Raw genomic sequence first — 57,671 nt, forward strand, 5'->3', positions numbered from 1 at the left:
TCTTTAAAGCGGTACGTGTACCGGGGAGTCCGTGTATCCAGCACGGCTCCTTTTTCTATTGTTATCATAGCATACAGCGAAATATACCTCAAGACGGAACAGTCGTTCAAGCGCGGCTATGTCAGAGGACTTAGCTATGAACGAGAATGCATACAAGTAAAGAGAAAACAAAGCTAGGGAATAGATATCGTTGCTTTGAGATGAGACAGCAAATGGGAGTATAAGGGCTATAGGGAATGGTTTAGAATAAGGATAAAACTGAATAAATGTTAGGCGGAATGATTTAATAAACTACAGATGTTATGGACACGTGATGTAAAATTAACACTTTTAAGAGACTGGGATTAAATTCTACGGTTTGCCAAGGTCTTTTTAGATATCTAAATAAGTTAAACTAAAAAATCTACATATTCAGGCAAAAGTGTGAAGTTTTAGAACACTCCTACGTTGCCCCGGCATGCTCAATTGTTAGTCCGATCTATAGCCTTGAATATGCAAAGTGTATTTTGCTATTGAAATAAGTTGGTAATTTTGATTATGATGTTACTAAAGATGTTAACTAAATCTAGAGTAGGTAGATTATGAGTTTAAATGACAATATATTAATTAAAATTCGTGAAATGAGAGAGAGCTTTACTCCGGTTGAACGATTGGTTGGAGATTATATCCTGGAAAATACGGAAGAAATCCCTCATCTGTCGATTAAGGAATTGGCTCAATCGAGTAAGACAAGCGATGCTTCTGTCCTTCGCTTCTGCAAGACGATGGGTTACAGCGGATACCGCAATTTTATTGTGAGTATATCCGCTTCTTTGGGTTCTCGTGACGAGGATGCAAGAGCTCAATATACCGATATTCGGCCGGGCGATGATCTTTCGACAATTATTTCAAATATCTCCTTGAATAATATCAAGTCCATTGAGGATACGCTTAGTGTTATTGATCGAAAAGAAATTGCAAGAGCCGTAGAGTTACTGCGTCATAGTAAGCGAATTGTTTTCTTCGGAATAGGCGCCTCCGGAATTATTGGCATGGACGGGCAACAAAAGTTTTCTAGAATTAATAAGATGTGCCACGCTTATACGGATGGACATAGTCAGCTTACGGCAGCAACTTTACTTGAGAAGGATGATGTTGCCATCTTTATTTCCAACTCTGGAGCAACTAGCGATATTCTTGATGCACTGGAGATTGCTCAAAGGAACAAAGCGAAATGCATTGCAATTACGAAGTACAATAAAAGTGAGCTCGCAGAGCGGGCGGATATTGTCTTGAGTATATCTACACCGGAAATCACTATCCGCAGCGGCGCCATGGGCTCGCGGATCGCGATGCTTACGATCATTGATATCTTGTTTGCCGGTGTGGCAAGCGCAGAGTATGAGCAAGTGAAAACCTACTTAACAAAGACGCACAATATATTAAAGAAAAAGCTTAGAAATTAATCTAATCCCTGGATTTTTGATTTTTAATGGGCAGTAACGAATATTTGGGCAACTCGCAGTCATTAACGAATGACGCGGGATGCCTTTTTTTTGTCTTGATGTCAGGTTAGCTACATAAAATACAAGTTAAACTTTAGCCAGTATAGGATGGATCTAGGTCAGATATGAGAGGAATTTAAAGAATAAAGTCATTAAAATGAATGGCCTTTTTAGTAAGCGCCGGCTCTTTTGAAGTGGAGTTTATGAACAGGGAAGTGACTTTTCCTTTTTAAAAGGGATGCCTTTATCTATACTGTTGTAAGCGTTTAATTAAAATTCAGATTTCGTCTTGTAAGCGTTTTATAAATGTGATATAACAGAGTGTGTAAAGTATGAAATAAAACATCAGAATTTAATTTCCTAATGAAATTTAGTTTCAAAATCTATTGACGAAACGACCCGTTGTATATTAGTATAGGAGCATGAAATTTGTTAGTTAAATTAACACCTATTGTTATATCTGTGTGAGATTTAAGCTGGCAAGAAGGAGGATAGCTATGAATGACTACCTTGCGGGATTAACAACAGAAGCTGTGAATCCAGACACATTAATGATTGATGAATGTACGACGGAAGAAATGATCCAGCTAATGAACCAACAAGATGCATTGGTCCCCGCGGCTATAGCTGAGGAAATTCCGCAAATTGCAAAGGCGGTAGATATTCTGCACCATAGGTTATCGAATGGTGGAAGAATGTTTTACATAGGAGCCGGCACATCAGGAAGATTAGGCGTTTTGGATGCTTCCGAATGTCCGCCTACCTTTGGTACAGATCCTTCCTTGGTGCAAGGACATATTGCTGGTGGCGATATTGCTTTGCGCACTGCGGTGGAGGGCTGTGAAGACGATGCGGATGGGGGAATCGCCTTAATCGAAAGCATCGGTGTAACAGACAAAGATGTACTTGTTGGGATTTCGGCGAGCGGCAGTGCAAACTTCGTCATTGCTGCTTTAGCGAAAGCAAGGGAGCTTGGAGCAGCTACGATTGGCGTCTGCAACAACAAAGGCTCGAAGTTCGAACCCATTGTAGATGTCTGTATTTCACCTGTGGTAGGGCCGGAGGTAATCAGCGGCTCGACCCGATTAAAGGCAGGAACCGCTCAGAAGCTGGTGCTTAATATGCTGACAACATGCACGATGGTCAAGTTAGGGAAAACGTACAACAACTTAATGGTTGACCTGAAGGCAAGCAATATTAAGCTCGTCGATCGCTCGATCCGCATCATTATGAACACAACGGGTGTAGAAGCATCAACCGCGGCAGAAACACTTGAAAAAGCATCCATGAACTGCAAGCTGGCAATCATGATGATTAAGACGGGGTTAGAGGCACAAGAGGCGGAGCAAGCGCTTAACGCCAACGGAGGACACCTAAAACAAGCAATTGCATCATTAGTTTAGGCGGCAAAAGGGTTGGTAGAAGAATTAAGTGATTTTCTAAGATTAAGGAGGCTGTATGGCATGAAAAAAAGAACACGGGTATTAACATTGTTTCTGTCAGCAATCATGATGTTGTCGCTCTTATCCGCATGCGGGGGAAACGGGAATAACACCTCTGCTTCTACAAACGACGGAAATACGGGCGGCAGCAACGGGGGTTCAGAGCCGAAGAAGGATACGATTACGGCGCTTTTGCCTCCGGTATCGGCGAATTATCAAGCTCGCTTTGCCGATATGGAGAAAGAATTTAATCAATTGTATCCGCATCTAACCTTGAAAATTGAACCGGCAAGCTGGGAAGATATGACCCAAAAGCTGGATACGCAAGTAAACGCAGGCTCGCCGCCGGATATTGCTTGGGTAGGTTCGACGGCCATTTCTAAATATGCGGCGCTGAATGTTCTTCTGGACCTTAATCCTGTACTCTCGGATGAAGTAAAAGCGGATTATGATGAAGTAGCCATGAAATACTTCCAACTGGGCGATGCTCAATACGGTCTGCCGGCGTATCTGGCTATTCACTCTATCGGCGGCAACAGACAATTCCTGGAGGAAGCGGGCATCGACTGGAGAAGCGTACAGCAAAACGGCTGGACTTATGAAGAATTCCGTGAAGCCATCAAGAATGGTGTCGTTAAGAACGACAAGGGCGAAACAACCCGCTACGGATTCGTATTCGCTACGTCGGGTGTTACATCCAAAGACTATCTGAGCATCATGGCCAAATCTGCCGGTTTGCCGGAATACTTTGACGAGGACCTTAAGTTCTCTTATACGAGCAAAAATTTCTTGGGTCTGCTTGAAGCGATCCGTCAAATGATCGATGATGGCTCCATGCCTAAGGAACTGAGCTCCATCGATGCAGGTAAGCGCTGGAACATGTTCTTGACGGGTCAAACCATGATCACAGGTAAAGGCCTTGCAAGCTTCGAGAACTCTGCGCGCCTGAACAATGAAAAGATTAAAGCAAATGATGGTTCTGCCGTTGCGGATTCCATCGAAGCCGAGTACATTGCGCTTCCTGTTCCTACATTTAACGGTGCCGACTATATCCCGACATCCGTTGTCGATGGTTACATTGCGCTTCGCGGTAAAAAAGAACCCTCGGAAGAGCACATTAAAAATATCGGCTTAGCCATCAACTTCCTGTCCTCCGGATCCATTGCGGCTAACTACAGTAATGAGCTGTTCTTATCGCCGGTCACCGAATCCGCACGTAATGCGGCAGTTCTTGAGGAATACCCTCGGAACGAAGATAACATTAAAGCAGACCAAGCCATGATGGCTAAAGCGGTTCCGGCTCGCACGGATATCCCGACGGATAAGGCTGCCGAGGCGATCAAGATCGAGACGGAAGTCATTGTTCCTAAACTGCAGGCTTTGCTTGCAAACGAAATTACGCCGCAAGAAATGTATGATGCGGTTAAAGCAGCTGCAATCAAATCCTTCGGCGAAGATGGCATTGTAGTTGACTAGTCTGACTTAGACCGGTAAGCGAAAGCTGTACGTATCCGAACGTACAGCTTTCCTTCTAAATTAGTCTATAGCTTGTACTGCCTGGAGAAGAGAGGTGCGACCCAATGAATCAAACGTTGACTAAAAGAAAAAAATTGAAGCTCGAAAGCGACTCAGGTTGGGGATATGCGTTTATTGCAGTAGCACTTATTGCGTTTTCTTTATTTACCGCATATCCGGTCATTAATGCTTTTATTATCAGCTTGCAGGAATACGCTCCGTTAGGATCCAAGTATGTCGGCCTGGAGAACTTTGTGAACTCGTTTCAAGACGAGCTTTTCTGGAAAGCAATGAAAAATACGTTGGTGTATACGCTATTAACGGTTCCGATGAATATTTTTCTTTCCTTTCTAATTGCGATTTTGATTATTCCTTTCAAGAAAAGAACGCAGACTGTCTTTAAAGCAATTTATTATTTGCCGGCCGTCGCATCGGGGGTTGCGCTTTCCGTTGTCTGGCTGTGGATTTTCGATCCGTTGAAATCAGGTATTGCCAATCAGGTTGTGGGCTTTTTCGGGATGGGCAATCAGAACTGGCTTGGTTCCAGTGCAACTGCCATGTTTTCACTTGTAATCATGTCCTGGCTGTCCAGCCATGGAACAGCAATTATCATTTATCTGGCGGCATTGCTCGGTATTGATAACAGCTATTATGAAGCAGCTGAAATTGACGGTGCGACATTCTTGCAGAAGCTTTGGTATATCGTCGTTCCTTTCCTTAAGCCAACCACGCTATTCCTACTTGTCACAGGTGTCATTGGTTCCTTCCAGGTATTCCAGAACGCCTATCTGATGACGGGCGGCGGACCGGACCATGCAACAACGATGGTAGGTTTGTTGATCTTTAACAATGCGTTCACATATTTCGAGTTTGGTGAGGCAGCAGCACAATCATTACTTTTAGCTGCAATTATCGCCTTTATTTCGTTCCTTCAATTCAAGTTCTTTGGCAATGACGTAGAATACTAGGAAAAGGAGCAGGATCCTATGGGTTTGTACAACAATAGCTTAGGTAGAAAAGGGAGTCTGTTCGTCCGTAATGGCGTCATCATTACGTTCCTTATCCTGTTTGCCATAGCTACCATATTCCCGATTTACTTCATGATCATTTCCTCGTTCGGAGATCCGGTAGAAGCAGGTGCAATGAGCTACTCTATCTTTCCGTCGAAGATCTCATTTGAGTCCTACAAATTCTTCTTTGACTTCAGTCCACATTCCTGGGACTGGTTACTGAACTCATTTATTGTGGCAACAAGCATCACGATATCCAACGTGTTTTTTGCTACCCTTGCCGGATACGCTTTTGCAAAAATGAAGTTCAAAGGCAAAAACATTTTGTTCGCTATTTTGCTTGGATCGATGATGATTCCTGGCCAGGTAACCCAGGTCCCGCTGTATATTCTGATCGTAAATATTTTTAATCTGCAAAATACGTATCCGGCGTTGATCATGCCGAGCATAGTAACGGTATATAACATTTTCCTGGTGAAGCAGTTCATGTCGTCCATTCCAGGCGAAATTATTGAGGCTGCCAAGATCGAAGGCTGCTCTCAGCCTAAAATCTTCTGGCACATCATTATGCCTCTATCAAAAACCGTCATGGCCGTACTAGCTATCTTGACGTTCATGGCAGCATGGAATGACTTCTTCTGGCCGTTCCTGGTGACGAACACGATGGATATGCAGACCATTCAGGTCGGATTGAAAAACTTCCGCTTTGCGAATACAACTTACTTTGCACCGATGATGGCGGGGGCAACCATTTCAGCAGTTCCCATGTTTATATTGTTCTTCAGCCTGCAAAAATACTTCCTTGAAGGGGTAACCGTCGGAGCGGTGAAGGGGTAATCGAATGAACAAACCATCAAAAGTTGATGCGGCATACTTAGTCGGCCTGATGTCCGGTACATCAGTAGATGGTATTGATGCAGCAGTAGTAAAGCTTTCTCCATCGGCTGACAGGGAGCATGGAGTAGAGGTTGAGTTGCTGGCTTTTGAGAATACTCCTTTTCCGGTACAAGCTAGAAATTCCATATTTGAGCTTTTTGATCCGGCTAACGCCACGATTGATAAGGTTGGCGCAATGAATATGTGGCTTGGCGAATTGTACGCCCAAGCCACATTATCCGTTATAGGGAAATGCGGACTCTCGGCCTCGCAAATATTTGCAATAGGATCCCATGGACAGACGATCTATCATGCGCCGGAGGAGAAGGCTATAGGCGGCTATAATTTGCACTATACCGTTCAGATCGGCGAAGGTGCCGTGATCGCGAACCGCACGGGAATACCTTGCGTATCCGATTTTCGAGTCGCTGATATGGCGATGGGCGGACAGGGCGCGCCATTAGTCCCCTTTACGGAGTACGTCTTGTTTACCGATCCGGAAAGGACGCTTCTAATGCAGAATATCGGCGGCATAGGCAATGTGACGGTGCTGCCTGCGAATGCGTCTCCTGAACAGGTATTTGCTTTTGATACAGGCCCCGGAAACATGATTATTGATGGGCTTGTATCGCAATTGTACGCCCCGCTCACGATGGATGCCGGCGGTGAAATTGCTGCAGGCGGTCAGGTGATTAGCGAGCTGCTGGAGTGGATGCAGCAGAATGAATATTATGCGATGCCCTTGCCCAAATCAACCGGCAGGGAACGGTTTGGCCAACAATATGCGGCGCAAATCATTGCAATGATGAAGACGAACCGCTGGAAAGCGGAGGATGTGATTGCAACGGCCACGCGCTTAACGGCATGGAGCATCGTTGACAGCTATGAACGGTATATTAAGCCGCAGCATCAAGCGCAGCAACTGTTAGTTGGCGGTGGCGGCAGCTATAACAAGACATTAATGCGCGATTTGCAGCGATTGTTTGCGGCGCATCAGGTGCAGGTGCTGACGCAGGAGGATATCGGCGGCAATAGCGATGCCAAGGAAGCCATTGCTTTTGCTCTGCTGGCATATTACACGATGAATCGAATGCCTAATAATATGCCGCGCGTGACCGGAGCTTCTGGCCCAGTCATCATGGGGAAGGTCTCATTTCCCTATCCTGGAAGTTGAATGGAGGCTTGGATGATGATGCAGATCAGACCCTATTCTATAGAAGATCGCTCGGCAGTTGTAGAGCTCTGGAATCGCGAGGCTACGAAATATGACTACAAGCCATTTTTGGAGCAAGAGTTTCACGATACCTTTATCGATCATCCCTATTATGACGCCCATTGCATGTGGGTGGGCTGTAACGGAAAAGAGATCGTGGGTTTTGCAGCCGGCTGCAGCGGGGATGAGCTTCCTCTTGGGGATGTGGCGGGCTACATTACATGTGTGATTGTGGATGCTGATGCGGCCACGCCGAAACATTATGATGCATTCCTGTCTTTAATAGAAGAAAGATTTCGGCAGCTTGGAAAGAAGCAGGCGGAGGTCTTGTTTTTTAACCCGGTTAAGCTGAAATGGAGAATTCCAAGCTCGCCTCAGCATGAGCATAATAATGCCCCGGGCATCAGTAAGGACCTGCCGCTATACGAAGCTCTAATTGCCAGAGGCTATGAAGACCGGTCGACCCAATGCGGCATGTATTTGAAGCTCGGAAGCTTTGCCGTCCCTGAAGATATAATTCGCAAGGAAGCTAAAGCGAGTACTGAAGGCTATACTGTGACTTCTTATATCCCGGAGCTGCATACAGGGCTTGAAGCAACCCTTGCCGCCCTGAAAAATCCGCAGTGGGAAAAGGATGTTGTTGCTTATGTGAAGGATGGCGCGCCTCTTGTCGCAGCAGTACACGGCAGCGAAGTAGTCGGCTTTGCCGGTCCGATTATTCTAGAGCCTACGGGACGGGCTTTCTTTTGCGGAATCGGGGTGCACCCGCAGCATGAGGGCCACGGCCTCGGCAGTATCTTGTTTTTCCGCATGGTGGAGGCCTTCCAGGACGCGGGCTGTCAATATATCTCTCTGTTCACCGGAAGCAATAATCCGGCGCTTCGAATCTATCAAAAAGCGGGCTTTACGATTGAAAAACAATTTTCTATATTGCGGAGGGAGCTTTGAAGATGAGTGAAAAATTAACGGTTCTAGCGATTGGCGCACATGTCGGTGATGTAGAGCTGGCTTCGGGCGGTGTTCTCGCCAGTCATAGTTTAAAGGGAGACCGCATCGTAACGTTGGCTTTAACTGCAGGGGAGCGAGGCGTCCCGGCAGGGCAGGACATGAAGCAATATCGTCAGCAGAAGGTGAAAGAGGCGCAGATTTTTGCGGAGATGCTTGGCGGGGAGGCCGTAGTCTTTGATTATTGCGACGGGGAGCTGCCTGACAATCAACAGATCCGTATGGAGGTCTGCGACGTGATCCGCCGCGTGAAGCCGAACATAATTATTACGCACTGGAAAAACAGTATGCATAAAGACCATGCGCTGACCCATCATATCGTAAATGATGCCCGCTTCTTCGCAAGCCTGTCTACGTTTGAACGCGAGCATCCGGCTCATTTTGCGGCAAGATTGTATTACTCCGAGAACTGGGAGGATGCGGTCGATTATGTCCCTTATGTCTACGTGGATTTCGATCAGGCGGCATTTGATCTCTGGATTGAGGCGCTAGGTAAGCATTGGTTCGTAACGAACAGCAAATCTTTTAAATATATGGATTACTATAAAGCGCTGGCCGTTGTCCGCGGCTGTGAAGCAAGAAAGCAATATGCGGAAGCGTTTATGGTGCCTGCCGAGACGATGAAGGTTAGACAGTCCAGTCTTTGGTAGCTAATCAACGGGCCGAGTAGGAGGGTAAATTCATATGGTGTTAAACGGGATTGATTCGATCACGAAGTACCGAGACTTGTTTGAGGGGAAGCGCGTAGGCTTGATCACGGCGCCGACCGGTCTTACAAAGGATTTTGAATCAACGATTACGATCTTGCATGAAAACTTTCATCTGGCTGCGATGTTTTCCCCCGAGCATGGGGTTCGCGGGGATTTGGATGCCGGGGCATTAGTGGACACTTATATGGATCCTATTACGGGTGTCCCGGTCTATAGCTTATACAGAAAAGATTCCAAGCGTTTAACCCAAGAAATGCTGAATGAAGTAGACATCATGGTATACGATATTCAAGATGTCGGTGTGCGGTATTACACTTTCATTTATACGATGCTGTATGCACTTGAAGATTGTGCTAAGGCAGGCGTGGAATTCGTTGTTCTTGATCGCGTGAATCCGCTTGGCGGGGTAACGGTGGAAGGGAATATCCTGAAGCCGGGCTTCAAATCCTTTGTTGGAAATTACGAGCTGGCTGCCAGGTACGGATTAACGGCGGGTGAAATCGCAACGATGGCAAATGATCAGATGAATTGGAAGGCCTCGCTGCACGTCGTTCGTTTGGAAGGCTGGGAGCGGAGCATGTCCTTCCCGGACACCGGATTAACCTGGGTGCATCCTTCGCTTGGGATTCCGCGATATGAGACAGCCTTATTATATACAGGCACCTGCTTGTTTGAAGGCACCAACTGCTCTGAAGGACGCGGGACGACGTTCCCGTTTGAAATGATTGGTGCTCCGTTCATTCATGCCCAGCAATTGGCGGATGAGATGAATGCGAAGAGACTTCCGGGCGTGCGCTTCCGTCCAGTCCATTTTAAACCGACCTCATCCAAGCACCAAGGAGAGCTATGCGGCGGCGTACAGATTTATATTACCGATATCCAGGCTTTGAAGCCGCTAGAAGTGGGCGTAACCTTATTATTTGCGATTAGAGATATGTATGAGGAATTTTTATTCCTGCCTCCTGTAAAAGAGGGGTCCCGGCCTTTCATTGATCTGCTGGGCGGAGACAGCGTATATCGCACGGAGCATATTCAAGCCAAGCCGCTGCTCGAGCAGTTTGCTGAGGAAAGCAGGCAATTTGCCGATATGAAGCAGCAGTATCATTTATATCGCTAGCTAAGTTGAACAAAAAAGACTATGTAGAAAGGCATAAGTGTGACACTTCACACGTTGCCCCCAGCGTAACTAATTAGTTCAACTATAGAGATTGCTAGAGGATGGTGAATAATGATGAGAACCATAGATCAAATGAGCCTGCGTGAAAAGATCGGACAAATGATCGTTACAGGCTTCCCAACTCCCGAAATGACGCCGGAGATCAAAGAGGTCATCGAGCAATATCAAGTCGGCAACATCATTTTATTTTCGCACAATATCAAAAATAAGGTTCAACTGGGCGGGCTCGTGGCTGAGCTGCAGCGATGGTTCGCCATGCATACAGGGATCCCGGGCTTTATTACGATCGACCAAGAAGGCGGCCGGGTAACCCGCATGCCCCAAGATGCGACCAATGTGGCCGGAGCCATGGCCATCGCTGCTTCGGGACGACCTGAAAATGCCTATGCAGCAGGCCGAATGACGGCCAGAGAATTAAAGGCCTTGGGGATTAATTTCAATCTGGCTCCCGTGATGGACGTGAACAACAACGCCTTGAACCCCGTTATCAATGTACGTTCATACGGTGATTCCGTTGCGACCGTATCGGAGTATGGAATTCAAATGATGAAGGGCTTGCTCGAAGGCGGCGTCATGTCCTCACTGAAGCATTTTCCGGGCCACGGAGATACAAGTGTAGATTCCCATATCGGCTTGCCGATCATTGAAAAAACGCTTGAGGAACTGGAGCAGCTTGAGCTGCTGCCGTTCAAGGCTGCCATTGAACAGGGCGCGCAGGCGATCATGAGTGCGCACATTCTATTCCCGCAAATTGAGAAGTCCGGCGTGCCGGGCACCATGTCTTATACGATTATTACTGAAATCCTGAAGGAAAAGTTAGGATTTAAAGGGCTGGTTGTCTCGGACTGCTTGGAAATGGATGCGATTAAACGCTTCTATGGTACGGCAAAGGGTGCGTTGGGAGCGGTTAAAGCAGGTGTTGACCTCGTATTCATCAGCCATACCCCCGAGAGGGTGAAAGAAGCGGTCCATTTGATCGAGGAAGCCGTATTAACTGGCGACTTGGATGAAGCGGTGATTGATGCAGCCGTTGCAAAAATTTTGGCTTACAAAGCGCAATATGCGACGATAGGGGAACCGGATTACGAGCTGGTGGGCTGCGATGTGCACCGGCGCGCAAACGAGCTCATGCGTATGGAGACGATCTGCTGCGTGAAGGGAGAGGTCCAGCCCGTTCAGACAGGTGACAAGCAAGTGCTGTTTATCGGCTCTTACTCCTATCGCAGCGACCTTGCGTCCAGCAGTGTGAATCAGGACCTCAGCTTCCCGCAGTATATGGGAGAGTATTTTAAGACAGCTTATGAGATTATCGACATTGACCCGAGCGAGGAGCAAATTAACACTGTGTTGCAAAAGGCGCTAGGCTGCGGACATATTGTCATCGGCTTGTTCAATGCACGTGAAAACCAAGGACAGCTTGCGCTTGTTCAGAAGCTGTTGGCAGCTGGTCTCCAAGTAACGGCCATTACATTAGGCCGCCCGTACGATTTAGCCTTGCTTGAAGGCGAGTTTTGCGGGATTGCAGCCTTCGAGTATTCGGTGGATGCGTTCAAATCTCTCATTCCCATTCTGAATGGCGAGGTTAAGCCAACGGCCAAGATTACGATTCAGCTTTAGCGAATAAAGGACAACAAGAGGGGGACAGGGGCATGGCGTACATCGTTGGAATTGATGGGGGCGGTACCAAAACAGCTGTCACCATTGCCCGTGACCAGGAGGAGAGCTTATTCACCTTTACGGTAGGGCCGATTAATTATAACGGCGGCGATGCCGATGCGATTGCTGCCTCCTTTGAAGAAATTTTTAATCGAACGAGGCATTACTGCGGCGATCTGCGGGCAGTTGCCCATATCTGTATAGGAGCTGCAGGGATAAGTAACCCGCTGGTCGTCCGTTTATTGGAGCAGCATCTGCGCAGCAATGGATACAATGGGCCGTTAACGATTACGGGCGATCAAGAAACGGCATTATATGGAGCACAAAATGACCTGCAAGGCATTATTCTCATTGCCGGTACAGGATCGATTTGCTTCGGGGTCAATGCAATGGGAGAGCGGCACCGCACAGGGGGCTTTGGTCATCTGATCGATGACGAGGGAAGCGGCTATAGCATTGGACGCGATCTTCTGTCTCTTTTGGTTCGAGCAGAGGACGGAAGAGTCAAGGATACGATTGTTCCAGCGATGGTATATGAGCAGCTTGGACTAGGCACCGTGCAAGAGGTTATCGGCTTTGTTTATGATAAGCGTACGACGAAAAAGGAGATTGCTCAGCTTGCGCCGATCCTGACGACCGCCTGTGAAAAGGGGGATGTCCATGCGCTCAGGCTGGCGGAGCAATGCGCCGCGAATCTCTATGAGCTTGTGGTGCCTGTGATTGAAAAGCTTAAGCTGGTTGATAGCCCGATTGCGATTGCAGGAAGCGTCCTGCAAAAGTCGCACTTTGTGAAAGAAGCATTGGAGCGGAAGCTTGCACAAAGCCACCCGCAAAACAAGCTGATCTTACCGATTAAGGATGCAGCCTATGGCGCTGTCCTGTTAGGGAGAGCCAAAGCGAAGAGCGGCGAGATTTAAAAGAAAAGACAATTAAAGCCAAGACAATTAAGGGGTGTCAGTCCAAACTGTTGGACATGACCCCCTTTTTTAGATATCAACGCTTGCTCAAAATTTGTCGGTCAAATAGAATACGGCTTGTTGTTTCGGGAATAGGACTTGGAGGATGCCAGCATGCTCAGCACACTCAGCACGCCTTTCTGCGGCGGCTTCATGATAACCAAATATGATATAGGTCATTAGATCGCGCTCATCCAAGTCCAATAGGATATAGTCAAACGTATCTTTGCTAGTAACGGAAATGGAAAGCTGGTGCTGCTGATAATCCATGTATATAATTTCCTCATTGCACTTCAGGGCGATATGCAGCTCTTGATCTGCTATTAGGGCGCCTCTAAGACGGTCTTCCAATTCAGGCAGAAGTTTATGAAACGCAGAGCTCAGGTTGATCATCTTCCACATGGCCATATTGATTCGAATGGGGGTTGCTCGATGCTGCTGGAAATAGGAATACAGCTTATGATCCTCCTGGAGCATCGCCAAGATTTGTCGTGCATTCGGACGAAGCCGGCATAAGGCATGAAATAGCTGCTCAACACCGTCCTCCCCTTCATTCAAATACATTAATTCATTTAGAAATATCTGCTCTGCCTCTTTCTTCTCAATGATCCCGTAAGCGACGATTTTTTCATCCCTGCGAAGCAGCAGACAATCGGCTCTTTTCCATTCCGGCCAGGTTATTAAATCACGCCAGTATGTTTCATTGCGGACTGCGGTATAGGTGCGATTTAGATTGAACTGTTCATAGATAAGACGGATCTCATCGAGATAACGAGCTTCAAAAGGAATGACCTCGCAGCTGCTTGGCCGCTCCAAGCTTGCCGGCTTTTTAATGGCGAGAGCAGTCTGGGGAATAAGTCTCCAGCCAGCCTTTTCATAAAATGCGTGCTTACTGGCCAGAAGCAAGCTGATATCAAAATCGGATTCTTTCATATAATTAGTCTGCGCGTGGAGGATTTTGTGAGCCAGACCCAGTCCGCGGTAATGAGGATCTGTCCCGACGCTGCCTATGGCACCCATTTTCAGGATGGCTCGACCGACTCGAATATACAGCGGGAAAATCTGCACATGGGATGCAATCTCGCCATCTACCTCCGCAAACCAGGTTGTATCCGGATCATAGGCGGTATCTTGGTCTAATCTTTCTTGAAAAAAATCCCGGCCTACCGAAAAGCACTTATCTAAAAGATCGTAAATTACTTCAAGCTGCTCTCTGGATGGATGATTCTTGACAATAATGTCGGGGGTCGTTGTCATCTTTTAGTTCCTCCTGCGCCTCCATGGTAGGATACCCTTCCCTCATGCACGAAGCAAAGTTACAGATCAAATATTTTTTGAAATTTAATTTCCCAATAACAGTTTAGTGTTGAAGTAAAATTTCGTCAATAGAGGCTCCGGACCGGTCCGTTTACTTCTCCGGTTCATTGTTGCCTTTACGCTTTACGGTGAACAGAACCTGTGCTGTTGCAAAATAATTACGATCACACTACACTGATTCAAGGAAATACACATAAGGAGAGGAGCGGAAGCCATGTCGGAATCGAAGATTCCACGGATCGTCGTGGTGGGCAGTTTGAATATGGATCTAGTCGTGACTATGCCTAGACTTCCTTTCATAGGAGAGACAATTGAAGGCAGTGCGATTCATTATATTCCCGGGGGGAAGGGGGCCAATCAGGCTGTTGCCTGCGCCCGGCTCGGGGCACACACTCAGATGATCGGTGCTGTGGGAGGCGATCTCTTTGGAGAATATCTGATGAGATCCATGAAGAAAAACGGAGTAGCTATAGAAGCCATAGCAAGGCTGGAGGAGGAAGCTTCGGGCACAGCAACCATCCTGCACACGCAAAAGGATAACTGTATCGTTATCGTACCTGGAGCAAACGGCAAGGTTACCCCGGATATGCTGCAGAAAAATGCAGAGTACATTCGCAATGCCGATCTGATGCTTGTTCAGTTAGAGATACCGACCGAGACGGTATGGCATGCCTTGACCTTGGCGAAGGCATCCGGCGTGCGTACCGTTCTGAATCCTGCACCGGCGCGTTCGTTGCCGGATGAGCTGTTGAAGCTGTGCGATTATGTAACGCCTAATGAGACCGAGTTCCTGGCGCTTAACGGTCGAAGCAAGGCAGTTGAAGAAGACCAGTCCAGTGAAGAAGTTTGGGCGGGATTGTTAAGGGAATGGGAGGATAAATACGGAAGCAAGGTCATTCTGACGCGAGGCAGCAAGGGAGCTTCTTATCTGGAGGAAGGCCGCATGCATACTGTGTCAGCTTTACCAGTCGAGGTGGTAGATACAACAGGAGCGGGGGACTGTCTGAATGCTGCGCTGGGTTATTCGCTGGCTCAGGATAGGCCGCTTCATGAGGCGCTTGCATTTGCCGTGAGAGCGGCCTCCTTCTCGGTTACACGTTTTGGAGCCCAGGCCGGCATGCCGACACTGGAGGATCTATTAAAATAATGAATGTCATTCTCGAATCGTGACTCGCGTTCCGATCGGAACAATGCCGGCTAACTGAACGACGTCCTGGTTGAACATTCGAATGCAGCCATGCGAGACTTCGCCGCCAATGGAAGAAGGGTCATTCGTGCCATGAATTCCATAATGTGGTCTTGACAGTCCCATCCAGTAAGCGCCGAACGGGCCGCCGGGATTTGGGGCTTTATTGATAATCGTATATTCGCCTTGAGGCGTCTGGGTCAGCATCTTGCCGATGCCGACCGGGAAGCCTCTCAACACGTTGTTGCCGTCAAGCAAATATAAAGTCCGGTCCGACAGGTCGACGATAATCCGATAGTCAGGCATGGAGTATAGGCGCCTGTCAGATTAATGCGATAGCCAGCAGGGTGAACAGGCTTAAGGTGAGAATGTCGTTGCCGTACCATCCGGGTCCGTAAGGTCCGGGATAGAATGCCGAGGTCTGAACCGGGCCCCCTCTTTCCGGCCGTAAGTAGACGTTATTGTAATCTACATCCACAATGGTCCCGGTATAATGCTTCATATCTCGGGTCATAATTCTGACCTTGCGATTTTTCAACCGCATACAATTATAATACGCTTCTTCCATTTGGGCTTTCCTCCTCCTTTTTTTACTAAGCTATGTATGTCGCGCATCGAAAGGCACGGCTAACGCCACCCTTGAAGCGCTGTTTCAGTGCGCCCTTGGCAAGGGTTATACAAGAATAGGAATAGATGACTTAAGTAAAAGTGGAGTGCAGGAGGGGAGGACCGAATGGCAAAATTACTTGTGATGTCCTTGCCGACAAGACAGGGTGCGGTGACGATCATTCAGGATCTATTGGAGAACGGAGTGAAGAGGGAGGCCTTGTCTGTGCTTGCCAAGACGGAGGAAGCTCTGGGCAAGGTCTGTCTGGAGACCGGCTTGCCCAAGCCTTTGCGGGGAGACGGAAACCATGCGCTGTTCCATCCGTTGATCGAGATCAGCTCGATTTTAGAGAGAAAAGCAGTAAATGTTGCCGCTGCCGGAGCTGCGGGGAGATTGCTTGGAGGAGCGGAGATTGGCTGCGGGAGCGATGACCTGGTAACTTCTCTAGAAGGAATAGGGATTCCATTAGAAGATGCAAGAAGTATGGAGCAGGCTTTGCTCAAGGACAACTATCTGCTCTTTATGGAAGGGAACGAGACAACTCCTTGGAATGCGATTGGGAAGCTGCTGGAGGAGGACAAGCAAATTACTATTTATCCGGCCTGATTCAAATAAATTAATCTAATTTTCAGGTTACAGTAAGGAAGCTTTAAGGATAGGCTGATATAGTAAACATACTCCCTCTTCTAGAATATATAGAAGCAAGACAACCATCCCTGGCCAGAGGGATGGTTGTCTTTTTGTTTTACACGATTTCTTTATCCATAGCCTTAACGATCAGAGACGCGAACAAGCTGTTGGACCAGGCGAACCATTCCCGGGAGAAATCAGCCGGATTGTCCGGATGGAAGCCTTCATGCATATATCCGGTATCCGCATCCGTTGCAATCAGGGTATCAATCAGTTCCTTGATTTCTTGGTCATCTGTAGAGGTCAGGGCCTGCATAGAGAGAGCCATATGCCATACATATCCGCCTGGAGTATGCGGACTACCGATGCCCTTGGCAAACTTTCCTTCAAAGTAGAAGGGGTTGTCAAAGCTTAAGGCAAATCGGCGGGTGTTTTGATAGATCGGATCCTCCGCCGAGACATAGCCGATGTAAGGGATGGATAACAGTCCCGGCGTCCCGGCATCATCCATCAGGCAATAGTTACCGAAGCCGTCGGTTTCATAAGCATATATTTTTCCGAATTTCGGATGATCGACAATTCCGTAAGTGCGAATACCGTAATCGATCTCCTTGCGAAGCTTCTCGGCCCGTTCAGCCATACGCTCGTCCTTGAATACCTCCAGGGCGATTTCGCGGATGTAGCCCAGAATGACGACAGCAAACATATTGGATGGAATATTGTAACCGAACAGGCAAGCGTCATCGCTTGGACGGAAGCCTGACCAGGTCATTCCCGTATAATTGACAGGCATTCCTTTTCCGTCATTTTGCAGAGTCTCTGTCTCCTGGATCGTTTGGCGCACGAAGAAGTACGGGGACTGCTCCATATGGCGCTGTTCCGTCTTAATGACCTGAAGTACCCGGTTCAGCGCTTGATAAGAGGCTTCATCAAAGACAGAGTCCAGACCGGTTGCGCGCCAGAATGAGTAGGCCAGCTTAACAGGGAAGCAGAGAGAGTCCAGCTCGTACTTCCGCTCCCACATCCATGGGCTCAAGTCGCAATGGTCAGTGGCGCGATAATGCTTATCATTGGCCGTTTCATTAAATGCGTTTGTATAAGGATCAATATTAATATAGAACATTTGCCGTGCGATGAGGCCGCCGATAATTCGTTGCAGCTCTTTGTCTTCCTTGGCGAAAGGAACATAATGAATTACCTGCTCCACAGAATCACGGAGCCACATGGCCGGAATATCTCCGGTGAATACGAAGGTTGTGCCGTCATCGAGCAGCTTCGTGGTTGTCTCAAGTGTATTAGGAAAACAGTTGCGGAACAATTTTTGCAGCTTGGGATGATGAGCGAGACGGACGTCTGTGTCGTTCAGGTATTGTTCAATAGATGCTGGTAATTTCATGTTTTAGTCCTCCTTAATCGAATCTATGGATGAGTTGCTGATGTCATTCTTCAGACAGTCTGATACTGCAAGGGTAACGATTTCGGCTTTCCCTGCCTCCAGGCTCAGCTTGCCTCGATGAAGCGCAAGGCCATCATGTCTTCGTTCCAGAACATCACTGCGATAAGCTGCGCTTGCCGGAACATGCAGCTCTACATCAAGCTTGGCGGACTGATGCCGGAGATTATACCAACGAATAATCAGATCCTTCTGCTCAGACAGCTTGAGAGCGGACAATGCCAGGCCTTCCCCTTGCCAGGATAGCGGCGCATAGGTTGTTGGCAGGCTGCCGAATTGAATTCCGGTCTGGATATGGAACCAAGGAATTTGGAACCCATAGGCTTGCTCGTAAGCCCCGGACTCAAACAGATCGCCACGGTGAAGGAAGACCGCATACTCTACGGTCTGCTCGCCAAGACACTGTGCTTCCGGTGTCGGGAATACACCCCAGTCGCCGAGCTCTCCTACCGCACGGAGCAGGGTAATAGCAATTGTATTTTTGCCGTCCCGAAGCACCTCATACTCATTCAGCCCCTTGTTGGCAATGGTCAGGCCGTTTGCTTCATCATTTACACTGATAAATGCTTGCTGATGCTGGGCGTTGCTTGGGTTGATCCATTCTGCTGCAGGAACATTATTGCGCTGTGCCGCTTCAAATATGGAATCCGCATAGTGGGTAGCACTCTCAAGCCCGGTTGGGAACAGGACACGAAGGCGATGGTCCTTGGCTTGATTATCAAATGAAGTTGATACGGTCAGCCCTTGCGCGGAATTCTCCAGACTAATCCGGGTTTTGATCCGCAGCGGCACCCTTTGTTTGCTTCGTTGCGCCTGCCGAAGGCGGAAGGGAACCATGGCATTTCTCTCGATTTCAAGCCTTTCATCTGCCCCTGCGGGAATCGCCCAATCATGCACAATCTCATAGGTAATACGGTAGGCTTCATTTTCTACCAAGGTGATCTTGGCAGGTACCCCTCGTGTAGTCAGCGCAATGTCGCCCTCAGGCTGTCTGAACACATATTCATTTCCGATATCTCCGCAGCTTTCGAAAATGCCAAGTTCATGGAAGGTGTGTCCATTCTTCAGATTTGTCAGGGAGTAGGCTCCGTCTTCACGGAATGTGACGGAGACATGCTCATTAGCCATTCCGTTCTCCAGCAGCTTCAGGGCCGATGGAACCGCTTGTCCCGAATGATCTGCACACGGATGCCAGGCGAAGCTTCGATAGCCGAGCGCGGGAACGGCCGGGGCCTCAAAGGTCAGGCGGATTTTTCTGGACATGTAGGGTTGTCTGAACTTGTCCTTCGGCAGCTCGTAACCGAAGGCTGCCCCCAAATCCTCTACCTTCGCGGCGATAGCTTGTCCGCGATCATCCAGCAATTGGCCCTTATCCGGATCCAGCGGCATTAAGCCCATTTGCTCGGCAAGCGCTGCCGGATTCGGCCCTTCCTTGAAATACCGCTTCGCCACGATTAATTCCACGCTGACGGTGCCGCTTCGTTCACGTCCAGCCGTATTGAATACGGCAAAGGGAATCGAGTCCGCTTTCCAACTGAAGTTGTGCGCAGTATCGATCTGCCCTGCGATGGCTTGCAGACTTTCTTGTACAATCGCTTGGGTCATATGCCGGCTCTTATCAAATCTTCCGACCATTTCCCGATGCACTTCGTCCACACTGCATCCGCAGATGCTGTCGTGCGGGTGGTTCTGCATCAGCGTCTTCCATGCATAGGTCAGCAGCTCATGAGGGTAAGCCTTCGCTCCTGTCAATGCGGCAAGCGCCGCAAGCGGTTCTGCTCCTCTTTCCAACAATGTCTGTCCTAACTGATTTAATTGCTTCAAATATATACGTGCCGATGCGGTGTTAACCAAGGTTCCCCATCCGTCGGTATGCTGGCTCCGGAGCTCCCCTGTAATGGTAACCAGATGGCTCGGCACCTTCCGTTGTAACGCTTCCATATATTGCGTGAAATCGGAATGAACAAAGTCCACGTCAGGATAGAGCTTACGGGCTGTCTCCAGGGCATCGCCCAAATCCGTCTGCACAGGCTGATGATCACAGCCATTCATGAAGAGAAGCTCTCCGGTAGACGAATACTTTTCGGCATCAGCCAGCTTCTTATCCCAGAAATTCTTGGCTTCCTCAGGATCAACCGGTACTTCATTGCCGTTGCTGTACCAATTCGCGAACAGAATGCCTAATACTCTGGAGCCGTCAGGAGCTTCCCAATACATTTCTGAATAAGGAGATTCATATTCGGAGCTTTCATAATCGGCGACCTGATTGTCAAAACCGGTGGGCTTCACCCCGCGGCCAAATGCAGCGACATGAATATCGGCCTGCTTAAGCAATTGAGGAGCCTGCCCCATGTTTCCGAAGGAATCCGGAAAATAACCGATCTTACATATCGTGCCATAGCGTTTGGCATCCTGATGTCCAATAAGCAAATTGCGGACATTGGCTTCCGAGCTGGTCAAGAATTCATCCTGCAGAACATACCAAGGTCCGATCGCGATCCGACCGTCAGTGATGTATTTCTCCAACAGCTCCCGTTTCTCGGGATGCACCTGCAAATAATCCTCCAGAATGATCGTTTGTCCATCCAAATGAAAATGACGATAACGTTCGTCCTGAGCAAGCGTATCAAGCAAGCTGTTCATTAGTTCAGTTAATAAGTAATGATGTGATTCGTAAGGCATGTACCATTCCCGATCCCAATGCGAATGGGAGATCAGATGAGCGGTTTTGCGGGCCATTCGGGTTCCCTCCTAATCCATTTCATTACACCAGAATGATCTTCGTAATCGGTTGCTTAGCGAAAAGCACACTCGTAAGCAGATTTGCACATCCTGAGAAAAACTACAATATGTATGATTTGCAGTAGAATTCGGGCTAGCATAAATGACACATTCAGCTGTTGAAATTGACCATTGTTAACCCTGTGTTAAAAGTGAAAAAGCCCGTAATGAAGCGGTTTCACAGCATTTCGGGCATGACAATTCAGAAACGACATATTTACGATGTCAGATCGAATTCCCTACAATTTGTGTTGTAAGCGTTAGCAAACCGCTGCTCTCATCCTGGTCGAAACTGCCAGAGGGATCGGCGGAAGAAACTGACGCATGGAGACTGGAGCTAGAGAAAGGAGAGAATACAATATGAGAAAAAACGGTCGGGTACAACCCGGCAATCTCGGCAGTCCGACACAATCTCTCGGCCGTAGAATGCTAAAGAATTGGGAACTATATCTATTTATGACCCCTGCGCTTTTGTACTTCCTGATTTTCCACTATGGACCGATGTACGGGATTCAAATTGCATTCAAAAACTTCACACCTGTTAAAGGAATCACGGGGAGTCCCTGGGTAGGATTCGATCACTTCGAGCGTTTCTTCAATTCTTATTACTTCTGGGATTTACTCTGGAATACGCTGAGCCTTAGCTTCTATGAGCTGGCGATTGGATTTCCGCTTCCTATCATTCTTGCACTCGCTTTCAATGAAATTCGCAACGGGGGATTCAAGAAGACGGTACAGACCGTCACCTATGCTCCTCACTTCATTTCAATGGTAGTCATGGCAGGTATGATTATTACATTCTTATCACCCTCCTCCGGGATCATTATCCGGATGATCGAGGCCTTTGGCATCAATGCTCCTGACTTTCTGAGCGATCCGCGCTGGTTCAAGACGGTATACGTGATCTCAGGCGTATGGCAGAGCACCGGGTGGGGAACGATTATTTATCTCGCCGCCTTGGCGGGGGTTGACCCTCAATTGCACGAAGCGGCCATCATGGACGGTGCCAGCCGATTCAAGCGGGTATTGCATATTAACCTGCCGACGATCATACCGACGATTACGATTCTCTTGATCCTCAATATGGGCAATGTGTTGGGCGTAGGTTATGAGAAAGTGCTGCTGCTGCAGAACAATTTGAATATGGAGTCCTCGGACGTCATTTCAACGTTTGTATATCGTTCGGGTCTGGTCAGCGCTCAGTATAGCTTCTCGACAGCCGTCGGCCTGTTCAACTCCGTAATTAATGCCATCATGCTCATTGCGGTGAACAGAATTGCCAAGCGGACGAGCGATACAAGTCTGTGGTAGAGGAATGGAGGGGAATCTATAAATGACAACAATCAGAGAGTCCAGATCGGACAAGCTGTTCCTGATCATAAATTATGTGTACCTGCTGTTAGCCTTGGTCGTTGTATTGTATCCGCTGGTATACATCATCAGCGCCTCTATCAGTAATCCCAAGCTCGTAAGCTCGGGTGAAATGTGGCTTTTCCCTAAGGGATTGACGTTGGATGGATACAAGCTTGTGTTTGATAATCCGAAGATTTGGATCGGTTACAGAAACACGATTTTCTATACGGTAATCGGCACGCTGCTGAATCTGGCCGTTACATTGCCTGCAGCCTATGCCTTAAGCCGTTCCGACTTTGTCGGAAGACATTTCTTTATGGGGATGTTCCTGGTCACGATGTTCTTCAGCGGCGGGTTAATTCCAACCTACTTGCTGGTCAAAAACCTGGGACTTATCAACTCGGTCGGCGCATTGATTTTACCGGTGGCGGCTTCGGTATGGAACATTATCGTGGCAAGAACCTTCTTCCAGTCGACGATTCCAAAGGAATTGCAGGAGGCGGCGCATGTTGACGGCTGTACCAATATCAGACTATTCCTGAAAATTGTGCTTCCTTTGTCCTCGCCGATTATCGCCGTTATGGCTTTGTTCTATGGCGTAGGGCACTGGAACAGCTACTTCCCGTCCCTGATTTACTTGAATGATGACATGAAGTATCCGCTGCAAATGGTATTGCGCCAGATTCTGGTCCTGCAGGAAATGTCGGCTGAGACCACAGGAGCTGCGATCAGCGGAGATATCGCCCAGGCTATGGCTAACAAGGCTGAAATAGCCGCCCTGGTCAGATATGCTGTCATCATTGTATCCACGCTGCCCGTCATTGCGGTCTATCCATTCCTGCAGCGCTACTTCGTGCAAGGGGTTATGATCGGATCGGTCAAGGGTTAATAAGAGCCCATCGTAGGGGAAGCCTCAGTACCTCAGTAAGTATTAGCTCAGTAATAACGAAGATTCTTTCTTCGGTATTATATAATTCTTTTAAAGATATAAGGGAGGATTACGAATGCAAAAGAGCAAAAAGAGCTGGGTCATGCTGTTAGCTGCTGCTATGTTGATCACGTTATTGTCTGGTTGCGGCGGCTCCGGCAACAAGAATGAACAAGGCAGTGCCGCTGGGGGAAGCTCCGCTGCATCGACAGTGAGCAAGGACGGTTTCCCGATTGTACCGGAGCCAATCACGCTGACGATGATGGCGCCGGATGTAGGTCTGCAGAATTGGGAGAACATGGCCGTTCTTCAAGAAATGGAGAAGCTGACGAACATCCGTTTTGAATTCAAGAATGCGCCGAAGGACAGCTTTGAGACGAAGAAGAACCTCGTCTTCGCGAGCGGCGACTATCCGGATGTATTCTACGCGGCTGGGCTGACTCCGGCTGAGCAGATGAACTATGGCGAGCAAGGGATTCTGATTCCGTTGGAAGACCTGATCGAAGAATATGCACCGAACTTCAAGAAGGTGCTTGATGAGAATCCGAATGTCCGTAAGTCTATTACAGCACCGGATGGTCATATCTATTCCTTGCCGGTTGTAGAATTCAATCAGCCTTGGTACCGGAACCCGCTTTGGTATAACGGCGACTTCCTGAAGGCGCTGAATATCGATAAGCTCCCAGAGACGACAGAAGAGCTGTATACGTATCTCAAACGTGTGAAGGAAGAAGATCCGAACGGCAATGGCGTGGCGGATGAAATTCCGTTGTCCTCCACAAACAACCTGCGCGACATCCGTACCTGGCTGCTTGGCGCATTCGGAGTCTATGAGGAAGAAATTTATGTGGATGACGCCGATGTTGTTCATTACACACCAATGGAAGAAGGCTACAAAGGATATCTTGCCTTCCTGAACCGCCTTTGGAACGAAGACTTGCTGGATCATGAATCGTTCATTCAAACCGCTGAACAGAAGAAAGCCAAAGCACAAAACAATCAAGTGGCTCTGTTCTCCGACTGGCATGCATACATGACACTTGGCGGCGAGCCTAGCACGGACGATCCGATGTTCGCACCGGTCAAGAGCGATATGGTAGACAAGCCCGTAATTGCAATGAACAGAGGGATTACGACTGGCGCATTTGCCATCTCGAATTCCAATCCTGCTCCGGAAGCATCCATGAGATGGGTGGATTACATCTATTCTTATGATGGAGCTCTGATGTTCAACAAAGGACCAGAAGGCATTCTTTGGGAGTACACAGATAAGGCAAACCTGGTTAAGCAATACTTGCCTGTGCCTGGCGGTGGTGACCGCGAAGATTACCGTGCGACAATAACGCCGAACTATGGGATCCCGGCACCAACGATTTCTTTTGACGATATCTACAAGGGCTTGAAGACAGATTTCGAAACGTGGGTGGATATTGAGTCGAAGACGAAGCTGTTGGATCAAGGCGCAAGAATTCCATTCCCAACCCTGTTCCTGACTCCGGAACAACAAACCGAGGTTACGACGCTCAGCTCTGACTTGACAACTTATGTTCGTCAAATGGAAGCCAAATTCGTAACGGGTGCTGAATCCCTCGATAACTGGGATAGCTATGTGCAAACCGTGAAGAAAATGGGCGGAGACCGTATGCAAGAAATCTATCAGGAAGCTTATAACACCTGGAAGTCGAACTAATATTCCGATTTCAAAAATAAAGCCCGACTGGCTCTCCGAGAATTTTCTCAGAGGGCTGGTTGGCCTTAAAGGGAATTCGACCTAAATAATGATCTAGCGAGAGGTGCGAGTCATGGATTACAAGAACGAGCTTCTGTCTGCAGACAGGAGAGCGGAGGATCTCCTCGGACGCATGACGATCGACGAAAAGATTGGTCAATTAATTCAGCCCTTCGGCTGGAAGTGCTATGAGAAAAATGAGGATGGGTCGATCACCATCACAGAGACCTTCAAGGAGCACCTTGCCCAAGGCGGAGTCGGCTCCCTGTATGGTCTGCTGCGTGCAGACCCTTGGACAGAGGTTACGCTGGAGACCGGATTAACTCCCGAAGAAGGGGCCAAGGCCCTGAATGAAATTCAACGCTACGCGATCGAAAACAGCCGTCTGGGCATCCCGATCCTGTTCGGCGAGGAATGCTCTCACGGACATATGTCGATTGGCTCGACAGTCTTTCCTACGCCGATCTCTATAGGCAGCACCTGGAATCCATTCCTGTACCGCCGGATGTGTCAGGCTGTAGCCATTGAGACGCGCAGTCAGGGAGCGGCTGCGACCTACTCTCCCGTATTGGATGTTGTTCGTGATCCGCGCTGGGGACGCACTGAAGAATGCTATGGCGAAGATCCTTATCTTGTCGCTGAATTCGGTGTGGCAGCGATTGAAGGCTTGCAGGGAGATCGGCTGGACGGAGAAGACAGTCTGCTGGCAACACCTAAGCATTTTGCGGCATACGGCAGCAGCGAAGGCGGGCGCAACGCCAAGGCGGTGCATATGGGGCCAAGGGAGCTGCATGAGGTGGATTTGCTTCCTTTCCGCAAAGCGGTAGAAGCCGGAGCCCGTTCAATCATGACGGCTTATAACGAAATTGACGGTGTTCCGTGTACAACCAGCAGCTATTTGCTGCAGGATATTCTGCGGGATGCCTGGGGCTTCGACGGATTTGTAATTACCGATTGCGGAGCTTTAGGGATGCTGGTAAATGGCCACAATACGGCCCAAGACGGGGAGGATGCGGTTGCCCAGGCGATCAAAGCAGGCATCGATATGGAGATGTCTGGAGATATGTTCCGCAATCACCTGCGGTCTGCTCTTGCTTCGGGACAAATCACTGAGGATGAGCTGGGAAATGCGGTTGCCCGCGTGTTGAAGCTGAAGTTTGAACTGGGACTGTTTGATCGACCGTACGGAGACCCGGCCCGGGCAGCGGAAGTCATCGGCAGTGAGGAACACCGCGGATTGGCAAGAGAGCTCGCACAGGAAGGCATTGTACTGCTCAAGAATGAACAGGGCACACTCCCGTTATCCAAAGCTATCCGCAAAATTGCGGTCATCGGTCCGAATGCGAATACAGCCTATAACCAGCTTGGCGATTATACTTCTCCCCAACCCCAAGGAAGAATTGCCACTGTGCTGGACGGAATTCGCTGTGCTCTTGGTGATGACGGAGAACGCGTGCTATATGCTCCCGGCTCTCGAATCCGGGACGATTCCACAGAAGGATTCTCCAAGGCATTGGCGTGCGCGTCTGAGGCGGATGCGATCGTTGTTGCTGTTGGCGGATCCAGTGCGAGAGATTTTGGCGAAGGTTCCATTGATTTGCTGACCGGAGCCTCCGTAGTTACAGACCATGCCTGGAGCGACATGGAATGCGGAGAAGGAATTGACCGTGCTTCGCTTAACCTGCTCGGTGCACAGCTCCCGCTGGTTCAAGAGCTGCGCAAGCTGGGCAAGCCATTGATTGTTGTCTACATTAACGGACGTCCGATTGTGGAGCCTTGGATTATTGAGCATGCTGACGCGATCCTGGAAGCATGGTATCCGGGTCAGGAGGGTGGACATGCCATTGCCGATGTCCTGTTCGGCGATATTAATCCGTCCGGCAGATTAACGGTCAGTATTCCCAAGATGGTCGGGCAATTGCCAGTGTATTATTACCATCGGAGAACAAGAGGCAAGCGTTATTTAGAGACCGACTTCCATGCGGAATATCCATTTGGTTTCGGGCTGAGCTATACGACGTTCAAGTATGATCAATTGCGGATCGAGCCGGCTTTCATCGGGCCGGACGGCAAAGCCTCGGTTACTGTGGATGTGACAAATACAGGAGATCGAAGCGGAAGCGAAGTGGTTCAGCTGTACATTTCCGACCTGGCTTCAACAGTTACCCGGCCTGAGAAAGTCTTGAAGGGCTTCCGCAAGATTCATCTGGCTCCAGGGGAGACTCAAACGGTGTCCTTTGAAGTGAGCCGTGAGCAGTTGGAATTTGTCGGTCCGGATCTATCAAGGATTGTAGAGGACGGAGAGTTTAATGTCCTGGTTGGCCCTAACTCGACGGATTACTTGACGGCAAGGCTGACGGTTCGGACGGAGAGGAAGTCACAATGAAAAGGATCGAGCGGTTTATCGCAGCTCTAAGCAGAAAACAGTGGAGAGAACAACGCGATTTGCGCAAATGGTCCGTTCAACGGTCCACCTATCTGGCTCCGGAAGAATATGAACATGGTCCGTTGTCAGCGGAACAAGGTCCGGTGAGCTCGTTGGATGGAGGTTACGGCACGACTTACTTCATGAGCACGGACACCTATCTCCCGGAGGAGTGGCATCCTACGGAGTTAGCCCTTCTCTATGAAGGAGGCGGGGAAGGACTCCTTCGTGTGAACGGTTCGCCTTATCATGGACTGGATCGGAATCATGGATTTGTTCCCTTGCCGGCTACTGTGCCAGGACAGAGGATGCATCTTGAGATTGAACTGTATGATCCTATTCCCGAGCCAAAGGATCCATTGAATAGGCAAGCCGTTATACGTCCGTCTGTAACGGGAGTCTCTGTTGCATTGGTGCGGGTGAACCATGCCGTATATTCGCTATTTCATACGGTAAAAAACGTATATGAATCTATAAGGTTGTTACCTCCATCCGATATGCGCCGTATTCGGCTCGCGAAGGCATTGGAGCGGATGATTGATGGACTGGATCACGGGGATGAAAGGGCGCTTGCCGATGATGAGAGAGTGTCGGTGATGGAGCGGCAGCTGGTTGAGCTTGCTGCTGTGGAGGCGGCATCCGGAGAGCGTAACGGGTTCATTCATCTGGTCGGACAATCTCATATCGATCTGGCCTGGCTCTGGCCGCTGAAGGAAACGGTCAGGAAAGCCGGACGGACGTTCTCGACGGTCTGTACGCTGATGGAGAGATATCCGGAGTTTCGATATTCCCAGAGTCAGCCTCAGCTCTATGCTTATGTGAAACGTTATTATCCGGAGCTATTTGAGCGCATCAAGGAGTATGTAAGGGAAGGTCGCTGGGAACTGGTCGGAGGGATGTGGGTTGAGCCTGATCTGAATATCCCGAACGGCGAATCGCTTGCTCGTCAAATCCTGTATGGCCAGCAGTTCTATGAGCGTGAATTCGGTACACGAACGACGATCGAATGGCTGCCGGATACATTTGGTTACTGTGCTTCCTTGCCTCAACTGCTGAAGCAGGCGGGCATTCCGTATTTTATGACGACCAAGCTTGGCTGGAATGACACGAACCCTTTCCCGTATACGTTGTTTGAATGGACCGGCATCGACGGCACCTCTGTCATTGCATACCAGAATCATGGTGTGAATGAATCGACCAGTCCGAAGGATCTGCATGAGCATTGGGAGGATTTCGGAGAGAAGAGTGAACATCCTAGCTTGATGCTGCTGTATGGACATGGTGATGGCGGGGGCGGAGTCACGCATGAAATGCTGGAGGCAGCGGAACGTTCCAATCTGATGGCCGGCCTGCCGGCAAGCCGGTATTCTACGGCCGAGGCGTTCTTTGCCGAGGTAGAGGAACGGCGTCCGGAGCTTCCCGTCTGGCGTGGCGATCTTTATCTTGAGCTGCATCGGGGCACCTACACCTCTCAGGCCTACAACAAGCGAAGTAATCGGCAAGCGGAGACGCTGTACAGGGATGCGGAAATCTGGAGTGAATTTGCCGCATGGAACGGGACAGCCCGCACTTCTGAAGCGCTTCGGGAAGGCTGGGAGCTGCTGCTGCTGAACCAGTTCCACGACATCGTTCCGGGCAGCTCGATTCCCGAGGTGTACGAGACCTCCAGGAAGCAGTACGGTGAAGTCTTCCGGATCGGAGCCCAGGTGCTGGACAACTCGCTGCAAGCCTTGTCTGTTCAATTGCAGCAAACAGAAGGAGCGAGACGGATAGAGCATTCGCTTGATCCTTCTACCGAAGAGATGACGTACCTGATCTTTAACAGTTTGGGCTGGGAACGGGAAGAAATCGTATGGATCGAAGGAGATGAACGATTGCTCGAGTGCAGCGTATTCGCCGGACAGTTGCTATTGGATAGTGATGTATGGGTGAGCGATGCAACGCTGGGCAAAGTCACGATGGCGGTTACGGTGCCGGGTGTCCCGGCCTTTGGCTATCGATCCATTCGGATTCGGAAGGCAGAGGATCAAGCGGCAAGACAGCCGAGGGCTAAGATTGATTTGAATCTGAAGGCGCCGCCAATTCCTTTTCCTGAAATTTGGGAGAATGAGCATTATCTGCTTGAATTTAACGATCAGGGAGAAATTGTGCGCTGGTATGACAAGGATCATGACAGAGAACTGCTGCCCGAGGGAGAGAAGGGCAATCAGCTCCTGTTGTTCCATGACCGTCCAACCCTATGGGATGCATGGGACATTGACCCGCGTTATGAGAAGCAGCCGGCGGGAATTCCGTTACTGGCTGAGCGCCGGGTGGTTCACAGCGGGCAGATCCTTGATGTGTTCCAGTTCCGTTGGGAATACGGACAATCTGTAATCGAGCAACAAATGATCCTTCCGAAGCAGGGGCGCCGCATCGATTTCAAGACCAGAGTCCAGTGGCGTGAAGATCATAAGCTGTTAAAGGTTGCCTTCCCGGTAGATGTGCTTGCCGACAAAGCGACCTATGAGATTCCATTTGGAGCATTGGAGCGGCCTACGCACCGCAATACAAGCTGGGAGCAGGCCCAATACGAGGTATGCGGCCACCGTTTTGCTGATATATCGGAGCGTGGATATGGCGTCAGTCTGTTGAACGACTGCAAATACGGCTATGACATCCATGGTCATACGATGCGTTTATCCTTGCTGCGTGCGCCAAGCTGGCCTGATCTGCATGCGGATCGCGGAGAGCATGAGTTTACGTATTCTCTGTATCCCCATGCCGGAGATTGGCGTGATGCGCACGTTGTACGTGAAGCGGCTGCATTGAATGCACCGCTGCGAATCATTGCTGGCGAGCAGGGAGGTCTCTATCCTGAGCTTCATTGCTGGATGGATTTCCACAGTGACCATGTTATTTTGGATACGATTAAGCCTTCTGAAGACGGCTGCGGAAGTGTGCTAAGGATGTATGAGTCGTCAGGCGGAAGAAGCGAGGCTATCCTCAGAGGCCTGTCGTCCGAGGTTCGAATCTATGAGGCGAGCTTGCTGGAAGAGGAGCGGGAGGAGCTTCGTACAGAGCAGGGCAAATTGCGGCTGAAGTTCAAGCCGTACGAGATTAAAACAATAAAAATAAAGCAGGATACAAAATAGGAGGCGGAAGAGATGAAAATTACCAGACACCCTGAGAATCCGATTGTAGTACCTGGCGGATACGAGTGGAGAAAGGTTACGGTGTTCAACCCCGCTGTCATTATTGATAATGACAAATTTTATATGATTGAGCGGACGGCAGGCTCCCTGACCCCGTGCAAAAATTTTCTTGGCTTGCTGGAGAGCGAAGACGGGGTGCATTTTACCCATGTGAAGGATGAGCCGATCCTGACGCCGGATGAACTTGGCTTCCCTTATGGCAGTGTGCAGGACCCGCGTATTGTCAAGATTGATGATACCTTCTACATGAACTACGCTCTTCGCCCATGTGCGATGAGTTACTATCCGACAAATCGCGGTGTTCCTGAACGGTCGATTCCTAAATATCCGGATGGTTGGGGGGAAGAGGAGGGGCATTGGCTGACCCGTTCCTCCATCGTGAAGTCCAAAAACCTGATTGATTGGGAATTCGTTGCCGATACAACTCCGCTGGACATAAATGACAGGGACAATATCTTGTTCCCTGAGAAGATTAACGGCAAATTTGTTCTGCTCCGTCGTCCGGAAGAATATATCGGCGAAAAGTATGGAACCGAGAAGGCTGCGATGTGGATCACGTACTCCGAGGACTTGATTCATTGGGAAGAGCCCAAGCTGCTGGCTAAGGCGGAGAATATGTCCTGGGAGTCCCGGAAAATCGGCGGATCGACGCCGCCGGTGAAGACAGACCGCGGCTGGCTGGTGCTGTACCATGGCGTTGATGATGAAATTGTATACCGGGTAGGAGCACTGTTGCTTGACCTGGAAAATCCGGAAAAGGTCATTGCCCGTACCAAAGATTTTATTATGGAGCCGGAAACCTATTATGAAAAATTCGGCTACCAGATTCCAAACGTTGTATTCCCGACAGGCAATGTAGTGAAAGACGGTCTACTCTATATTTATTATGGCGTTACAGATACGGCAATCGCATTGGCCACGGTTCCCGTAGAGGAATTGGTAGATTACATTCTGGAGCAAGCTGAGTAAATCAGTGCAACCTATCTGGATATTACAAACACATGCAACAAGGCAAGGGGCTGTCTAATCAGTCCCCAAAATGAAAAGTTGGACGAAGAAAACGTAGAGTTTTCCGTCCAACTTTTTGCTTCAAACATCACCGTCGATTTGCTCACCTGTATATAATTTCCGGTACTGTCCGGGAGTATAGCCAGTCTCTTTTTTAAATTTACGTATAAAATTCGGCGCATCAAGATATCCTACTTGCTCGATAATTTCTTTCAACGGCGCGCTGCTCTTAACCAGTAGGCGAGTTACTTCGTTCATGCGGCATTGCCAAATATACTGGGAGAAGTTCATTCCTGTCTTCTCTTTAAAGCACCGGCTAAGGTAGGAGGTAGATATTGAGAACCGAAGTGCCACATGTTCCAGACTTAAAGTGTAATCCGCATACTGCTGGTCGACATAGGCGACAATATCATCCAGCAAAGAATGCTGTTCATTTTCCGCATTACGCTCTACCTGCTGACAGATTCGGGTTGTGAGCGCTCCAAGTCTTGAAGCTAACTCCTCTAAGGACTCGAAGGAGGTCAGGCTGGACAGATCAGTGAACACTTCATTCATGCCGAGCTCGGAGGCTGTGCGCAGCAATGAATTCAACAGGTCAAAGCAGATGCAGCGCAGCAGCGAGACAGACAACGATTCAATCTTCAATTCCTCAATCACAGAAGTAATCACTTGCTGGGTTACAAGCGCATTCCCTTGCTTCAGGCCTTGCTCGATCTTCAGGATGGTCTTCCGGGGAATCCAGTAACTTTCGGCAGAAGGAACGTTTAACTCGGCAATCTGCTCAAAATAAGTCACACGTCCGTTGCTGCCAACCATCCGGTATTCAAGCGCTGCCGAGGCCTCAATGAAAGATTGGTTCAAACTCGAAAGATCATCGTAAAGCGTCCCTACACCCATATAAGGAATGTCTCTTAAATGGTCGACAATAAGCACCTTAATAGCTTCAATAATAGGAAGAACCCGTTTCTGGGCTTCTTCATGACTGGACGCTGCGACGGAGATGATTAGAGCAAATTGCTCATCCGGAGAGAATTCAAGACCATAAACGCGGGTATCCAGCTCAGATAATTCAAATTCACTCAACATTTCCTGCAGGTGCTGCTGTTCCTGCCAGTTTCTTTCCCCTTCAACTCCCACATCCCAAGCAAGAAGAACTGAAAAATAGAAGCCCCTGCCCGGCGGAAGCATTAACCCGGTTCCTTGAATCATTCGTTCCACATCAGCATCATTGGGCTGGCCGTATTTCAGGAGCAGCAGCAGACATTGGTTACGCACATAAGGCTGCTGCATATCGATTCTGGCGCTATAGTCATGAATCGTCTGCTTAATCCATTCCCATTCATTCCGATGCTGTAACTCATGAGAGGAGCCGGGCTTAAGCTTGGCGAATTCGAGCAGGTCTTTGATCGGGTGATATTGGCGCTTGGCAAGCAGCATAGCGGCCACAATACCTGTGATGGCTGTGACACAGAAAATCAAGAATACCAGTTCCTTGATATGGGCGACACGGCTGAAGAACTGGTAGCTTGGCATCGTTGTAATGTACGTCCATCCATTATAATCGGATTTCACGACGACAACTGAATACTGGTCATGGTTCAGTGTCAAACTGTGAATTCCGGGTTCAAGGGACGGCAAGGCGGCCAGGTCCTCTGCCGGCAAGCTGGTGCCGTGATTGTTAACGGTTAGCGCTTCGCCGTTCTGGTCAAAAATAAAGCTGCCGCCGGAAAAGTCGCTGAGGATGGAATCCATCACGCCGGTCAGCTTGGACTCCTTCATTAAATAGACAACAATGCCATATGGATACTGATCATTCGGTTTGATCGGCACCAGATAAGTCAGCATAGGATCGCTATGGGAATAGACATTGACGAGTTCCGCCGGCCGCATAACCGGCTGCTTTAATTCGTTCAGATCCCTCAGCATCTGCTCTTTCGTCCACCGTTCATACTTATACATCCGTTCAAATACAACATTAATATTCGTCATGCCGGCGGGAGCATAAATGACCGAGTCATTGTGATAATATAAAAACAAGTCTTCCAGGATACTGCTGTTGGCTTTATACTGGCTTAAGGTTCGAATTGCGTCTGCACTATACAGGGGATGATGAACCATATAGGGTGTCAGCTTCTGATCATAGGAAATTTTGCTCGCAATATCGAGTAATTCAGCCATCCGTTCATCGATGGTCGTCTTTACCTGATTCAACTGATTTACGTTCGATTGTTCAATCTCAATCCGGAGGCTCTTGACGGCGCTTTCATACACAAGCAATGTGACCACGGTCAGTGGAATCAGAAAGATTAACACATATGAGATCGTATATTTAAGAAGAAGCTTGGACTTAAAATGATTCCAGGTTGGCGAGGCCCCTGTGGTTTTAGAAGAGCCAGATGTTTTAGGCAAAAGGTAGTCACCTCCAGCGTATGAATTTGATCAATCATTATAACGTTATATCTATTATGCTATAAAAATGCGAAATTAGAAAGTGGAGAGCTGAAATTGTCGAAAATACTGTAGGAATATCATGTGATGAAAATAAATAAAAAATCCCCTCCCCACAGCACTATAAGCTGTCAGGAGGGAAATAATGTACCGCTTTCTGCTCATTTACTTCAAATCTTCGATAGAGTTAATCTCCATGTAAGCTGGAACGACGAGACCGGTCTTGACCCCGGTCATATTCGGTCCGAGATCCTCAAGCTTCTCCCCGAATTCTGCCCAGTAGTCGGCATGAGTCAATGGAAGCCAGGCTGCTGCGGAAGCATCCACATCGCCGCTGGCTACGCCGGTCCACATCGGACCAGCTTCAACTTGCAGGGAAGTAACGTCATAGCCAAGCTTGCTCTCCAGTACATATTCGAGCACGTTGGTGCTGGCGATTTCGGAGTCCCAAGCCACATAGCTGAGCTTGAACGTATCGCCGTTAACAGGACTTAGATCCTTAACCCATTCGTCCACACGCTCCGGATGAGCATCAACCCAGTTCTTGGCTGCCTCGGCGGGATCGCTTCCTTCCTGGATGGCGGTCATGATCTCACCCATTTCGTCGGAGGTCCACTCAAACCGGTCGAGAAACTCATAGGCGGTCGGATGATCATCCTTTAGTCCTTGGCGGACAATGGTATGAATTTCTTCGGCTTCACCGTAGGTTTTTTGGGGATCCTCAAGATACTTCAAGTCATATTTCGCAAACATCCAATGCGGCGTCCAGCCGGTAATGATAATCGGATCTTCAGCTTTTACGGCCTTATCCAGCATAGCCGTCATCGCGGCTCCGGAACCTTCAATCAGCTTCCAGTCTTCTAGTTCATAATCGCTAATCGCCTGTTCGGTTGCCTTCATGATCCCTGCTCCAGGGTCAATACCGATAATTTCATGTTTCATACCGGCGAGTCCATTTGCTGCGGAGGCATCACCGTTGTCATTGGTTGCCGTTCCGCATGCCGTCAAGGCGAACAGGGATGCCAGCCCAGCAAGCACCATCAGTTTCTTCATCTTCTTCAGCTTCATTAATTACACACTCCTCTTGTTTGATTTAAATAAGTTCTGTGTAAAGCGGTCGAGTACGATCGCCAGGACAACAACGGCCAAGCCGGCTTCAAAGCCCTGGCCGATCTTGAGTTGGGTGACCGCACGGTACACCGTTGCCCCAATCCCTTGTGCGCCGATCATCGATGCGATAACGACCATGGACAATGAAAGCATAATGGTCTGGTTCACCCCGGCCATCATGGTCGGCATAGCGAGCGGCAGCTCCACCTTGATCAGCTTCTGCCAAGAGGTCGAGCCAAAAGCATCAGAAGCTTCTGTAAGCTCTCCGGACACTTGCTTGATGCCGAGATGCGTCAGCCGAATCGTCGGCGGAATCGCAAAGATGACAGAAGCAATTACCCCTGGCACGACACCAAGGCTAAAGAAGGTAACTGCCGGCAGCAGGTAAACAAAGGCAGGCATCGTCTGCATGAAGTCCAGGACTGGAGCGACGATCCGGTTTGTTGTCTTACTGTAGGCGCAGATAATACCGATCGGAATCCCGAATAAAATGGAGAATAATCCGGAGGTAATGACAAGACCCAGGGTGCTCATCGTTTCCTGCCAATAGCCGAGATTATCAATCAGAAGAAATCCGATGATCGTGAACAGACTTAGCTTCCACTTGCCAATGAGGTAAGCGAGAACACCAATGATTGCTATAAAGATGAGCGGATGAGGAAATAAAAATACATTGGAGAAGAAATTAACAATCGTCTCAATGACCTCGGATATTGCTCCGAACAGAGGAGCAAGATGATCTTCCATCCAGTCGACGGCTTGCTCGATTCCGTTCGCAATGGGCAGCTTAGGCAAGAAGCTCATGATCGCTCACCTCCTTCTTTGTGACTGACTTCCCCGGCTAGAGCGCCGAGTACAGCTCCGCGAACGATGACTCCCATTAGCCTCTGTTGGTCATCCACGACAGCCAACGGCACGCGCGCCGAACTGGTGACCTCGAAGAGCTCGTTCAACAGCGTATCCGGAGTTACGCGAGGTCCGTCGGTGATCAGGATATCCTGCAGCCCGCCCCCTGTTTTTAAAATCTGGGAAGCATCTTCCGCTGTAATAACCCCAAGCAGACGTTTGGTACGGTCAATCACAAACAGGTTGGATATACCGCGTTCTCTCATCAATTCCAGCGCAACACGAGGTCCGCGATCCAGAGTGACCGTCTCGGGACGCCGCATGACACGGGAAGCGGTCAGTACCTTGGACAGGTCCACATCCTCGATGAACCGCTCCACATAGCGGTCGGCAGGCTGAGTCAGCATTTCCTCCGGGGTTCCAATCTGAATCAGCTCGCCATCCTTCATCAAGGCGATCCGGTCTCCGATACGAAGTGCCTCATCCAGATCATGTGTGATGAATACAATCGTCTTCTTCATCTTATCCTGCAATGCCACCAGCTCATCCTGCATATCCCGGCGGATTAATGGGTCAAGGGCGCTGAATGCTTCATCCATCAGCAGAATTTCGGGGTCATTAGCAAGCGCGCGGGCTAGCCCGACCCGCTGCTGCATGCCGCCGCTGAGTTGATCCGGATAATGATCTTCCCAGCCCTTTAATCCAACGAGCTCAAGGGAAGACATAGCCCGGCTGCGGCGCTCGGATTTCGCCACCTTTTGAACCTCCAGGCCGTATTCCACATTTTCCAGCACAGTACGGTGTGGAAAGAGAGCGAACTTCTGAAAGACCATACTAATGCTTTTTCTGCGGAGCTCTCTAAGCTCGGATTTGTTCATTTTCCGAAGATCACGTCCGTGGAAGAGCACCTCTCCGCCGGTTGGCTCGATCAGCCGATTGAGCATGCGGACAAGCGTTGACTTTCCGCTTCCCGATAGTCCCATGATGACGAAGATTTCTCCCTCGCGAATTTCTAGGCTGACCTGATTTACACCGACGGTCAAATTTTTCTCTTTAGCTAGGCGTTCCTTGGAGTACCCTTGCTTTAACAGGTTAACGCCTTGCTCGGCACCCGGGCCAAATAGCTTGCTTAGTTGATTTACTTTCAATATTTCTTTTTGCATGCACTCACCTCTTACTATTTACTATTTTCAATAAATTCTGTCTCCCGTGTTAACCCATGCAATAAGTCTAGCAAACGAACAAGCAAAACCCAAACGTGATTACAGTACGTATAGAACGTACAGAAAAAACAGAACGTAAAGATACTTGAGAATGCTCCGGATTGCTCAAATATCCTGCCCAATCTGATTCTTTACTTTTTAAGCTGCTTTTCTTAAGATAGAGGAAGCATAGCTCATAAGAGCAAGAAGTACAGCTATCGTCAGAACTGGAGGTCGCATGACACATGAGCGCAAGCCTGAATCAGCTAACGTCGGAACAGCAGGCTGAACTGATGAAAATTCGTAAGCGTGTAATAGAAGCAATCGGCAGCAATATGGATTTATATGGAATATCGCATTCGACGGGCCATTTATACGGGCTGCTTTTTTTTGCAGATAAACCGATGACTCTTGACGAGATGGGTATGGAAATGAAGATGAGCAAGACCAGCATGAGTACGGGAGTGCGGGCGCTGCTGGATCTCCGAATGGTTAATAAGGTGTGGGAGAAGGGATCTCGTAAGGATTTGTACGAGGTTGAATATGACTGGCACCAGACCTTTACGGATTTTTTCGCGATTAAGTGGAGAAAAGCTGTGGAGAGTAATCTTCTTGTCCTTCGTAAAGCTATGAATGAAATCCATAAAACGTTGAAGTCCGATGATAAGCCGCATGAATCTTATTGTTCAATATTGGAGGAAGACCTGCGCAAGATGGAGCAAGCGGTGCAATACTATTTGTGGCTTGATCGTCTGATCGACGTTATGGAGAGCGGGGACATCTACAATCTGGTGCCGAAAGAATAAATGAACATGAAGCAGGCCATCCGGGAATCACTCCGGATGGCCTGTTTATTATTACGGCTTTAGCCAGTTGAGCTCACGAATGCAAGCAAGATTGCACGTAAGCCTTGATCTGACCAGACTTATTCTAGCCATGCTCCTTCTGGTCGCAATTTAGTGAAATTACTTCCCTTATATTCTCCGTTCGGCGTTCAAAGCCACCTGTAGTGAAAAAACTTACCTTAAAACCCAAAAATTTGTAAAACCCACGTTTTAGCCAACTTTAAGCGCAAAAGTTTCACTATTTCCGCTCCTCTTACCATTTCCCCCGAATGTAAGGTAACTTTGTTCACTAAATGCATGTGCAATACGTGTTTGCATGTAGATGACTCACCGTCATCATATTGCGAAACACCGTACACTGGAACTGAGTGCGATGCGAGATGTGAAGTCGCCTTTGCTCGCGGATTTCTCCCTTGTTAGAACTTAGTTCAATCAAAGAAATCCGCGAGCAACAGCGATCGTAGCGAACTCTTCACACGTTGCCCCCGCACGTGCAATTCAACTTATATAGTTACTCATATACGCCGATATCGGCAATCATGACACGGCCCATCCCGTTATAAAGGTGAAAGCTGAGCCTTCCGATACCGGCTTCCGGATTGAACCGGGAATCTGCTTCAGAAAAGGTATCCAGGTTTAACTGAAAGGTCTGGAAGACAGATTCCGTAGGCTGCTTGTATTTTCCGTCCGATAAGTGGAGATCAAGCCAAGGATGCAGAGTGAACCGGGTCTCGGGAAGCGGCTGCAGCGCCATGAACTGTGAGAGCGGAAGCGAGACGGCAATCCCATCCATGGTTTCCAGTTCAATTTCAATCTCCATCGGTTCCGGCGGGATATCCTCAGCAGAGGACTTCGCCGGTTTATCTAATTCATAGCTTCTGTCCGCCATGGCGAAAGACAGGATACCGATGCCGCCTGCCGGCTGTGGAGCACCCTGCTCCCAATCCAGTGTATAAGTGGATACCTCCTCAGAGGATTCCCTGCGTTCCAGCATAATCCCTTTTGTGCCTTTTCCCGTATTGCGGCGGTTCTTGGCTTCTTCCTCTCGCCAAATGACTTCCTCGCCCTCTGCGGTTCCACCCTCAGGGAGGGTGATCCGGTTGGCATCCTCATCGAATCGGGTCCATGCTGTCATGGAACTGCTCTCGAAACGATTAAAATAAGAAGTCTCCGGCAGCCAGTCCAGGGCTTGACGGGAGTCAACGAATAGAGGCGTATACTGCTCCTTGCCATGCAATGCAGCTTCCAGAAAAGCCGATATATACACCTTGGCAATCTGGCGTTGCTCTGCCGGTGTGAGCAGTCCCTGCCGGTTCAGCAGAATTCCCTTCGGATAACTGACATCATGTCTCCCCCAACCGGTATTGAACTGGCTGTGGTTAGCATCTCCGATGTAGAGGGCGGCTTTGAAATAATACTCTTCATCCCCGCTGGAAGAAGTAAAGGAGGTTCGAACGTACTGTCTTTCCCCGTCAAAATCACTGACATCCCCATCCCTTGCTCCTTGCAGCGTTAAATAATTGATGTTCTCCAGCTCAGCCAGATTCCCATCCACTTTTTTATCCGTAGGGGCAATAGCGGCAACCGCTTGAATCTGATATTGCTCAAGTCCTTCAAGCCCGGGATCGGAGTCGAACCAGCGCTGATAATCCGAAGCCATGGCAACCGCCTGACCTCCGCGTGAATGGCCGATCATTGCAATCTTGTCAAAGTTCACCTTTTGATAAAAAGGAGACTCCGCATCCCCGGCAAAGGCGCCAATCTGCTGCAAATGCTTCAAGAGCATCCATGCGCGCACCTTCATATCGTTATCGGGAATACCGGTCCACACAGAGTAATTCAGGAAATTCTCGTCCACGGAGACCGCGATGTATCCCCGGCTTGCCAGCAGATTTCCGAGATAAGCATAACCGTCGTCTGAGTAGTCCTCCATCAGGTGGTTCCCGTGTACAATCAGCACGAGCGGAAAACTGCCGGACCCTTCCGGCATCCACACTCTGCCATTCACCGGGAGCGATTTCTCATTGAATCCCCAATATTTTGTCCGGAGACGGTTCCACTTTTTAATATAGGCGGAAGCATCCACACTCTCCGTAGTATAGTCGCTCTGTTCGCCGAATTCCGGCTGCCAGTAATCCTTGCCGCTGCCATAGGTAAAATGATGGACCTCATAGGAGCCGGCAACAGAGGGATCCGCAGCCGTTAACTCTTCAATAACCACATCGCTGTCTGCGCTGACTTCCATATCATGCTGGGCCTGCTCAGGCCAGAGGGCGGCTGTCAGCAGCATAAGAACAAGCACAGAGCTGATCGTGAATTTCGTCCGAAAACGTACCTGCCGGGAGGCAAGTACAGCGAATATAAACCCGCCGACAATTCCTGCAACAGTCAATATGCCTGTTACAATGGAAGAAATAAGTACGGATTGATCCTCCTGATAGAAGATCAGATAGACCGCAGCAATATTAAACAGCAAGCTGCCATAATACAGCCTGGGCCCGGGAACTCCGAGCAGTGCCAGCAGGAACGCAGCGATATGGCACAGGATGAAGTGAGCCAGCGTTCCTAGAAATAAGAAGACAAGGATATCAAAGGCGACGCCGAACCCGGTAGGCATTCCCATGGCAGCAAGCATAAATGCAAAGATGCCGGCCCCCCAGGGACCGGCAATGGCAAGCCGCCAATAGGCGGTATCATATTGATAAGTTCGCCGGATCCGATCGCGCAGTCTGAGGCGAAACGGGCGTCTGCGCGGTTTGATCACATATTGTGTCTGGTAAGGAAGTTCCATAGTATCCCCCAAGTCTTGTACTCTGCCATCAGCAAGTAGTTACAATACGTTTACTATTGTAGCATGCATGCCAAAGAGAGAGAACAGGATAATCCCGGGTTGTGCGGTAAAAGACGGACGCAAATGCTTAACTGGTCAGCTTTGGCGACCCGGTTTTCTTGAAGCGGAGAATGGACCAGACCGTTAATATTCCCAGCACCGCCAGACACACCGCGATGCTGATTCGATTCTGAGGATCCAGCAGTACGACGAAGCCGGGAACAGCCATCAGCAGGCGAAACAGCCCGTCTTGGGCAAAATAGGCGATCAGGGACCCCGTAATCAAAAGAACGGCTACCCACTGCAAACTGCGAACAGGCACGCCTTTGGATGAGAGCCTTGCGAGTCCCGAAGGCGCTTCGCCCCCGATAGCCATGGAGTGCAGCACCCGCTCCGAATCCTGGGCTTCAGATAAAGTCAGCCCGAATCCCTGTGCCGATTACCCCGCCCATGGCCATGAAGCTGATGTGACGGGGAAGTAATTTCCTTTGAAGTGACGTATGTTCTGAATTCAATCAAAAAGCCTCCTGAGCTTCAATGAAATGCATAGCTATTGAATCATCTTACAATAATTCTCACGGAATGTAATCTTAATGTTACCTTGTTGATTAGTATCAGATTTCGTTGATTGAGCAGATAGTAAGCGCGCTTTCATTTTCTTAAAATAAAGGGTAGACGGAGAAAGCAGTAGAGGGAGGATACATAAATGGCGCAATTATCCGTGGAAAACAGGCTGGAACCGGCTGCGGACAAGAAGAGAAGCGGATTCTGGAGGTTTATCAAGCAGTGGGATTTGCAGCTTATGGTCATACCGGCATTAATTTTGATCTTTATTTTTAGTTATATCCCGATGTATGGCATCCTGATGGCTTTTCAGGATTACAAAATCGGAAGAAGTTTTTCCAGCAGTCCGTGGGTAGGGTTCAAGCACTTCGCTTATTTCTTCAATGCACCGGAATTCAAAAACGTGATGAGAAACACGATCGTTATCAGTTTTCTGAAATTTCTCATCGGATTTCCGGCCCCGATTGTTCTGGCTCTCATGCTGAATGAAGTTAGAAAGATGGCCTTCAAACGGGTTGTGCAGACGATCACTTATTTGCCGCACTTTATGTCCTGGGTTATCCTGGGCGGTCTGGTCAGCGCATTGCTTGCGGTGGATAACGGGAGCATCAACATGCTTCTGGAGAAGCTGAACTTCATAGACAAGCCAATTAACTTTTTGTCATTGCCTCAATATTTCTGGGGGATTCTCGTAACGACGAACGTCTGGAAGGAAATCGGATTTGGCTCTATCGTCTACCTTGCGGCGATCGCCGGTGTGGATCCAAATACATATGAGGCTGCATCGATCGATGGTGCGAGCCGATTCAAGCAAATTTATCTGATTACGCTTCCATCCATTATGCCTGTTATCAGCATCTTCATGATTTTGGCGATCGGCAATCTGTTGAGCGCGGGTTTTGAGGATATTTTGATTCTCGCCGCCAACCCGGCCATCCGGGATGTATCCGATGTATTGGATACGTATGTGGTGCGTGTCGGGATCGACAATTACCGATACTCCTATGCAACTGCCGTTGGGGTCTTCAAAGCCGTAGTCAGCGTCGGTTTGCTAAGCTTGGCCAATTTCATAGCACGGCGGTCGGGCAACAGTTTGTGGTAATCCGGATATAATCAGAGGAGGTTGCTTGATATGAAAGACACCTTGGGTGATCGCTTTATGATGATTTTCATCTATTCATTTCTTATTTTGCTCGCGGTTTCTACGCTGTATCCCTTCTTGAACGCTTTAGCGGTATCTTTTAACCAGGGGCTTGATACTTCCAAAGGCGGAGTTACGCTATGGCCGAGAGTATTCACCTTGGAAAACTATAACGTCGTCTTTAAGGACGACCGTTTGATGAGCGGATTCTTCATCTCGGTTCTACGAACCATCATTGGCACGGCATCCGCGATTCTGTGCACAGCGATCTTTTCTTACGGCATGTCCAAAAAGGAACTGATGGGCCGTAAATATTATATGGTTATGTGTATTATTACGATGTATTTCGGCGGCGGATTGATTCCTACCTTCATGCTGATTCGCAACCTGGGTTTGATGAACTCCTTCTGGGTCTTCATTATCCCTTCGCTGATTGGCGTGTGGAACATGATCATTTTCCGAACCTTCTTCCAAGGGCTTCCGAATGGATTGGAGGAGTCGGCCAAAATCGACGGCTGCGGGAACTGGGGCACCCTGTTCAGAATCGTTCTCCCATTGTCGGGACCGGTTATCGCCACCCTGGCGCTGTTTACCGCCGTGTATCACTGGAATGAATGGTTCCTTGCCGGGATTTATATTTCCGATCAGAATAAATACCCGATCCAGACGATTTTACGGCAGATTCTGTTATCCAATATCGTCTCCGAACAAGGGGGAGGGGGGCTGGATGCTTCATCGCTGGCCCACATGCAGCGGGCTAAAACGATCACAAGCAAATCGCTTTCGATGGCGACGATGATCGTTGCTACACTTCCAATTATTTGCGTCTATCCTTTTGTACAAAAATACTTTGTCAAGGGCGTACTGGTGGGTTCACTGAAGGAGTAGGTGAAGTGGACGAACGACATCTCGAGCGGGTTTAGAGCACAAGCTTTAACCATAGATCCTATCATTTGTATTTCAGAAAGGGGAAAGCAACGCTATGAGGAAGAGGAGAAAATGGCTGGTTACCGTATTATCGGCCCTGACGATTATTGCACTGGTTGCCGGTTGCTCCGGCAAAAACAGCAATAGCGGAAAACCGGCTGACCAGAACGGCAACACTGCGGAGCCGCCAGCGACAGAGGCGAACTCAGAGGGACCGAAGCTCTATGAAATTGGGAAAGAGCCGCTCAACATTACTTTGTTCGGAAATTATGACTGGTATACGATGCCTAAGTGGGGTGATGATCCAACCACGAAATGGGTTCAAGACAACAAGAAGATTACGGTGACGGAAGTACCAAACGGCGGCAACGCTGCTCAGAAGCTAAATACGATGATTGCATCCGGCGAATTGCCTGACATCGTATGGGGCGAACGGGGCACCGACGTAGAACGGCTGCGCGAAGCAGGCTTGCTTGTGCCGCTTGATGATTATATCGATAAATACCCGAATTTGAAAAAATGGCTTGATCCGAAAGCTCTGAACATGCTTCGCTCACCTGATGGTAAGCTGTATCAGTTCCCGAACTGGTATACGAACCGGCCGAACGGAAACGCCGGCTGGGTTGTAAACAAGGAGTACTATACGGCGCTTGGGTCGCCTAAACTAGAAACTACGGATGACTTATACGCCTATTTGAAGCAGGTTAAGGAAAAGTATCCGAACGTGATTCCGTTTGAAACGGACCTTGCCACTGAAGGACATGGTCTCGACCAAATTTACTCCGCGTTTAAGGAAGATAACATGGGCTTCGGCAGATTCTTTGCCGTACCTGACGGCGAAGACAAGATGAAATCGATCTATAAGGATGAACCTTACCGTGAGTCTGTAGTATATGCTGCAAAATTGTTCCGTGAAGGCTTGATGACGCAAGACGCATTTACGCAAACCCGCGACCAGGTCGACGAGAAACTGATCAATGGCCGGGTAGCGGTGTATGCGACAGCGAACCCGACGGTTTACGCGATGGCAGCGGATACCGAGCTTAGAAAGAAAGATCCGTCGAATCCGGATCTGGGCTATTTCATGATCTGGCCGATTCATAAAGAAGGACTGGATAAGAACAAAATCTATCCGGGCACCTACAATAAATTGGGCTGGAATGCGGCAGTAATTACTACAAGCGCTAAAGATCCGGAAGCCGTCTTTGCATTCCTGGATTGGTGGACCGGTCCGGAAGGAACGACGCTGCAATTCTGGGGCGTGGAAGGCGAGTATTGGCAAGGACTTGAAGCGGACGGCTACACACCGAAATTTACGGAGAAATACGGTACGGAGAAAGATAAACTGGCTGAGTATCAGAAGTTCATGGATCCGTTGATGTGGGTCGGCAACACCGTATTTGCGGATGATACAAAAGGTAAATACGAGTCTACATTGGCTGAAAACGAACGTAACTGGGCGACTTACTGGCAGTATCAAATTACATGGAAAACGCAAGGGGACGCTACGGAGTTCGTTAATATGCCGCCAAGCCCGGACAGCGAAGCAGGCATTGCGTTCCAACGCGCTAAAGACATTTGGGATCAAGTGAGAGCGCAAACGCTGTTCACGAAGAGCGACGAAGAAGTGTTGGCTCTGTTAGACAAGGCTTATGACGATACGATGGCCGCCGGATTCCAAGCCACCTTGGACCACTTCGCTAAAAAGTGGGGCGAGAATAAAGCAATGATTAACGGCAATTAATTTTTTCATGAAAGGGCCTGGTTCATTCAGGCCCTTTTTTCCTCTCACTGCCGGACGAACCTGTGCCTGTTCAGGAACATATCGTAACGGTATACTGGATTCAAGAGTCTATCCTAGGAGGACACACATCATGTATAAAGTGCTGTTAGCCGATGACGAACTGCTGGATCTGGAAGGGATGAAACGGTTTATTCCTTGGCAAGACCTTGGGCTTGAAGTTGTTGGAGCTGTCAGCAACGGTTTTTTGGCATGCGAGGTTCTCGAACAGCAGCCCGTCGATATCTTGGTGACCGATGTTAATATGCCGAATATGTCCGGACTGGAGCTGGCACGAATTGCTATTGAACGAAAACCGAATGTTCGAATTATTTTTGTAAGCGGATACCAGGACTTTCATTATGTTAGAGAGGCATTGTCGCTCAAGGCGTGCAATTATGTGTTGAAACCGATGGATGATGAAGAACTGATTGCCTCCTTGGTGGCGATTACCGGGGAATTAAAGCTGGAAGCACGTCAGCGTGAGGCAGAAGAGAATTACCTCCGAATGAAGCCGATGGCCAAGAACGATCTGCTGATCCGCTTGCTGGAAGGCGAGTTGAGTTGGGATCCTGCCGATAGCTTGACCCGGCTGGCTTCCTCTTATGGTCTGGATTCGTTGAAAGGCCCGCTCCGGGTTGCGGTGCTGGAGATCGATGATTTCAAATGGCTTCGGCCTGAGCACGGTGAGGAGGATGCCGCTCAGAAGCTTGAAATGTGTCTGAAGCATATTTACGAGATTATTTACAGTAACGGGCTCCATTATTGCAAGCTGAGTCGAAACCGGATTGCAGCGCTGCTGCACGGTGAGGGACGGGCAAGAAGTCTGGAAGAAATCCGCGGCTCGATCGATTCCACCATATCCATGTCGATAACCGTCGGATTGGGAGAAGAGGTTCTGAGCCCAACACAATTGCCGGCCTCTTTCTGACAAGCAATAGAGGCATTGGACGGAAAAATGTTTTTCGGCCGCGGCCAGATTATTAATTATGAAGAAGTACATAAAGCGCCGGAGATGAATGATGCCAAGACATTGGATATCCGTCTGGATGCCTTGTTTAAGGCGATGAGCAACTATGAATTGGTACGTGTCCACGATGAGATCGACAATCTGTTCAAGTCGGTGTCGACCTTGCGCTCCAAGTTTACCATTTATAACTTAGCGATGTATATCGTATTCAAGCTGGATCATTATTTGCAGGGACAGGATGAGGACTTGTTTGAAATGCTGGGGATGGAGCTGCACAGCCTTGATGTGGTGCTCAAATTCGAGATGATGGGCGACATTCGCTCCTGGCTGGTTCGCAAGGTATTTGAAATTTCAGAGATGATGCGCAGGAAGCGGGATACGAAGAACAGCAGGCTGATCCGTGAAATCATGAAGATGATGAAGGATCGGATGCATGAAAATATAACGCTCAAGGATATGGCAGAGCAGTTTTCCTTCTCGCCGAACTATCTGGGCCATTTGTTCAAGGAGGAGGTCGGCAAGAGCTTCAGTGAAATGCTGATCAGCATGCGGATGGAACGGGCCAGGGATTTGCTGCGAAATCCGGTGATGAAAATCTATGAGGTCGCGGATCAGGTAGGGTATCGGTACATTCCCTATTTCAGCCGCCAATTCAAGGAAACCTATGGGATGACCCCGATGGAATTCCGCAAGCGGGAGTAATCGCGGAAGAGAGGTGAACACGGATGATCCCGGCCAGCAAGGCATCGAAGCAGCCAAGATTCATTCCCTTCGGATATAAACTGATGATTACTTATATGGTCTTTATCATCATTCCGGTGATCGCGATCGGTTATTTCTCTCATTCGATGTATGAGGATTCGATTCGGGTACAGACGAGGAGTAATATTCAAGGCACTCTGCTGCAAATGAAGGATAATATTGAATACAAGCTTTCCGATGTCGAACGGATATCGAACATGCTTTACGAGGATTATTCGCTGATTACACAGCTTCGCATTTATGAGAAGGGGTGGGACACTTATGAGCGCACTACCAAGATCGTAAGACCCAAATTTTCTATTGCAGTTAATGCAACCAGCCTCAATATCGCGATGTACATATTTCTCGCAAATGAATCGTTTCCCGAAATTTATCATGGCAAATTCCTGCAAGAGCGGCCGGATCTGTTAGAAAGAAACTACAACCTCTACCATCTGAGCCGGATCGAGGACAAGGCGTGGCATCGCAATTTCCCGGCGGAACAATTCGGCGAGACGATGACATGGCAGCGGGTGGAGAGGGACGAGGATTTTGGCCGGATCTCGTTATTGCGCAGACTGGTAGACAGCCAGAATCCGTTGGACTTGAATGAGATTGGGTTCATGAGGTTCAGCGTCAGGATAGATGAGCTGTTTCAAGGGTTGGATTATAGCAAGATCGGGGAAGGCAGTGCGCTGGTGATTAAGGATGAGTATGGAAGAGTTTTGTACCAGTCAGGCCTATTGCCGGAAGGAGAAGCTCATGGAGAAGCTTCATCCCATCTCTATTTGACGATTCAAGAATCGGTGGGAGAGTCCTGGGCCATGACAGCGTATGTACCTATGACGGTCATGGAGCAGGACTCGGCCAAGGTGCGCATGTTCATTTTGCTCATTTGCATGCTCTGCCTGATTGTCTTTACGTTCGCAGGGATGTTCATTTCCAGGTATTTCTCTATTCGAATGAATAAAATTGTCTATGTGCTCAATGCTTTCCGGGAAGGAGAGCTTCATAAGCGAATGGGCTATCGGGGAAAGGATGAGTTTGGCCAAATCGCTGCGGCATTGAATGAAATGGGACGAGACATTGATCATTTGATCGACCAGGTGTATCTGACCCAGATCGAGAAGAAGGAGGCGGAGTTGGAATCTCTGCAGGCCCAGATTAATCCGCACTTCCTGTACAACACATTATCGTCCATCAGCCGGCTCGCGCAATTTGGAGAGATTGAGAAGCTTCAGCGGATGGTGCTTGACCTGGCGAAATTCTACCGACTCTCGCTGAACGAGGGCCGGACGGTCATTCCGATCCGCAGCGAGCTGGAACAGGTGCAGGCCTACATGAATATTCAGACTACCAAATTTGGCGATGCGGTCTCCATATTCTATGATATTGACCCTTCGATCATAAAGTACGATACGATCAAGCTAATTTTGCAGCCCTTTATCGAAAATGCACTGGAACATGCCTGGTTTGGGAACTCCATTCATATCACTGTGTCTGGGAAGCTGCATGGAGAAGATATCATTTTTAAAATTATCGATGATGGAACGGGGATGAGTCCGGATAAGATCAAGCAGATCTTCGACCCGGTAGAAGGATTGAATACTGGGTATGGCATCCGTAACGTCAACAGCCGGATTCAGCTTCATTACGGAAGCAAATACGGGGTAAGCATCGGCAGTCGCCCCGGAATCGGAACAACGGTGCAGATCGTCATTCCTGCATGGCGCGAAAAGTAGCTTGACAGCAGCCCGGTTCGAGTTTTAAATAGACCAATAGTGTGTAAAAGTCGGATCACGAAAGGGTAGCGATCATCATGTTTCCTCAGTTAAAGCAAATTCACCCGTTGTCCTGGACGATCATTATTGGAACTATTTTCGGGCGTATGGCTACGTCAATGAGTATTCCTTTCCTGTCCATCTATTTGATCGGCAAGCTGTCTGCAACGCCTTCCCAAGCTGGAATCGTGGTAGCGGTCAGCTCTTTGATCGGAGTATTTGCCAGCTTCTATGGCGGTTATATTTCGGATGTGATCGGCCGTAAGAAAGTGCTTTTCATTTCAATATTCGGTTGGGCTATTGTCTTCGTCGGGTTTGCCCTGGCGGACCGGATCTGGCTCTTCTTCGTGTTCAATGCATTGAACGGCTTATGCCGTGCCATGTTCGAGCCAACCTCACGGGCGCTTCTTGCCGATATTACCGCGAAGGAGAACCGGCTGCTGGTATTCAATCTGCGCTATGCGGCGATCAATCTCGGGGTCGTGGCGGGTCCGATTATCGGTCTGCAAATGGGCGTTGCCGACTCGGCTCATGTGTTCTATATCGCTGGGCTGGTGTACTTTTGCTATGGTCTGATTCTTCTGATGCAATTCCGCAGACATACCCACATTGGCGGAGTGAAGTCACAGGCCGAGGAACGGCTGACCTTATCAGAAGCATTGCGAGTAACGGGAAAGGATCGGACCTTTATCTTTGTTTTAATGGGGACGATATTCTGCGTGCTGGGATACGGTCATTTCAATTCTACGCTTCCTCAGTATATGGAATTAAGCGCGGTCATTCAGGATAGTGCAACCTGGTTCGGGTATATGATCTCATTGAATGCAATTACCGTGTTGATCATCCAGTTCCCGCTCGTCCGGCTGGCGAGCCGGTTCTCTCCGGTTGTCCCGCTAATTGCCGGGAATGTGTGTGTAGCATCTAGCCTGCTCTTATTCGGAGCCTTTCCGTACCTATGGACGATGTTCCTCGCCGTTATTCTGTTCACGATCGGCGAAGTTCTGATGTTCACGATGACGGATTTGTTGATTGACCGGATTGCAAAGCCGGGGTTAAGGGGAACTTATTTCGGGATGTTCGGCTTCAATAATCTTGGCAATGTGCTGGCGCCATTACTTGGCGGATTCTTACTCGAGGGCTTAGGTGTAGACCGGTCGGTGCAGATCTTCGCGATTATCGCATTAACGACGGCATTTGGCCTGCCGTTCCTGCTTATTGGACATCGCCACCTTTCCGGCAAGACGGCACAAGATTCTGGACAGAACAGCCTCACAGGATAATTCGAAAACAGACCGCCATATGTGCGTGTTCAAAAAGTCAGCTTTTCAGCACCGAGAAGGTTGCGAGAACCTGAAGAAGGAGGAACGGAGTGTAGGCAAAACCTACATGAGCAAAATGCTTCCAAAGGAAGCATGCATCGTAAGCCTCCGCTTGGACTTCGAGGGTGAACGCAAGATTCGATGTCGAATCAACCCCTTGATATACTCCGTGATCAAAAGATGACTTTTTGAACAACCTCTATATGTTTCTTTCAAAGCTGGGGATTGGCCCAGTCCCTCCCGGGGATGACACGTATACTGTGTTATGACCCTGGGGAGGTGAGGAACGGTGACGGTAAAGGAACGCGTAAAACTGGCTCGCAAACACATCGGAAAACGGGTGAGAATCCGAACAAAGACCGGTGCAGATCTTTACGGGACAATAGTCAAAGTAAAAGGGACTAGATTATATTTAAAGACGAGTTCAGTTCATCCGGAAGGAAATAAAGCCCATGTAACCTTTGCTCCTTTGATTCTTCCGTTAGTCCTGTTCGATTTGCTGGTTATCGTATTGCTGGATGACCGGAGAAGACGGAGATATTGGCTCTAGTATTTTTTAAAATAGAAGCTCCTTTCAGGATAAGCACTGCGCCTTATGCTGGAAGGAGCTATATTATTATCTGCTAATGCAGAATGTGTATGATGTAACAGCGTTTTCATGGTATCTTGGTGTTGATACTAATATATGAGAAGGGGGGATTTCAGGATGGTTTGGGTTATCGATTTCGTACTTGGCAAGCTCCATGCAAAGTCTGCAGGATCGACCGGGCGATAATTTGCATGGGGCGATCATGAATCATCGCCCTTTTTACTGGACCTGATGTCTGTTAACAGTTGATTCTCCGCAGGCTTTGCTCCCTTAAACTCAAACCATGATTTAAGGAGCGGAGCAAATATGAAATATAAGAATGCGGATACGGTTTTGCCGGAAGTGCTGCTTAGAGAAATTCAGAAATACATTCAAGGAACTACGATATATATCCCGAATACGGACGGGGTACGCAAAAAGTGGGGAGAGAACTCGGGAAGCCGTGAACTGTTAATCCGCAGGAACCGGGAAATTAGAGCCAAATTCTCTGCGGGGCAGTCCATCGACCAGTTGGCTGACACCTTCTGCCTCTCTCACGATAGCATCAAGCGGATTGTTTATACGAAAAAAAGATAGCGTTAAGCCCGCTCGCTCTTATAGCAGCGGGCTCTTTGATATGGCAAAAACAAATATGAACAGAACTCGATCTATTCGCTTTGGAGGAGATTCTTTATTGTTGAACTGTAGCTCATTTACGAAAAAGGATCGATTATTATGGAATACCGCGAATTGACGTCATTATTGGATAGGAATCTTCACAGGATTAAGGCGATCGGAATGTATCATGAGAAAATAACGGAGCTTAAGCGCCTGCTTAACGGCGGGGGTGGCCAGACGGGTATGGATTTTGCCGTCGAAGCAACAAAGACAACAAAGAAAGTAAAGGGTGAAGAATATGACGATAAGTCTACGGAAGTATGAACCTGATGATCTATATAAAGTGCGAGATTTTATTATTAGAACGCAAAGCTTGCTGGGTCATCCTAACAACTGGGGAATCGACCGCTGGGAATTCGTCCCTTTCTTTCAGGAGACAAAAAACGGTACATTGGAGCAGTGGCAGAGCAGGATCGGAATTTGGGAGGATGAGAACGGGGACATTGCGGCAGTTGCTTGCGATGACGGGGATGTGTATTTTTTGCTGGACACCTTGGAGCCCGGCGTGCAGCTCGTGCAGGAGTTGTTCGAGTATGCGGAAGAGAAGCTTTTGATTTTCGAGCCGGGACAGCTCTGCACCCGTAATGCGCTGGCGATAACAGCTGAAATGAAAGGGATCGAGCGCATAGCGGAATCCAGAGGATACACGCGTGGGCCAGGGGAAGATACGATCATGTCCCTTACGCTCGATAGAGATTTTCAAGTCTTCTTGCCGCAAGGTTATGTTATTAAAACGGGTGAAGAAGTAGATAGCCGCACAAAAGCCCTTGGGCATATCATGGCTTTCGACTACGCCGGCACAAGCGATGCGGACAAGACGCTTCTCCATTACGGAAACATCGCCAAGGCACCTGATTACAGAGCAGGGCTGGAACTGTCTGTGCTGAACACCGCCGGGGAAGTAGTATCGTTTTGCAGTCTTTGGTGGGATCAAGCGAACAAGGTAGCAACTCTAGAGCCGGTAGGTACGCATAAAGCTTACAGACGCAAAGGGCTGGGGAAAGCCGTTATTTATGAAGGCCTGAACCGGCTGAAAACACTCGGTGCAGTAAAAGTATATGTCGGTTCAGGCCAGACATTTTACCGGAAAATCGGCTTTGAGCCGGAAGTCTCCATGTACCGCTGGATTCAAAGTAAGAGATAAGCATATTTTGCTATGTGCATCTCACTTTATCAGTTCACCTGGTTATGATTAAAATAATCCAATCCCATGGCTTCCCGCACTTCGCCAAGTGTTTCCTTTGCCAGCTCTTGTGCTCTGCGGGTGCCAGTCTTCAGAATATCCTCAATATCATCCGGACGTCGGTTATACATTGCCCGGCGTTCCCTCATAGGCTCCAGCATTAGATTCAAATCCTTGAACAAACACCGCTTGCACTCTGTGCAGCCTATACTCCCCATTTGGCAAGCCACCTGAATCTTATCTGCTTCTAGTGACCGGAATGCTTGATGATAACTAAAGATGGGGCAAATTTCTGGATGTCCGGGATCGTCTTTGTGCACACGAGCCGGATCCGTCACTGCCTTGCGTATCCTCAATACCAGCTCCTCCTCTGTGCAGTCCAAAGGAATCGTATTCCCGAGGCTTTTGCTCATCTTTGCATTTCCATCCGTGCCAACTAGCCTAGGCATCTCGCTGATAATAGCTTGAGGCTCAGGAAAGACAGGACGATACAGTTCATTAAACCTTCTAATTAGCTTGCGGGTTAATTCCAGATGCGGAAGCTGGTCCTCTCCGACAGGAATAACGGTCGCTTTGCAAAAGACGATATCCGCAGTCTGGCTGACCGGGTAGCCAAGAAAGCCGTAATATAACTCCCCAAGGCTTCGATTTTCCGATTCGGCCTTAATAGTGGGATTGTGACGAAGAGAATTAACCGTTACAAACATTGAGAAAAAGACGGTCAACTCAGCGATTTCAGGAACCATGGATTGAATAAATATCGTTGATTCATTCGGATCCACACCTGCAGCCAGATAATCAAGCGTTATTTCCCGTAAATTCCTGCTTATATTTTCGGGATGATCAAAATGTGTGGTTAGTGCCTGGACATCTGCCAGCATGACCAGGGTGTCATAGCGGCTTTGCAGCTTTACTCGGTTGTGCAGGCTGCCGGCGTAATGGCCCAGATGCAGCTTGCCAGTCACGCGGTCGCCCGATAGCATTCGCTCTTTGCTGAAAGGAATAATTTGATTCATTGGTAATCCTCCTTGAATATTGAATTTTTATTGTGTCTATGCAGCAGTTGCGCCACCAGCCCTCATCCATGACCATCACCCCCTTAAAATAAAAAAACTCCGTCCATATAAGGACGAAGAGTCGTTGTGCCACCTTAATTCAACTGCCTAAAGTCTGCCAACATACTTCAGCGCAGGAGTTTTCATTCTCAGTACGGAAGAGCCATGAATATTGTGTTCAGATGAGTTCTTCGATACCTGTCCCATGATAACGGCGGGAAACCCGGCTAATCCTACTGGACGAGTCTTTCGGACAAGCAGCTCCAAAGGCCATTCGAATCATCGGCGGAACACCGGCTCACAGCAACCGCCGGCTCTCTGGGATCCTGTCCGATATCTACTTACCCTTTTTCTTAGCTGATCAAGATATACACTTTACTTGAAGAATTACACATTATCTTACTGCAACTTCTGTTAAGAGGTCAATGGGTGGGTTCCTGACAAGGAAGAATAATTGCGTTTTTACACTGTCTCCGGTACAAAATGTCATTGGAAATATGCATAATTTATGTCAGAATAATTTTCAATAGAACATTTTTTTGGATTTATGGATTTATAATCCTCAGAACAATTAAGGGGGACGAATTGGATTTTTTAGAACAGTTTCATTTACAACGATCTAGGGAGTGTATTAAGTTATGGAATATATAAGAAGAAGTGGTACCCGAGCATCCCTTTTGATGTTAGTTACATTCGTTTTAATTACAGCCATGTTATCTGGCTGCCAGAAAAACGATACTTCCCCGCAAGATGGCGAGGTAGAGATCATCTCGAAAGAACTCATAGAAATCCTTGGTCAGAACCCCAATATTGACATCTATAAGGTGTTTTATAAAAGCGATGGTATCAAGGTGCTGGCTTACCTGACCGTCCCCAAGGCTCCCGGAAAGTATCCGCTTGTTGTGAATCTTCATGGGGGATTTGCGTATGAAGACAAGACTCTTACTCATCAAAATTCCTACTTGACCTACGAATATATGGATATGAGTGACCAGGTGGTTTACTTATACCCTGCCTATCGTGGCTATTTGGAGAGCGAGGGCTATGTGCAGGGGATTGCGGAGAACACACGGGATGCAGACAATGGAATCAAGCTGGCGATGTCCACTGGCAGGGTCAAGGAAGATTCTGTCTATCTGATTGGTGCCTCTATGGGAGGAGCAGTGGCTTTGAGATTAGCCTCCGAGCGTCAGGATGTACAGGCTGTAGTCGGCATAGCTCCCTTTACGGGTTGGGATGTAATTATACGCTGGTTGGATGAGCATCCAGGCATAACTAAACCTGAAGTTGTAGATAATTTCAGGCAGAACGCATTCTATGTAAGATATAGCTTAATTAAATTGCATCCCGAATCAGAGGGTGACTATTCAATATTGGATAAAATCCCGAACATTAATGCTCCGGTGCTACTACTGCAGGGGACGAACGATGATCGTCTGATCTGGCAGACCGTTCAGGACTTTTCCAACGATCTGGAGGAGGCGGGGAAAACGGTAAAGTTCGTTCTCTATGAGGGCGGCGATCATAGCTTAGGAGGTGATTATCTAGATCAGAGAAACCAGGAAATTCATCAATGGCTGCAAAAATATGGTCTCACGGAGTCATTCACCATGCAGTAGCGCTAATCAGCCGTGTTCTAAGGGGCCATCTTAACATGGACTCCAGTCTGAACGCGGCTGATGAAATGGGCGGTGCTTATTTGCTTTTTCGTGACAAGTTAAGCATGGATAGGCCGAAGAATAACAGGGTTGTGCCGATCAGGATGGCGATGCTTAGCCAGCTTTGCACGGTGTAATCTCCGAAGTAGTAGACAACACCCATGTTTTGCTGGAACTGCTCCATAGCCTCCGTGGGCGCTCCGGCAAAGGAAATCTCCATTGGTCTTTCAAGCATCACACTGCGAATTAATACCCCCGCATGGGATATCGGAAATAGCTTGATTACCCATTGCACGCCATCCGGCAAGCTCCCCACTGGTACATAAATGCCTGTCAGGAAGCCGATCAGGGTTCCAATGACGGTACTGGCTGCCGAAAAGGCATTGGAGCTGCGCATAAAGGTGGTGATGAAGAAGATGATCGAGCTGCTGGCCAGCACAGCCAGGACAATCAGTCCAAGCACCTCGAGCAGGCTTGCCCAGGGTAGAAGCTCGCCGTCAAACAGCAAAAGGTATCCTTCACCCAGTAAGAGGGTTGCTATGCTCATAATAATCCCGACAGCACAAGCGCTCAGAATGTAGCCGCCAGTCAGCTTTGCTCTACGAATGGGGGAAGTAGTAAAGTCCTTCAGGATCTTTCTGGATCGGTCCTCCACCATAATGCCGAAGGCCCCCGTCGTTGAAGTTACCGAGGTTACCGCGAGGATACCCGCCAGTATCCAGCTATTGATAAGAAATTTGACTCCCGGAATCCCCGATAAGCCATTTGCGATATTGTCCGCAAGAAAGATGACATATAACCCCAATATGATAAAGACAGCAAGCAAGGAAAACAACACGGCCGCACGGTCACGGAAAAAAATTCGCAGGTTCCTTTGTGCAATAGCAAGCATCAGTTTCTTACCTCCGTTCCTGTGAGCCGGATAAAGACATCATCCAGCGTACCATTAATGATCTCCACGTTCTCGATATTGTTCCGGAACAAGTCCAGAAGCGGCAAGGCGTCCACGGTCTGATTCAGAGCGATGCTGTAGATGCCTGCCGCATCCCGCTCATACGTAATCGCCTGCTCCTCCAGTAAGGCCGCGAGTTCCTCGTCATGCCGCGGTTTGATTTTCAACACATCCGAGGTGTAGCGAGTCTTCAGCTCAAGCGGAGTGCCATGGGCAAGAACCTCCCCGTGATCGATAATCGTAATATAATCCGCCTGTGCAGCCTCCTCCATATAATGTGTGGTCAGGAATACCGTCATGCCTTGCTCGCGCTGAAGCTTCAATATCATCGCCCAGACAGACTTCCGCGTCTGAGGGTCGAGACCTGTGGTCGGTTCATCCAAAAACAAGATCTTGGGCGTATGGATCAACGCACGAGCGATATCGGCCCGGCGGCGTTGCCCTCCAGACAGCTTGCCGTAAGGGCGCTTCAGGAATTCCGTGACATTGGCGGTCCGCGAAGCCGAAGTGATAGCGGCATCCAGATCGTTCCGCGACAACCCATAGAAGCTGCCGCGTGTTCGCAAGTTCTCCTCTACCGTCAGCAGCGGATCCAGCAGGCTGTCCTGAAAGACGATGCCGATGGATGCCCGTATGTGTTCATCCTCTTGTCCAAGCTCATACCCGTTGATGACAACTCGGCCCCCATCGGGCTTCAACTGGGTGGAGACCATATCAATGGTCGTAGATTTGCCGGCACCGTTAGGTCCGAGAAAGGCAAACAGACTGCCCTCCTCAACGTAAAAGTCAATTTTTTTGACGGCTTCGAGCGATCCGAAGGATTTCTTCAAATGACTCACTTCCATAATTTTGCTCATTGTTTCTCTCCCGTCCTCTTATCTCTATTTTGCTGCAGCCATTGCAATTGCTGGTTGATGCGGCTGGCATCCACCTGATCCTTGATCATCAGCACCCCGTATACTGCGAAATAAACGAAGATGCACATCCCGACGACTACCGCCAGATTAAGCGGGTTTAATACGAAAACATTGAGCAGCATGCCTGAGACAAAGACGCCAAGTAAAACGTCAATCAAATCTACAGCGATGGAGAGCCAACGATTCTTCCAGGCTATTCTGTCTGTGATTGCCAACAGCAGGGTGGCGGCGGTCGACATGGCAAATAATTGAAATGCCAGCAGCGTGGTGAGCGGGGGCAGAATGTCAAGTGAAGCCAAAATGGAGTAAATAAGCACCACGAAGGTAAACGAGATACAGTCGCTGGTCAAGTATCTTTTGATATAAAGCATCCTTCACGCCTCCTAGAAATTAAATTTTTTCTTGAAGTTCTGGACGTAATGCCGGTTGATGATCAGCTTCTCCCCATTATGCAGAAGGACCTCAAATCGTCCATTTAGCAGCGCGCGTACACTGGATAGC

Annotated in this window: 46 protein-coding genes and 2 pseudogenes (1 of these 48 only partly in view); 32 read left to right on the plus strand and 16 right to left on the minus strand. The window is 48.7% G+C overall.

Features of this window, described 5'->3' with window-relative positions:
- Positions 1–581: 581 nt before the first annotated feature.
- The 11 genes from TX85_RS01540 to TX85_RS01590 all read left to right on the plus strand — a co-directional run bounded on the left by TX85_RS01540 (position 582) and on the right by TX85_RS01590 (position 13,005).
- Positions 582–1,445: a MurR/RpiR family transcriptional regulator gene (locus tag TX85_RS01540; protein WP_044477382.1), complete on the plus strand. Its 864-nt coding sequence runs from the start codon at positions 582–584 to the stop codon at positions 1,443–1,445.
- A gap of 536 nt (positions 1,446–1,981) precedes the next feature.
- Positions 1,982–2,887: an N-acetylmuramic acid 6-phosphate etherase gene (gene murQ, locus TX85_RS01545; RefSeq protein WP_044477383.1), complete on the plus strand. Its 906-nt coding sequence runs from the start codon at positions 1,982–1,984 to the stop codon at positions 2,885–2,887.
- Positions 2,888–2,947: 60 nt separating this feature from the next.
- The gene (locus TX85_RS01550; RefSeq protein WP_044477384.1) at positions 2,948–4,402 is read left to right on the plus strand and encodes an ABC transporter substrate-binding protein; all 1,455 of its coding nucleotides are present in this window, start codon (positions 2,948–2,950) and stop codon (positions 4,400–4,402) included.
- 104 nt (positions 4,403–4,506) lie between these two features.
- On the plus strand, positions 4,507–5,409 hold the full coding sequence (locus TX85_RS01555; protein WP_044477385.1) for a carbohydrate ABC transporter permease: 903 nt from the start codon (positions 4,507–4,509) through the stop codon (positions 5,407–5,409).
- An 18-nt stretch (positions 5,410–5,427) separates the two neighbouring features.
- Entirely contained in the window at positions 5,428–6,288 is an 861-nt protein-coding gene (locus tag TX85_RS01560) for a carbohydrate ABC transporter permease (protein ID WP_044477386.1), read from the plus strand.
- 4 nt (positions 6,289–6,292) lie between these two features.
- On the plus strand, positions 6,293–7,501 hold the full coding sequence (locus TX85_RS01565; protein ID WP_044477387.1) for an anhydro-N-acetylmuramic acid kinase: 1,209 nt from the start codon (positions 6,293–6,295) through the stop codon (positions 7,499–7,501).
- Between the two features lie 15 nt (positions 7,502–7,516).
- Positions 7,517–8,488 carry a GNAT family N-acetyltransferase gene (locus tag TX85_RS01570; protein WP_233500584.1) on the plus strand — a complete coding sequence of 324 codons (972 nt, stop codon included), beginning with the start codon at positions 7,517–7,519 and terminating at the stop codon, positions 8,486–8,488.
- A gap of 2 nt (positions 8,489–8,490) precedes the next feature.
- Positions 8,491–9,195, plus strand: coding sequence for a PIG-L deacetylase family protein (locus TX85_RS01575; protein WP_044477388.1), 705 nt, complete (start codon positions 8,491–8,493; stop codon positions 9,193–9,195).
- A 34-nt stretch (positions 9,196–9,229) separates the two neighbouring features.
- Positions 9,230–10,372 carry an exo-beta-N-acetylmuramidase NamZ family protein gene (locus TX85_RS01580; RefSeq protein ID WP_044477389.1) on the plus strand — a complete coding sequence of 381 codons (1,143 nt, stop codon included), beginning with the start codon at positions 9,230–9,232 and terminating at the stop codon, positions 10,370–10,372.
- A gap of 111 nt (positions 10,373–10,483) precedes the next feature.
- A complete protein-coding gene (locus TX85_RS01585) occupies positions 10,484–12,049 on the plus strand; it encodes a glycoside hydrolase family 3 protein (protein ID WP_049894753.1) in 1,566 nt (521 codons plus the stop codon).
- Positions 12,050–12,081: 32 nt separating this feature from the next.
- Complete coding sequence (locus TX85_RS01590; RefSeq protein WP_044477390.1) at positions 12,082–13,005, plus strand: N-acetylglucosamine kinase; 924 nt, start codon at positions 12,082–12,084, stop codon at positions 13,003–13,005.
- A gap of 87 nt (positions 13,006–13,092) precedes the next feature.
- On the opposite strand, the gene TX85_RS01595 is transcribed toward TX85_RS01590, so the two are convergent.
- Positions 13,093–14,301 carry a GNAT family N-acetyltransferase gene (locus TX85_RS01595; RefSeq protein WP_044477391.1) on the minus strand — a complete coding sequence of 403 codons (1,209 nt, stop codon included), beginning with the start codon at positions 14,299–14,301 and terminating at the stop codon, positions 13,093–13,095.
- 274 nt (positions 14,302–14,575) lie between these two features.
- On the opposite strand from TX85_RS01595, the gene rbsK reads away from it, so the two are divergent.
- Positions 14,576–15,508 carry a ribokinase gene (gene rbsK / locus TX85_RS01600; protein WP_071784145.1) on the plus strand — a complete coding sequence of 311 codons (933 nt, stop codon included), beginning with the start codon at positions 14,576–14,578 and terminating at the stop codon, positions 15,506–15,508.
- A gap of 6 nt (positions 15,509–15,514) precedes the next feature.
- On the opposite strand, the gene TX85_RS01605 is transcribed toward rbsK, so the two are convergent.
- The gene (locus tag TX85_RS01605; RefSeq protein ID WP_044477392.1) at positions 15,515–15,853 is read right to left on the minus strand and encodes a L,D-transpeptidase; all 339 of its coding nucleotides are present in this window, start codon (positions 15,851–15,853) and stop codon (positions 15,515–15,517) included.
- 16 nt (positions 15,854–15,869) lie between these two features.
- The gene (locus TX85_RS01610) at positions 15,870–16,115 is read right to left on the minus strand and encodes a hypothetical protein (RefSeq protein ID WP_044477394.1); all 246 of its coding nucleotides are present in this window, start codon (positions 16,113–16,115) and stop codon (positions 15,870–15,872) included.
- Positions 16,116–16,280: 165 nt separating this feature from the next.
- On the opposite strand from TX85_RS01610, the gene TX85_RS01615 reads away from it, so the two are divergent.
- On the plus strand, positions 16,281–16,760 hold the full coding sequence (locus tag TX85_RS01615; protein WP_044477395.1) for a hypothetical protein: 480 nt from the start codon (positions 16,281–16,283) through the stop codon (positions 16,758–16,760).
- A gap of 139 nt (positions 16,761–16,899) precedes the next feature.
- Here the strand turns inward: TX85_RS01615 and TX85_RS01620 are convergent, their stop codons facing one another.
- Both TX85_RS01620 and TX85_RS01625 read right to left on the minus strand, forming a co-directional pair.
- Positions 16,900–18,180: a glycoside hydrolase family 125 protein gene (locus tag TX85_RS01620; protein ID WP_044477396.1), complete on the minus strand. Its 1,281-nt coding sequence runs from the start codon at positions 18,178–18,180 to the stop codon at positions 16,900–16,902.
- Positions 18,181–18,183: 3 nt separating this feature from the next.
- A complete protein-coding gene (locus TX85_RS01625; RefSeq protein ID WP_044477397.1) occupies positions 18,184–20,976 on the minus strand; it encodes an alpha-mannosidase in 2,793 nt (930 codons plus the stop codon).
- Between the two features lie 402 nt (positions 20,977–21,378).
- On the opposite strand from TX85_RS01625, the gene TX85_RS01630 reads away from it, so the two are divergent.
- The 6 genes from TX85_RS01630 to TX85_RS01655 all read left to right on the plus strand — a co-directional run bounded on the left by TX85_RS01630 (position 21,379) and on the right by TX85_RS01655 (position 31,616).
- Positions 21,379–22,329: an ABC transporter permease gene (locus TX85_RS01630; RefSeq protein WP_044477398.1), complete on the plus strand. Its 951-nt coding sequence runs from the start codon at positions 21,379–21,381 to the stop codon at positions 22,327–22,329.
- A gap of 22 nt (positions 22,330–22,351) precedes the next feature.
- A complete protein-coding gene (locus TX85_RS01635) occupies positions 22,352–23,260 on the plus strand; it encodes a carbohydrate ABC transporter permease (RefSeq protein WP_044477400.1) in 909 nt (302 codons plus the stop codon).
- Between the two features lie 115 nt (positions 23,261–23,375).
- Positions 23,376–24,989 carry a type 2 periplasmic-binding domain-containing protein gene (locus TX85_RS01640; RefSeq protein ID WP_044477401.1) on the plus strand — a complete coding sequence of 538 codons (1,614 nt, stop codon included), beginning with the start codon at positions 23,376–23,378 and terminating at the stop codon, positions 24,987–24,989.
- A gap of 112 nt (positions 24,990–25,101) precedes the next feature.
- The gene (locus TX85_RS01645) at positions 25,102–27,414 is read left to right on the plus strand and encodes a glycoside hydrolase family 3 N-terminal domain-containing protein (protein WP_044477402.1); all 2,313 of its coding nucleotides are present in this window, start codon (positions 25,102–25,104) and stop codon (positions 27,412–27,414) included.
- Positions 27,411–30,587: an alpha-mannosidase gene (locus tag TX85_RS01650; RefSeq protein WP_044477404.1), complete on the plus strand. Its 3,177-nt coding sequence runs from the start codon at positions 27,411–27,413 to the stop codon at positions 30,585–30,587. The genes TX85_RS01645 and TX85_RS01650 overlap by 4 nt, the downstream gene beginning before the upstream one ends.
- 12 nt (positions 30,588–30,599) lie before the next feature.
- Entirely contained in the window at positions 30,600–31,616 is a 1,017-nt protein-coding gene (locus tag TX85_RS01655) for a glycoside hydrolase family 130 protein (RefSeq protein ID WP_044477405.1), read from the plus strand.
- A 120-nt stretch (positions 31,617–31,736) separates the two neighbouring features.
- Here TX85_RS01655 and TX85_RS01660 read toward each other — a convergent pair whose 3' ends face one another.
- The 4 genes and pseudogenes from TX85_RS01660 to TX85_RS01675 all read right to left on the minus strand — a co-directional run bounded on the left by TX85_RS01660 (position 31,737) and on the right by TX85_RS01675 (position 37,222).
- Positions 31,737–34,064 (minus strand): AraC family transcriptional regulator, encoded by a 2,328-nt coding sequence (locus TX85_RS01660; protein WP_044477406.1) that lies wholly within the window; start codon positions 34,062–34,064, stop codon positions 31,737–31,739.
- 204 nt (positions 34,065–34,268) lie between these two features.
- A complete protein-coding gene (locus tag TX85_RS27195) occupies positions 34,269–35,171 on the minus strand; it encodes a glycine betaine ABC transporter substrate-binding protein (protein WP_044477407.1) in 903 nt (300 codons plus the stop codon).
- 14 nt (positions 35,172–35,185) lie between these two features.
- Positions 35,186–36,017 (minus strand): annotated as a pseudogene (locus TX85_RS27200) (ABC transporter permease); the annotation flags it as partial.
- On the minus strand, positions 36,014–37,222 hold the full coding sequence (locus TX85_RS01675) for a quaternary amine ABC transporter ATP-binding protein (protein WP_044477408.1): 1,209 nt from the start codon (positions 37,220–37,222) through the stop codon (positions 36,014–36,016). The gene TX85_RS01675 and the pseudogene TX85_RS27200, both read right to left, overlap by 4 nt.
- 284 nt (positions 37,223–37,506) lie before the next feature.
- Here TX85_RS01675 and TX85_RS01680 point away from each other — a divergent pair, with 284 nt between their 5' ends.
- Positions 37,507–38,067, plus strand: a complete 561-nt coding sequence (locus TX85_RS01680; protein ID WP_044477409.1) for a GbsR/MarR family transcriptional regulator — start codon at positions 37,507–37,509, stop codon at positions 38,065–38,067.
- A 550-nt stretch (positions 38,068–38,617) separates the two neighbouring features.
- On the opposite strand, the gene TX85_RS01685 is transcribed toward TX85_RS01680, so the two are convergent.
- Complete coding sequence (locus tag TX85_RS01685; RefSeq protein WP_044477410.1) at positions 38,618–40,897, minus strand: poly(ethylene terephthalate) hydrolase family protein; 2,280 nt, start codon at positions 40,895–40,897, stop codon at positions 38,618–38,620.
- A 127-nt stretch (positions 40,898–41,024) separates the two neighbouring features.
- A pseudogene (locus TX85_RS01690) lies at positions 41,025–41,327 on the minus strand (amino acid permease); the annotation flags it as partial.
- Between the two features lie 315 nt (positions 41,328–41,642).
- Between TX85_RS01690 and TX85_RS01695 the strand changes: the two are divergent.
- The 11 genes from TX85_RS01695 (at position 41,643) to TX85_RS01740 (ending at position 52,549) form a co-directional block, all read left to right on the plus strand.
- A complete protein-coding gene (locus tag TX85_RS01695; protein ID WP_044477412.1) occupies positions 41,643–42,602 on the plus strand; it encodes an ABC transporter permease in 960 nt (319 codons plus the stop codon).
- Positions 42,603–42,632: 30 nt separating this feature from the next.
- Entirely contained in the window at positions 42,633–43,529 is an 897-nt protein-coding gene (locus tag TX85_RS01700; protein ID WP_044477413.1) for a carbohydrate ABC transporter permease, read from the plus strand.
- Positions 43,530–43,623: 94 nt separating this feature from the next.
- Positions 43,624–45,312 carry an extracellular solute-binding protein gene (locus tag TX85_RS01705; protein WP_044477414.1) on the plus strand — a complete coding sequence of 563 codons (1,689 nt, stop codon included), beginning with the start codon at positions 43,624–43,626 and terminating at the stop codon, positions 45,310–45,312.
- A gap of 130 nt (positions 45,313–45,442) precedes the next feature.
- Positions 45,443–46,279 (plus strand): response regulator, encoded by an 837-nt coding sequence (locus tag TX85_RS28035; protein WP_316244864.1) that lies wholly within the window; start codon positions 45,443–45,445, stop codon positions 46,277–46,279.
- A gap of 27 nt (positions 46,280–46,306) precedes the next feature.
- Positions 46,307–47,020 carry a helix-turn-helix transcriptional regulator gene (locus tag TX85_RS28040; protein ID WP_316244865.1) on the plus strand — a complete coding sequence of 238 codons (714 nt, stop codon included), beginning with the start codon at positions 46,307–46,309 and terminating at the stop codon, positions 47,018–47,020.
- A gap of 23 nt (positions 47,021–47,043) precedes the next feature.
- Positions 47,044–48,801 carry a sensor histidine kinase gene (locus tag TX85_RS01715; RefSeq protein ID WP_044477415.1) on the plus strand — a complete coding sequence of 586 codons (1,758 nt, stop codon included), beginning with the start codon at positions 47,044–47,046 and terminating at the stop codon, positions 48,799–48,801.
- A gap of 77 nt (positions 48,802–48,878) precedes the next feature.
- Positions 48,879–50,120 (plus strand): MDR family MFS transporter, encoded by a 1,242-nt coding sequence (locus TX85_RS01720; RefSeq protein WP_044477416.1) that lies wholly within the window; start codon positions 48,879–48,881, stop codon positions 50,118–50,120.
- Between the two features lie 328 nt (positions 50,121–50,448).
- Positions 50,449–50,709: a hypothetical protein gene (locus tag TX85_RS01725; protein ID WP_044477418.1), complete on the plus strand. Its 261-nt coding sequence runs from the start codon at positions 50,449–50,451 to the stop codon at positions 50,707–50,709.
- 345 nt (positions 50,710–51,054) lie between these two features.
- Positions 51,055–51,324, plus strand: a complete 270-nt coding sequence (locus TX85_RS01730) for a CD3324 family protein (RefSeq protein ID WP_044477419.1) — start codon at positions 51,055–51,057, stop codon at positions 51,322–51,324.
- A gap of 138 nt (positions 51,325–51,462) precedes the next feature.
- Positions 51,463–51,669, plus strand: coding sequence for a hypothetical protein (locus TX85_RS01735; RefSeq protein ID WP_044477420.1), 207 nt, complete (start codon positions 51,463–51,465; stop codon positions 51,667–51,669).
- A complete protein-coding gene (locus TX85_RS01740) occupies positions 51,644–52,549 on the plus strand; it encodes a GNAT family N-acetyltransferase (RefSeq protein WP_044477421.1) in 906 nt (301 codons plus the stop codon). Before TX85_RS01735 ends, TX85_RS01740 begins: the two co-directional genes overlap by 26 nt.
- A 29-nt stretch (positions 52,550–52,578) precedes the next feature.
- Here the strand turns inward: TX85_RS01740 and trpS are convergent, their stop codons facing one another.
- Positions 52,579–53,604 (minus strand): tryptophan--tRNA ligase, encoded by a 1,026-nt coding sequence (gene trpS, locus TX85_RS01745; RefSeq protein WP_044477422.1) that lies wholly within the window; start codon positions 53,602–53,604, stop codon positions 52,579–52,581.
- A gap of 719 nt (positions 53,605–54,323) precedes the next feature.
- Here trpS and TX85_RS01750 point away from each other — a divergent pair.
- Positions 54,324–55,262, plus strand: coding sequence for an alpha/beta hydrolase family protein (locus TX85_RS01750; protein WP_158297289.1), 939 nt, complete (start codon positions 54,324–54,326; stop codon positions 55,260–55,262).
- Positions 55,263–55,338: 76 nt separating this feature from the next.
- Here TX85_RS01750 and TX85_RS01755 read toward each other — a convergent pair whose 3' ends face one another.
- The 4 genes in view from TX85_RS01755 to TX85_RS01770 are tightly spaced (at most 12 nt apart) and all read right to left on the minus strand, a layout consistent with a single transcriptional unit that may run on beyond the window.
- Positions 55,339–56,193, minus strand: a complete 855-nt coding sequence (locus TX85_RS01755) for an ABC transporter permease (protein WP_044477424.1) — start codon at positions 56,191–56,193, stop codon at positions 55,339–55,341.
- Complete coding sequence (locus tag TX85_RS01760; protein ID WP_044477425.1) at positions 56,193–57,110, minus strand: ABC transporter ATP-binding protein; 918 nt, start codon at positions 57,108–57,110, stop codon at positions 56,193–56,195. The genes TX85_RS01755 and TX85_RS01760 overlap by 1 nt, the downstream gene beginning before the upstream one ends.
- Positions 57,107–57,541, minus strand: a complete 435-nt coding sequence (locus tag TX85_RS01765) for a DUF3021 family protein (RefSeq protein WP_044477426.1) — start codon at positions 57,539–57,541, stop codon at positions 57,107–57,109. Before TX85_RS01765 ends, TX85_RS01760 begins: the two co-directional genes overlap by 4 nt.
- A gap of 12 nt (positions 57,542–57,553) precedes the next feature.
- Positions 57,554–57,671: the 3' end of a LytTR family DNA-binding domain-containing protein gene (locus TX85_RS01770; protein ID WP_044477427.1), read on the minus strand. Its footprint extends 320 nt past the window's final position; only the last 118 of its 438 coding nucleotides appear in the window; its start codon lies beyond the right edge, outside the window; its stop codon occupies positions 57,554–57,556.

Source organism: Paenibacillus antibioticophila (assembly GCF_000455265.1).
GTDB lineage: Bacteria > Bacillota > Bacilli > Paenibacillales > Paenibacillaceae > Fontibacillus > Fontibacillus antibioticophila.

Bases quoted from the DNA above. Each gene is read 5' to 3' on its own strand.
- TX85_RS01695 (WP_044477412.1), top strand. From the start codon at position 41,643: ATGGCGCAATTATCCGTGGAAAACAGGCTGGAACCGGCTGCGGACAAG.
- TX85_RS01590 (WP_044477390.1), top strand. From the start codon at position 12,082: ATGGCGTACATCGTTGGAATTGATGGGGGCGGTACCAAAACAGCTGTC.
- TX85_RS01640 (WP_044477401.1), top strand. From the start codon at position 23,376: ATGCAAAAGAGCAAAAAGAGCTGGGTCATGCTGTTAGCTGCTGCTATG.
- TX85_RS01570 (WP_233500584.1), top strand. From the start codon at position 7,517: ATGATGCAGATCAGACCCTATTCTATAGAAGATCGCTCGGCAGTTGTA.
- TX85_RS01700 (WP_044477413.1), top strand. From the start codon at position 42,633: ATGAAAGACACCTTGGGTGATCGCTTTATGATGATTTTCATCTATTCA.
- TX85_RS01655 (WP_044477405.1), top strand. From the start codon at position 30,600: ATGAAAATTACCAGACACCCTGAGAATCCGATTGTAGTACCTGGCGGA.
- TX85_RS01680 (WP_044477409.1), top strand. From the start codon at position 37,507: ATGAGCGCAAGCCTGAATCAGCTAACGTCGGAACAGCAGGCTGAACTG.
- TX85_RS01755 (WP_044477424.1), bottom strand. From the start codon at position 56,193: ATGCTTGCTATTGCACAAAGGAACCTGCGAATTTTTTTCCGTGACCGT.
- TX85_RS01575 (WP_044477388.1), top strand. From the start codon at position 8,491: ATGAGTGAAAAATTAACGGTTCTAGCGATTGGCGCACATGTCGGTGAT.
- TX85_RS28035 (WP_316244864.1), top strand. From the start codon at position 45,443: ATGTATAAAGTGCTGTTAGCCGATGACGAACTGCTGGATCTGGAAGGG.
- TX85_RS01615 (WP_044477395.1), top strand. From the start codon at position 16,281: ATGGCAAAATTACTTGTGATGTCCTTGCCGACAAGACAGGGTGCGGTG.
- TX85_RS01555 (WP_044477385.1), top strand. From the start codon at position 4,507: ATGAATCAAACGTTGACTAAAAGAAAAAAATTGAAGCTCGAAAGCGAC.
- TX85_RS01685 (WP_044477410.1), bottom strand. From the start codon at position 40,897: ATGGAACTTCCTTACCAGACACAATATGTGATCAAACCGCGCAGACGC.
- TX85_RS01595 (WP_044477391.1), bottom strand. From the start codon at position 14,301: ATGACAACGACCCCCGACATTATTGTCAAGAATCATCCATCCAGAGAG.
- TX85_RS01765 (WP_044477426.1), bottom strand. From the start codon at position 57,541: ATGCTTTATATCAAAAGATACTTGACCAGCGACTGTATCTCGTTTACC.
- TX85_RS28040 (WP_316244865.1), top strand. From the start codon at position 46,307: ATGTTTTTCGGCCGCGGCCAGATTATTAATTATGAAGAAGTACATAAA.
- TX85_RS01635 (WP_044477400.1), top strand. From the start codon at position 22,352: ATGACAACAATCAGAGAGTCCAGATCGGACAAGCTGTTCCTGATCATA.
- TX85_RS01760 (WP_044477425.1), bottom strand. From the start codon at position 57,110: ATGAGCAAAATTATGGAAGTGAGTCATTTGAAGAAATCCTTCGGATCG.
- murQ (WP_044477383.1), top strand. From the start codon at position 1,982: ATGAATGACTACCTTGCGGGATTAACAACAGAAGCTGTGAATCCAGAC.
- TX85_RS01605 (WP_044477392.1), bottom strand. From the start codon at position 15,853: ATGCCTGACTATCGGATTATCGTCGACCTGTCGGACCGGACTTTATAT.
- TX85_RS01550 (WP_044477384.1), top strand. From the start codon at position 2,948: ATGAAAAAAAGAACACGGGTATTAACATTGTTTCTGTCAGCAATCATG.
- TX85_RS01620 (WP_044477396.1), bottom strand. From the start codon at position 18,180: ATGAAATTACCAGCATCTATTGAACAATACCTGAACGACACAGACGTC.
- TX85_RS01580 (WP_044477389.1), top strand. From the start codon at position 9,230: ATGGTGTTAAACGGGATTGATTCGATCACGAAGTACCGAGACTTGTTT.
- TX85_RS01645 (WP_044477402.1), top strand. From the start codon at position 25,102: ATGGATTACAAGAACGAGCTTCTGTCTGCAGACAGGAGAGCGGAGGAT.
- TX85_RS01720 (WP_044477416.1), top strand. From the start codon at position 48,879: ATGTTTCCTCAGTTAAAGCAAATTCACCCGTTGTCCTGGACGATCATT.
- rbsK (WP_071784145.1), top strand. From the start codon at position 14,576: ATGTCGGAATCGAAGATTCCACGGATCGTCGTGGTGGGCAGTTTGAAT.
- TX85_RS01630 (WP_044477398.1), top strand. From the start codon at position 21,379: ATGAGAAAAAACGGTCGGGTACAACCCGGCAATCTCGGCAGTCCGACA.
- trpS (WP_044477422.1), bottom strand. From the start codon at position 53,604: ATGAATCAAATTATTCCTTTCAGCAAAGAGCGAATGCTATCGGGCGAC.
- TX85_RS01565 (WP_044477387.1), top strand. From the start codon at position 6,293: ATGAACAAACCATCAAAAGTTGATGCGGCATACTTAGTCGGCCTGATG.
- TX85_RS01585 (WP_049894753.1), top strand. From the start codon at position 10,484: ATGATGAGAACCATAGATCAAATGAGCCTGCGTGAAAAGATCGGACAA.
- TX85_RS01740 (WP_044477421.1), top strand. From the start codon at position 51,644: ATGACGATAAGTCTACGGAAGTATGAACCTGATGATCTATATAAAGTG.
- TX85_RS01730 (WP_044477419.1), top strand. From the start codon at position 51,055: ATGAAATATAAGAATGCGGATACGGTTTTGCCGGAAGTGCTGCTTAGA.
- TX85_RS01625 (WP_044477397.1), bottom strand. From the start codon at position 20,976: ATGGCCCGCAAAACCGCTCATCTGATCTCCCATTCGCATTGGGATCGG.
- TX85_RS27195 (WP_044477407.1), bottom strand. From the start codon at position 35,171: ATGAAGCTGAAGAAGATGAAGAAACTGATGGTGCTTGCTGGGCTGGCA.
- TX85_RS01560 (WP_044477386.1), top strand. From the start codon at position 5,428: ATGGGTTTGTACAACAATAGCTTAGGTAGAAAAGGGAGTCTGTTCGTC.
- TX85_RS01715 (WP_044477415.1), top strand. From the start codon at position 47,044: ATGATCCCGGCCAGCAAGGCATCGAAGCAGCCAAGATTCATTCCCTTC.
- TX85_RS01705 (WP_044477414.1), top strand. From the start codon at position 43,624: ATGAGGAAGAGGAGAAAATGGCTGGTTACCGTATTATCGGCCCTGACG.
- TX85_RS01675 (WP_044477408.1), bottom strand. From the start codon at position 37,222: ATGCAAAAAGAAATATTGAAAGTAAATCAACTAAGCAAGCTATTTGGC.
- TX85_RS01750 (WP_158297289.1), top strand. From the start codon at position 54,324: ATGTTAGTTACATTCGTTTTAATTACAGCCATGTTATCTGGCTGCCAG.
- TX85_RS01735 (WP_044477420.1), top strand. From the start codon at position 51,463: ATGGAATACCGCGAATTGACGTCATTATTGGATAGGAATCTTCACAGG.
- TX85_RS01610 (WP_044477394.1), bottom strand. From the start codon at position 16,115: ATGGAAGAAGCGTATTATAATTGTATGCGGTTGAAAAATCGCAAGGTC.
- TX85_RS01650 (WP_044477404.1), top strand. From the start codon at position 27,411: ATGAAAAGGATCGAGCGGTTTATCGCAGCTCTAAGCAGAAAACAGTGG.
- TX85_RS01540 (WP_044477382.1), top strand. From the start codon at position 582: ATGAGTTTAAATGACAATATATTAATTAAAATTCGTGAAATGAGAGAG.